At 65.7% G+C, this 57671-nt stretch carries 45 protein-coding genes and 1 tRNA gene (2 of these 46 running past the window's edge); 15 read left to right on the top strand and 31 right to left on the bottom strand.

Translation table 11 applies throughout. The annotated features are described in order from the left end of the window. The 3 genes in view from ACN9MU_RS26670 to ACN9MU_RS26680 are tightly spaced (each overlapping or abutting the next) and all read left to right on the top strand, a layout consistent with a single transcriptional unit that may run on beyond the window. Positions 1 to 1865: the 3' portion of a VIT domain-containing protein gene (locus ACN9MU_RS26670; RefSeq protein ID WP_426343675.1), read on the top strand. It extends 469 nt beyond the left edge of the window; the window shows 1865 of its 2334 coding nt (coding positions 470–2334); its start codon lies off the left edge, out of view; it ends in the stop codon at positions 1863 to 1865. Continuing rightward, positions 1862 to 2647, top strand: coding sequence for an archaeosortase/exosortase family protein (locus tag ACN9MU_RS26675; protein ID WP_426343676.1), 786 nt, complete (start codon positions 1862 to 1864; stop codon positions 2645 to 2647). Before ACN9MU_RS26670 ends, ACN9MU_RS26675 begins: the two co-directional genes overlap by 4 nt. Beyond that, a complete protein-coding gene (locus tag ACN9MU_RS26680) occupies positions 2644 to 3171 on the top strand; it encodes a hypothetical protein (RefSeq protein WP_426343677.1) in 528 nt (175 codons plus the stop codon). The genes ACN9MU_RS26675 and ACN9MU_RS26680 overlap by 4 nt, the downstream gene beginning before the upstream one ends. On the opposite strand, the gene ACN9MU_RS26685 is transcribed toward ACN9MU_RS26680, so the two are convergent. The 5 genes from ACN9MU_RS26685 to ACN9MU_RS26705 are packed head-to-tail and all read right to left on the bottom strand — an operon-like array spanning position 3168 to position 9911. Next, positions 3168 to 4556: an efflux transporter outer membrane subunit gene (locus ACN9MU_RS26685; protein WP_426343678.1), complete on the bottom strand. Its 1389-nt coding sequence runs from the start codon at positions 4554 to 4556 to the stop codon at positions 3168 to 3170. The genes ACN9MU_RS26680 and ACN9MU_RS26685 overlap by 4 nt on opposite strands. Beyond that, positions 4553 to 5695, bottom strand: a complete 1143-nt coding sequence (locus tag ACN9MU_RS26690) for an HlyD family secretion protein (protein ID WP_426164344.1) — start codon at positions 5693 to 5695, stop codon at positions 4553 to 4555. Before ACN9MU_RS26690 ends, ACN9MU_RS26685 begins: the two co-directional genes overlap by 4 nt. Then, complete coding sequence (locus ACN9MU_RS26695; RefSeq protein WP_426343679.1) at positions 5692 to 7317, bottom strand: MFS transporter; 1626 nt, start codon at positions 7315 to 7317, stop codon at positions 5692 to 5694. Before ACN9MU_RS26695 ends, ACN9MU_RS26690 begins: the two co-directional genes overlap by 4 nt. Positions 7318 to 7355: 38 nt before the next feature. After that, a complete protein-coding gene (locus ACN9MU_RS26700) occupies positions 7356 to 9635 on the bottom strand; it encodes a catalase (RefSeq protein WP_426343680.1) in 2280 nt (759 codons plus the stop codon). A 15-nt stretch (positions 9636 to 9650) separates the two neighbouring features. Beyond that, complete coding sequence (locus ACN9MU_RS26705; RefSeq protein WP_426164350.1) at positions 9651 to 9911, bottom strand: hypothetical protein; 261 nt, start codon at positions 9909 to 9911, stop codon at positions 9651 to 9653. A 136-nt stretch (positions 9912 to 10047) separates the two neighbouring features. Between ACN9MU_RS26705 and ACN9MU_RS26710 the strand changes: the two genes are divergently transcribed. From ACN9MU_RS26710 to ACN9MU_RS26725, 4 genes are all read left to right on the top strand, one after another. Then, a complete protein-coding gene (locus ACN9MU_RS26710; RefSeq protein ID WP_426343681.1) occupies positions 10048 to 12144 on the top strand; it encodes a hypothetical protein in 2097 nt (698 codons plus the stop codon). Positions 12145 to 12227: 83 nt separating this feature from the next. Beyond that, positions 12228 to 13025, top strand: a complete 798-nt coding sequence (locus ACN9MU_RS26715; RefSeq protein ID WP_426343682.1) for a substrate-binding periplasmic protein — start codon at positions 12228 to 12230, stop codon at positions 13023 to 13025. A gap of 71 nt (positions 13026 to 13096) precedes the next feature. Next, complete coding sequence (locus ACN9MU_RS26720) at positions 13097 to 14221, top strand: branched-chain amino acid ABC transporter substrate-binding protein (RefSeq protein WP_426164356.1); 1125 nt, start codon at positions 13097 to 13099, stop codon at positions 14219 to 14221. 253 nt (positions 14222 to 14474) lie between these two features. Next, complete coding sequence (locus ACN9MU_RS26725; protein WP_426343683.1) at positions 14475 to 16235, top strand: methyl-accepting chemotaxis protein; 1761 nt, start codon at positions 14475 to 14477, stop codon at positions 16233 to 16235. A 1-nt stretch (position 16236) separates the two neighbouring features. Here ACN9MU_RS26725 and ACN9MU_RS26730 read toward each other — a convergent pair whose 3' ends face one another. The 15 genes from ACN9MU_RS26730 to ACN9MU_RS26800 all read right to left on the bottom strand — a co-directional run bounded on the left by ACN9MU_RS26730 (position 16237) and on the right by ACN9MU_RS26800 (position 39638). Next, complete coding sequence (locus tag ACN9MU_RS26730) at positions 16237 to 16905, bottom strand: 4'-phosphopantetheinyl transferase superfamily protein (RefSeq protein WP_426343684.1); 669 nt, start codon at positions 16903 to 16905, stop codon at positions 16237 to 16239. After that, a complete protein-coding gene (gene entS / locus ACN9MU_RS26735; protein ID WP_426343685.1) occupies positions 16895 to 18118 on the bottom strand; it encodes an enterobactin transporter EntS in 1224 nt (407 codons plus the stop codon). Before entS ends, ACN9MU_RS26730 begins: the two co-directional genes overlap by 11 nt. A 20-nt stretch (positions 18119 to 18138) precedes the next feature. Next, positions 18139 to 25332 carry an amino acid adenylation domain-containing protein gene (locus tag ACN9MU_RS26740; RefSeq protein ID WP_426343686.1) on the bottom strand — a complete coding sequence of 2398 codons (7194 nt, stop codon included), beginning with the start codon at positions 25330 to 25332 and terminating at the stop codon, positions 18139 to 18141. Positions 25333 to 25341: 9 nt separating this feature from the next. Then, complete coding sequence (locus ACN9MU_RS26745; RefSeq protein WP_426319110.1) at positions 25342 to 25554, bottom strand: MbtH family protein; 213 nt, start codon at positions 25552 to 25554, stop codon at positions 25342 to 25344. Continuing rightward, positions 25551 to 26753, bottom strand: a complete 1203-nt coding sequence (gene fes / locus ACN9MU_RS26750; protein WP_426343687.1) for an enterochelin esterase — start codon at positions 26751 to 26753, stop codon at positions 25551 to 25553. Before fes ends, ACN9MU_RS26745 begins: the two co-directional genes overlap by 4 nt. Then, a complete protein-coding gene (locus ACN9MU_RS26755) occupies positions 26750 to 28396 on the bottom strand; it encodes a PepSY-associated TM helix domain-containing protein (RefSeq protein WP_426343688.1) in 1647 nt (548 codons plus the stop codon). Before ACN9MU_RS26755 ends, fes begins: the two co-directional genes overlap by 4 nt. Positions 28397 to 28399: 3 nt before the next feature. After that, positions 28400 to 28696, bottom strand: coding sequence for a hypothetical protein (locus ACN9MU_RS26760; RefSeq protein WP_426343689.1), 297 nt, complete (start codon positions 28694 to 28696; stop codon positions 28400 to 28402). Then, the gene (locus ACN9MU_RS26765; RefSeq protein ID WP_426343690.1) at positions 28693 to 28941 is read right to left on the bottom strand and encodes a hypothetical protein; all 249 of its coding nucleotides are present in this window, start codon (positions 28939 to 28941) and stop codon (positions 28693 to 28695) included. Before ACN9MU_RS26765 ends, ACN9MU_RS26760 begins: the two co-directional genes overlap by 4 nt. Further along, positions 28919 to 32029 carry a multidrug efflux RND transporter permease subunit gene (locus ACN9MU_RS26770; protein WP_426343691.1) on the bottom strand — a complete coding sequence of 1037 codons (3111 nt, stop codon included), beginning with the start codon at positions 32027 to 32029 and terminating at the stop codon, positions 28919 to 28921. Before ACN9MU_RS26770 ends, ACN9MU_RS26765 begins: the two co-directional genes overlap by 23 nt. A gap of 6 nt (positions 32030 to 32035) precedes the next feature. Further along, positions 32036 to 33193, bottom strand: coding sequence for an efflux RND transporter periplasmic adaptor subunit (locus ACN9MU_RS26775; protein ID WP_426319113.1), 1158 nt, complete (start codon positions 33191 to 33193; stop codon positions 32036 to 32038). Positions 33194 to 33209: 16 nt separating this feature from the next. Then, on the bottom strand, positions 33210 to 34043 hold the full coding sequence (gene dhbA / locus ACN9MU_RS26780) for a 2,3-dihydro-2,3-dihydroxybenzoate dehydrogenase (RefSeq protein ID WP_426164384.1): 834 nt from the start codon (positions 34041 to 34043) through the stop codon (positions 33210 to 33212). An 8-nt stretch (positions 34044 to 34051) separates the two neighbouring features. Then, positions 34052 to 34912, bottom strand: a complete 861-nt coding sequence (locus ACN9MU_RS26785) for an isochorismatase family protein (RefSeq protein WP_426343692.1) — start codon at positions 34910 to 34912, stop codon at positions 34052 to 34054. Between the two features lie 15 nt (positions 34913 to 34927). Next, a complete protein-coding gene (locus ACN9MU_RS26790; protein WP_426343693.1) occupies positions 34928 to 36502 on the bottom strand; it encodes a (2,3-dihydroxybenzoyl)adenylate synthase in 1575 nt (524 codons plus the stop codon). After that, positions 36499 to 37611, bottom strand: coding sequence for an isochorismate synthase (locus ACN9MU_RS26795; protein ID WP_426343694.1), 1113 nt, complete (start codon positions 37609 to 37611; stop codon positions 36499 to 36501). Before ACN9MU_RS26795 ends, ACN9MU_RS26790 begins: the two co-directional genes overlap by 4 nt. 77 nt (positions 37612 to 37688) lie before the next feature. Beyond that, on the bottom strand, positions 37689 to 39638 hold the full coding sequence (locus ACN9MU_RS26800) for a TonB-dependent receptor domain-containing protein (protein WP_426343695.1): 1950 nt from the start codon (positions 39636 to 39638) through the stop codon (positions 37689 to 37691). Between the two features lie 128 nt (positions 39639 to 39766). Here ACN9MU_RS26800 and ACN9MU_RS26805 point away from each other — a divergent pair, with 128 nt between their 5' ends. Next, positions 39767 to 40666, top strand: coding sequence for a LysR family transcriptional regulator (locus tag ACN9MU_RS26805; RefSeq protein ID WP_426164398.1), 900 nt, complete (start codon positions 39767 to 39769; stop codon positions 40664 to 40666). Here the strand turns inward: ACN9MU_RS26805 and ACN9MU_RS26810 are convergent. After that, complete coding sequence (locus ACN9MU_RS26810) at positions 40617 to 41570, bottom strand: alpha/beta fold hydrolase (RefSeq protein ID WP_426164401.1); 954 nt, start codon at positions 41568 to 41570, stop codon at positions 40617 to 40619. The genes ACN9MU_RS26805 and ACN9MU_RS26810 overlap by 50 nt on opposite strands. 160 nt (positions 41571 to 41730) lie before the next feature. Between ACN9MU_RS26810 and ACN9MU_RS26815 the strand changes: the two genes are divergently transcribed. The 5 genes from ACN9MU_RS26815 (at position 41731) to ACN9MU_RS26835 (ending at position 44832) form a co-directional block, all read left to right on the top strand. Beyond that, positions 41731 to 42663: an alpha/beta fold hydrolase gene (locus ACN9MU_RS26815; protein WP_426319117.1), complete on the top strand. Its 933-nt coding sequence runs from the start codon at positions 41731 to 41733 to the stop codon at positions 42661 to 42663. A 152-nt stretch (positions 42664 to 42815) separates the two neighbouring features. After that, the gene (locus tag ACN9MU_RS26820) at positions 42816 to 43376 is read left to right on the top strand and encodes a hypothetical protein (protein WP_426343696.1); all 561 of its coding nucleotides are present in this window, start codon (positions 42816 to 42818) and stop codon (positions 43374 to 43376) included. Between the two features lie 132 nt (positions 43377 to 43508). Then, a complete protein-coding gene (locus ACN9MU_RS26825) occupies positions 43509 to 44015 on the top strand; it encodes an SMI1/KNR4 family protein (protein WP_426343697.1) in 507 nt (168 codons plus the stop codon). Positions 44016 to 44029: 14 nt separating this feature from the next. Continuing rightward, a complete protein-coding gene (locus ACN9MU_RS26830; RefSeq protein ID WP_426343698.1) occupies positions 44030 to 44377 on the top strand; it encodes a hypothetical protein in 348 nt (115 codons plus the stop codon). A 143-nt stretch (positions 44378 to 44520) separates the two neighbouring features. Continuing rightward, entirely contained in the window at positions 44521 to 44832 is a 312-nt protein-coding gene (locus ACN9MU_RS26835; RefSeq protein ID WP_426343699.1) for a hypothetical protein, read from the top strand. A gap of 49 nt (positions 44833 to 44881) precedes the next feature. On the opposite strand, the gene ACN9MU_RS26840 is transcribed toward ACN9MU_RS26835, so the two are convergent. The 3 genes from ACN9MU_RS26840 to pepN form a co-directional block, all read right to left on the bottom strand. Further along, positions 44882 to 44957, bottom strand: a tRNA-Thr gene (locus ACN9MU_RS26840). A 67-nt stretch (positions 44958 to 45024) separates the two neighbouring features. Beyond that, a complete protein-coding gene (locus ACN9MU_RS26845) occupies positions 45025 to 46032 on the bottom strand; it encodes a class 1 fructose-bisphosphatase (protein ID WP_426164418.1) in 1008 nt (335 codons plus the stop codon). 23 nt (positions 46033 to 46055) lie between these two features. Further along, on the bottom strand, positions 46056 to 48671 hold the full coding sequence (pepN, locus tag ACN9MU_RS26850) for an aminopeptidase N (RefSeq protein WP_426319122.1): 2616 nt from the start codon (positions 48669 to 48671) through the stop codon (positions 46056 to 46058). Positions 48672 to 48833: 162 nt separating this feature from the next. Here pepN and ACN9MU_RS26855 point away from each other — a divergent pair, with 162 nt between their 5' ends. Both ACN9MU_RS26855 and ACN9MU_RS26860 read left to right on the top strand, forming a co-directional pair. Then, on the top strand, positions 48834 to 49472 hold the full coding sequence (locus tag ACN9MU_RS26855; RefSeq protein ID WP_426164424.1) for a DUF4136 domain-containing protein: 639 nt from the start codon (positions 48834 to 48836) through the stop codon (positions 49470 to 49472). After that, complete coding sequence (locus tag ACN9MU_RS26860; RefSeq protein ID WP_426164427.1) at positions 49459 to 50850, top strand: C13 family peptidase; 1392 nt, start codon at positions 49459 to 49461, stop codon at positions 50848 to 50850. The genes ACN9MU_RS26855 and ACN9MU_RS26860 overlap by 14 nt, the downstream gene beginning before the upstream one ends. On the opposite strand, the gene ACN9MU_RS26865 is transcribed toward ACN9MU_RS26860, so the two are convergent. The 7 genes from ACN9MU_RS26865 to ACN9MU_RS26895 all read right to left on the bottom strand — a co-directional run. Beyond that, a complete protein-coding gene (locus ACN9MU_RS26865; protein WP_426319123.1) occupies positions 50837 to 51589 on the bottom strand; it encodes an alpha/beta hydrolase in 753 nt (250 codons plus the stop codon). The genes ACN9MU_RS26860 and ACN9MU_RS26865 overlap by 14 nt on opposite strands. After that, positions 51576 to 52382: a hypothetical protein gene (locus ACN9MU_RS26870; RefSeq protein ID WP_426319124.1), complete on the bottom strand. Its 807-nt coding sequence runs from the start codon at positions 52380 to 52382 to the stop codon at positions 51576 to 51578. The genes ACN9MU_RS26865 and ACN9MU_RS26870 overlap by 14 nt, the downstream gene beginning before the upstream one ends. A 2-nt stretch (positions 52383 to 52384) precedes the next feature. Then, positions 52385 to 53173, bottom strand: a complete 789-nt coding sequence (locus ACN9MU_RS26875) for a YaiO family outer membrane beta-barrel protein (RefSeq protein WP_426319125.1) — start codon at positions 53171 to 53173, stop codon at positions 52385 to 52387. Next, entirely contained in the window at positions 53163 to 54323 is a 1161-nt protein-coding gene (gene wecB / locus ACN9MU_RS26880; protein WP_426164439.1) for a non-hydrolyzing UDP-N-acetylglucosamine 2-epimerase, read from the bottom strand. The genes ACN9MU_RS26875 and wecB overlap by 11 nt, the downstream gene beginning before the upstream one ends. A gap of 13 nt (positions 54324 to 54336) precedes the next feature. Then, positions 54337 to 55425, bottom strand: coding sequence for a polymer-forming cytoskeletal protein (locus ACN9MU_RS26885; RefSeq protein WP_426319126.1), 1089 nt, complete (start codon positions 55423 to 55425; stop codon positions 54337 to 54339). Then, positions 55422 to 56675, bottom strand: a complete 1254-nt coding sequence (locus ACN9MU_RS26890; RefSeq protein ID WP_426323858.1) for a glycosyltransferase — start codon at positions 56673 to 56675, stop codon at positions 55422 to 55424. Before ACN9MU_RS26890 ends, ACN9MU_RS26885 begins: the two co-directional genes overlap by 4 nt. Before the next feature lie 299 nt (positions 56676 to 56974). Further along, positions 56975 to 57671 carry the 3' portion of a sterol desaturase family protein gene (locus tag ACN9MU_RS26895; protein WP_426343700.1) on the bottom strand. It continues 122 nt past the right edge of the window, so only the last 697 of its 819 coding nucleotides appear in the window; the start codon falls outside the window, past its right edge; it ends in the stop codon at positions 56975 to 56977.

Consider the following 57671-nt stretch of genomic DNA (forward strand, 5'->3'; position numbering starts at 1 on the left):
TACTGCTGGTGATAGATGCCCCGTCCACCATGACAAGGATCGGCATGCAGATGGCTGCGTCGGATTCCGCCGAAATTCGCTTGCGCGGCATCCGGCTCTTACGCAAAGTGGGCGATGAGGACTTGATGCTGCGCCTTTGCTACCGCCAGGGCGCACAGGCGACCGACATGCTCGGCACCCTGTTCACAAGCCAGGCGGAAGCCGACCCGCAGCGTGCCCGAACCGTCTTCTACCAGGTGACGGGAACAGTATTCAACTCCCGTCCCGCGCCTGTTCACCCCTCGATGCGCGAGTGGGAGCGCACATTCGACGATGGCCTGGGAAATGCCGATGTCGGCCAGCGCGTCAACGACGTCGCGCTGGCAGCCTCGCGCATGGATGGATCGATTGACGCCAATGCCGCGCTGGGCTACTTGGAATGGACCATGGAGTTTCACAACAAGTCGCCCAGCCAGCAGGAAGGCCGGGCCGAAGTAGTCCTGCCGCCGGGCGGCGTCGTGTCGCGCGCAACGCTGTGGATTGACGGAGAGGAGCGCGAGGCCGCTTTCGGAGCCCGCGCGCAGGTACGCGAAGCCTACGCGAAAGTGGTCAGAAAAAACCGTGATCCGCTGCTGGTCACCACGGCGGGGGATGACCGGATTCTGGTGCAGCTGTTTCCAATCCCCCCATCCGGCGACATGAAAATCCGCCTCGGCATCACCATTCCCCTGGTGACTCAAGGCCAGCAAGCAATGCATCTCCGGTTGCCGGCCTTCAGTGAACGCAACTTCGACCTGGCGCCGGACTTGCGCCACGCCGTATGGTTCGAGTCAGCCGCACCGTTGAAAGGCAGCCCCGGGTTAAGAGCCCAGGCAGGCCCACGCGGCATCTTTGCCGTACGCGGCGAACTGGCCGAACCCTTGCCGGCGCATCCAATGCATACGGTCTGGGTGCCAGGCGCGCGGCCGGCAGCGCTGGCATGGAGCACCGATGAGAAAGGCGGAGACGGCAAGAACGTCGTCCAGGAAGTCAGCGAAGCCACCGCCATTCCGCCGCAGCGGGTGGCCATCGTCATCGACGGCTCGGCCTCAATGCTGCAACGGAAGCATCAACTGCTTGAGGCCCTGGCTTCCTTCCCGCGAAACATCGAGATGGCCGTGGTGTTTGCCGGGGACGAGACACCGTCGCTGTTCCTCCATGACGGCACCAACTCGCTACTTACGCGCCAGTACATCGGCAAGCTTGACTTCGCCGGCGGACGCGATAACAGCGAAGCACTGGGTATGGCGTGGAACTGGGCCGCCATGTCGTCGCGCGGAGCGATTGTATGGATCCATGGCGCCCAGCCGCTGGCATCCCAGTCAACAGGCGCCTTGCAGCAGCGGCTGGAACGCAGGGCAAGCCAGGTCGCCCTGTATGACCTGGCCGTGGAACGGGGACCAAACGTGATAGCGCAGCAGCTCGAGGGAGCAAGCGCGGTAGCAAGCTTCGGCAACCTGGCCGAAGATCTCGGCAAGCTGTTTGCACAATGGGCGCCCGGAGCCAGGCGCACGGTCCTGTTGCGCGAGCGACGCAGCGGCGGTGGCATGCCACAATCGAGCCAAACCTCGCAGCACCTGGTGCGGCTGTGGGCGGCAAACGAAGTCGCCGCAATGAGCGCAGCCTCGTCCCGGAAAGCGGATGCCGTCAGCCTGGCCGTGCGCTACCAGTTGGTTACCCCCGTCACCGGCGCCGTGGTGCTGGAAACGCGCGAGCAATACAAGGATGCCGGCCTGGAGCCCGTACCGCCGGGCAGCGTGCCGACTATCCCTGAGCCGGAAACCTGGGCGATGATCCTGGTGGCGACCCTCATGCTGGCGTGGCACCGCCGCCTCAGGCCGCAATGAAGCCGGCGCCATTTCCCCTGCTGCTGGCCGCATTGTGCCTGGCGTGCTGGCCGGTCCTGCTCTGGTTCGCCACGGGCACGCTGGACGGTTCGAACGACAGTGCAGGCTTGCTGGCCGCGGCGGCCGCCGCAGCCGTCGTAGCCTTTGCGCCGGCGCAGCAAACCCTGGCACGTCCGCTGCTGCTGCCGTGCGCATGCCTTGCCGTCTATCTCGCCGCCACCATTTGCAAGGTGCCTGTGCCGGCGCGTTCGTTGATCCTTGCGGCGGCAATCACTGCGCTGGCCAGCAGCGCCAGGCAGGGCAAGCGATTTGACGTAGCCCTGTTATCGCTTTGCATCCTTGCATTGCCGTTCGCCGCAACCTTGCAGTTCTACCTGGGATATCCGCTGCGGGTTCTCGCCGGCGACGTCTCGGTTTTCCTGCTGCGCATGAACGGCGTCCTCGTAACGCGCGAGGGCGCCATGCTGGCATGGCATGGACAGCTGGTGTCGATCGACGCACCATGCAGCGGAGTGAAAATGCTGTGGACAGGCCTGCTCCTGGCAAGCGCCACGGCAGGAGCCAGGCGCCTTGCATCGCTACCCACGGCTGCGGCGCTGACGCTGGCAGTCGTCGTGGTCGTTGCGGCCAATGCACTCCGCGCTTCGGCGCTGTTCTACGTGGAAACCGGCATCGTGCACCTGCAGCAGGCGGCGCATGGCGCCATCGGCATCGTCAGCTTTGCCGGCGCGGGCGCGGCAATCCTGTTCATGACCCATCGCATGGGCAGGAGTGCTCCATGAGACCGTTAGCCGCCATGGCGTTCGCAGGCTTGTGCGTTTTGGCCGCGCTCGCGCCCGCGTGCGTCGAAAGCGGTGCAAGCTCCCGCGTCATGGCCGGCTTTCCAGGATGGCCCGCCAGCTTTGAAGGCAAGCCGCTTTCGCCGCTTCCCCTCACGCCGATCGAAGCGCGTTTCCAGCAGAACTTCCCTGGACGCGTAGGCCGATTCAGCGATGGCGAGCGCGAAATCGTCATCCGTTGGGTGGACCGGGGCACGCGCAAGCTGCATGCAAGCAGCGACTGCTTCAAGGCGAATGGCTACGAGCTCGCCATGCGGCCCGTCAAGATCGTCGGAAACGAGCGCTGGTCGGGCTTCATCGCGTCCCGCGGAGCGCAGCAGCTTGAAGTGCACGAACGGATTACCGATGGCCACGGCGGGCAGTGGAGCGACGTCTCGGCCTGGTATTGGGCAGCGCAACTGGGGCAGACAAACGGACCGTGGTGGGCCATCACCGTTGCGAAAAGCGCCAGCGGGCATGCGCCTTAGTCGGCCGCCCAGCCGCCGCCCAGTGCGCGGTACAGGTCCACGCTGGCGCCCAGCACGCGGCTGCGCAACTGAAGGCGCGTCACGTCGGCGTTGAACAGCGTGCGTTGCGCATCCAGTTCTTCCAGGTAGGAGGCGTAGCCATTGCGGTAGCGGTTGCGCGCAATGCGCAGCGTTTCGGCCGCCGTGGCGCGGCGCGCGTCATTCTGTACCGACTGCTCCTGCAAACGCTGCAAGGCCGTCAGGCTGTTCTCCACTTCCACCAGCGCCGCGCGCACCGTCTGCTCGTAGGCCACCAGCGATTGGTCGCGCTGGGCGGCGGCGGCATCGGTCTGCGCCTGCACGCGGCCGCCATCCCAGATTGGCGCGGTCATGCCTGCGCCTACGCGCCACAGGAAGGTCGGATCGTGCAGGAACTTGCTGAAATCCGGCGATTGCATGCCGCCGGTAGCGGTAAGGCGGAAGGCCGGCAGCAATTGCTCGCTGGTCGCCCGCACCCCGGCCTTCGCTGCCGCCAGATTGTGCGCGGCGCGCGCGATGTCGGGACGCCGCTGGAGCAAGCTTGATGGGAGGCCGACCGGTATTTCCGGCGGGGACAGTTCGTCCAGGGTCTTGCCGCGCGCGACCGGACCTGGGCTGCTGCCGGCCAGCAGGGACAGTGCGTTTTCCTGGTCGCTGATTTGCCGCTGCAACTGCGGGATCTGTTCGGCGGCGGCCTCGTACTCGGCTTGCGCCTGCAGCCATTCCAAGCGCGAGGTATAGCCGGTCTCGAACTGCCGCTGCGCCAGCCGGCGCGATTGCTCGCGCAAGTCCAGGGTGGCGCGCGCCAAGTCGAGTTGGGCATCGAGCCCGCGCAGTTGCAGGTAGCCGTTGGCAGCCAGCGCCGCCACCGACAGTTGCGCGGCGTCAGCGTTGGCCTGTTCGGCTGCCAGCGATTGCCCTGCCGCCTCGCTGGCATGCGCCAGGCGCCCCCACAAGTCGACTTCATACGCCGCCTGTAACTCGCCGGAAAACAGGTTGGTGATGTAGGGCACGCCGTTATAGGCCAGTGTGCGCGTGCGCACTGGCGCCAAGGTGGCGCCCAGCGTCGGCGCCCGGTTGGCCTCCGCCGCCGCCACCCGCGCGCGGAACTCCGCCACGCGCAAGCGCGCCAGCCGTGCGTCCGTATTGTGCTCCAGCACTCGATTCACCAATGCGGACAGCGCCGGATCGCCGTACGCCTGCCACCACTCGCGCTCCAGCAAGGCCCGTGATGAGGCCCCACTTGTGGCGGGAGGCTGGCTGCGCCATTGCCCGGGGACCGACAGCTGCGGTTCGAGCGCTGCGGGGATGCGCGCGGCGCAGCCGGCCAGCGCCAGGGCAACGCATGCGGCAGCGCTACGCTTCATGGCCGCGCTCCCGCTGCTTTCTCGTTCAGGACAGCGGAGGTATCGACGCTGACGATGACCGACATCCCTGGCCGCAGGCGTTGCGCCAGCTTCTGGCCCTGGTCGATCCTGATCCGCACGGGAATCCGTTGCGAGATCTTGACGAAGTTGCCCGTTGCGTTATCTGCCGGCAGGACGGCGAACTCGGAACCGGTGGCAGGCGATATCCGCTCAACCTGCCCGGTCAGGGTGGCGCCATCCAGCGCGTCGACCTTGAAGGTTGCGCCCTGCCCCACCTGCACGGCGTTCATCTGCGTCTCCTTGAAGTTGGCGATTACCCACATCTCACGCGGCACCAGGCCCATAAGCTGCGCACCGGAGGCCACATACGCGCCACGCCGCACGTTCACCTGTCCGAGTTGCCCGTCGGCCGGTGCGACGATGCGTGTATTGTCCAGGTCCACGCTTGCTGCTTTCAGCGCCGCCTCCGCATTTGCCACTGCCGCCTCCAGGGCGCCGCGATTCACGGTGACGGATTGCGCCTGCTGGCGCGCGATATCCACGTTCGCCCTGGCCTGGGCTACCGCCGCCAGCGCCTGCGCACGCGCCGCTCGCTGCGCATCCTGCTCGCGTACCGACAGCGAACCGTCGCCGACCAGTTGCTCCGCCCGCCCGTAATCTGCCGAAGCACGCGCCGCCTGCGCCTGCGCATTCGACAGCACGGCTTCCTGCAGGGCGATGCCGGCCCTGGCGCTGGCGCGCGACTGTTCCCAGTTCGCCAGTGCTGCCTTTTGCGCGGCCAACTGGGCCTGTGCCTGCTCGAAGCGCTGGCGGTAAATGCGCGAATCCAGTTCCACCAGCAGGTCGCCCTTGTGCACGAACTGGAAGTCCTGCACCTTCACGTCCGCTACATAAGCAGGCAGTTGCGATCCTATGACTGTCACCTGACCGCGCACCGTGGCGTTCTCGGTCGACACCACTGGACTGGTGAAGGGCGGCAGGCGCCACGCGTACAGCACGATCAGTACGCCAATCAAGGCGATCAGGGCGAAACCAATGCCCGACAGCCACTGTGCGCGCCGGTCTGGCGCAGGAGGCGCAGGCGCGGTGGCGGGTGCCGCAGTTGCGGGAGTCTCGTTTGCTGGTGGTGATGCGCTCATTGAGCCCCCGAATTGGAAAGTGAAACCTGCGCCATGCCAGTCTGCGCATTCTGCGCCGGCGCCGCCGGACGGGTGGCCGTGCACACCTGCCACGCATAATGCAGCGCCATCCACGCCAGCGTGCCGCAAGCAACAAAGAAGATCATCAGGAAGACGTCGTTATAGGCCAGGATATTGGCCTCCCGGGTCGCCGCCCCGCTCAGAGACGGCAGGCCGAACGCTTGCACCCGCGACGCTACCTGCGGGTCCTGCAGCGTCAGGTGCTCCACCAGCTGGCTGGAATGGAATTTTTCACGCAGCACCTGGAACGTCCCCACCAGCGCCGAGCCAAGCAGGCTGCCCAGGTTCTGCGTCATCGAAAACATCAGCGAGAAGCTGATCAGGTTGCACGGCTGCGCGATCACCGCACCGAAGCCCGACACGAAGATCGGCCCAAGGAAGAACGTGCCGCTGAACGCCAGCAGGAACTGGCTGAAATACATCTGCTCCGGGCGCGTCAGGCTGGTGGCCTGCGAATCGATCCACGCTCCCACTGCCATTAGCGCCAGCGCGAACATCAGCATCGGCTGCAGGCGCTGCGGCGCGATGAGTAGGGCACTGGCGAGAATGCCCAGCGTGGCCCCGGCCAAGGCCACCAGCCACAGGGTTTGCATCTGGTCGTTGTTCAAGCCGATCGCCTGCAGGAAGCCGACCGCGCCGCCCGCCTCCGACTGCACCACGCGGATCAGCAGCACCGAGATCGCCAGGCGCGTCATGCTGGCAGTGGTCAGCCAGCGCGTATTGAGCAGGGGCTTGCGCCGGTTATGTTCGATTGCCACCGCCGCCGTGAACAAGATGATGAAGGCGACCAGGGCCCAGCCGATCCAGCGCGCCTCGAACCACCATACCATGCGGCCCAGCGCCAGCACGGCGCACAGGAAGGCCACGCCGGGCGCGAACAGCGCAAAGGTCACGAAGTCCATTTTCTCGAACGCTTTCACGCGGTCGCCGGGAGGAAGCTTGAGCAGCAGCACGCAGCCGAAGGACAGCAGCGCCATGCCCAGCTCGAAAGAATACAGGCCGTGCCATTCGGCGATGGACAGCAGTTCGGAAGAGAAGATGCGCGCCAGCGGCAGCGACAATTGGGCAAAGCCGATGCCCAGCACCACACCCTTCAAGCGGTGCTGGGCCGGGAAGGCCTGCAGCACATAGTACAGCCCCAGCACCGTCAGCGCGGCGCCGCTGATGCCGTGCGCCGCACGCACTGCGATGGCCGACGCCAGGCCGTGCACGAACAGGTGGGCCACCGTGACCACGGCATACAGCAACAGGAACAGTTCGGTGAACAGGCGCAGGCCAAACTGCTGGCGGAACTTCACCAGCAACAGGTTCATGGAGACATTGCCCATGACGTAGGCCGCCGGCAGCCATTGGATCTCCGCGCTGGTCACGCCCAGCGAGCCCTGGGCATAGACTAGGTTAACCGTGACCAGCGCGTTCCCGAGTCCGCCGGTCAGCGCGACGATCAGCCCAACCAGGAGGAAGGCCAGCCGCTTTGGTGCCGAGTGCAGCGGCGTAGAGGGAGAGCCCGGCAGCAGCGGGCGCTCGTGAGGCAGCCATTTTTGTGGGGCGTACTCATCCATTGGATTAGTCTACACCCAGGCAGAACGGCTGCCTACAACTACACTGCCGGCGGGTCGGTCTCCCTGTCGAACACGCGCGGCCCCGCCAGGGCTGCGATGAATGCCGCCAGGGCCGGCTGCAGGTCGGCCGGCGCCGTGCCTATCAGGCCCGGGTCGGGCACGCCGCCCGGCAAGGTCGCCGGCACTCCTGCTGCCGCCAGCAGCGTCGCCCCCGCGCCCACCACCATCAGCGGCTTGCAGTGGCGGTATTGCAGCGTCACGAACTCCACTGCCAGCGCGTTGGCCGCCAGGGTTTCGGCCGCGGCATCGCCATCGGGCACCACCACGGCATCGAACAGCACTGCCGGCCCGGTCTCCAGCGACATGTCGGACTCCAGTCCGCCGACCATGCCGACGTGGGGCGCCACCAGGCGCGTGACCGCGCCCTGCGCTTCCAGCCCGGCCTGCAGCGCATCGACCATGGCCTCGTCGCAGCCGGCCGCGATCAGGATCGCGACCTTGCGGCCGTGGATGCCCACCTGCCCCGGCCGCGACAGCAGCGACAGCCCGGGCGACGGCTGGTAGGTGGGCAGCTCGCGCGTCGTGGCCATCGGCTGCGGGTCCGGCACCCTGGTGCCCAGGCGTAGCGCCACCATGTCCGCCAGCGCCGCATCGACGTTGACCAGCATGGACAAGGTGCGTTCGCGTATGGCTGGCACCTGCACCTTGCTCAATTCGAAGCTGAAGGCATGCGCGATGTGCATCTGCTCGGCCGGCGTCTGGCTTTGCCAGAACAGGCGCGCCTGCGAGTAATGGTCGGCGAACAGTTCCGGCTTGCCGCGCACCTTGTCTTCCTGCACCGGTTCCGGGAAGGACATGAAGCCCATGCGGCCGGCCTGGAAGGGGCAGCCTCCGCCCAGCGAGTTCGGTTCGTACGCTACGCGCCCGCGGTGAATGGCCTGGCGGTGCATGCCGTCGCGCTGGTTGTTGTGCACCTGCGCGACCGGGGCATTGATCGGGATCTCATGGAAATTCGGCCCGCCCAGGCGGCTGATCTGGGTGTCCACGTAGGAGTGGATGCGCCCGGCCAGCAGCGGGTCGTTGCTGAAGTCGATGCCCGGAACGACATGGGCGGCGCAGAACGCCACCTGTTCCGTCTCGGCGAAGAAGTTGTCGGGGTTACGGTCCAGCACCATGCGGCCGACCGGCTGCAGCGGCACCAGTTCTTCCGGCACGATCTTGGTCGGGTCGAGCACGTCGAACGGGAATTCCGCCGCTACTTCTTCTGTGAAGACTTGCAGCGCCAGCTCCCATTCCGGATATTCGCCCATTTCGATCGACTCCCACAGGTCGCGGCGGTGGAAATCGGGGTCGGCGCCGGAAATGCGCACGGCCTCGTCCCACACGAGCGAATAGGTACCCTGCCTGGGCAGCCAGTGGAACTTGACGAAGCGCGACTGCCCCGCCGCATTGACCATGCGGAAGGTATGCACGCCGAAGCCCTGCATGGTGCGGAAGCTGCGCGGGATGGCGCGATCCGACATCAGCCACATCAGCATGTGCATCGATTCCGGCATCAGCGACACGAAATCCCAGAATGTGTCATGCGCGCTGGCCGCCTGCGGCATGGCGTTGTGCGGCTCCGGCTTGACCGCATGCACCAGGTCCGGGAATTTCATCGCGTCCTGGATGAAGAAGACAGGCATGTTGTTACCGACCAGGTCCCAGTTGCCTTCGTCGGTATAGAACTTGACGGCGAAGCCGCGCACGTCGCGTGCGGTATCGGTCGAGCCGCGCTCACCGGCCACGGTGGAGAAGCGCACGAAAACCGGCGTGCGCTTGCCCGCAGCGGCAAACGGCGCGGCGCGCGTCAGCTCCGTCAACTCGCGGTAGCACTCGAAGTAGCCGTGCGCTGCGGAGCCGCGCGCATGCACCACACGTTCGGGAATGCGCTCGTGGTCGAAGTGCGTGATCTTCTCACGCAGGATGAAGTCTTCCAGCAGCGCGGCGCCGCGCAAGCCGGCCTTCAGGGAATTCTGGTTGTCGGCAACCGGCACGCCCTGGTTGGTCGTGAGCGGCTGGCCGCCGGCATCGGTACGGACCCGGTCGAGCGGTCCGTTATTGGGATTGTCGCCCTGCGGCGGCGTGCCGGCCCCGGCCTTGGGCGATGCGGCGCCCTCGCTGGCGGTGCCGGCTGTCTCCAGCGGATCCGCTGGACTGGCAGTGGCGCCGGCAGGCGGAACGCCCGCGCCATGCTCCGCAGCCTTGTTGACGTTGTAGGGAAATTGCGCGGCCAGTCCGGCGCCGCGTTTAGCCGGGTCAGGTTTGGTCGTGGGCACGGCGCGCTCCCCGGTTCAATGCTTGCGCGAACCGAGCAGCTTGGAGACAGCGTAGCCTGCGGCCAGCGCAACCAGCAGCGATTTGCCCGGGCTCTGGCGCACGTAGTTGCGTCCGGATTCGGCGAAGCGCTTGTAGGCAGCATTCAACTGGTCGCCTTTGGCGCCCACCTGGTCGGTGATGCTGGTGATGTTGTCGGCCACCTTGTCAATCGTGCTGTGCATGCCGGCGCGCAAGTCCTTGGCCGGGTTGTCGCTGCGGGTGATGTTGTTGTCCATGATCGGGATCCTTATCGTTCAGGTTGCAGTGGAAGGGTCAAGATAAGGCTGCACGCTTGCATCCACCGTGCGCCACCTAACGATGTGCGGCGGCGATTTCAGGCAAGCTGAGATTGTCCCTGTTGAAAGGTGCCGTGTGATTCCTATCGACCCTGTCACGAGCGCAAGCACCGTCACGCCGGCAACGCTGGGCGACCGTGTGGCGCCGGCTTCGGCGACGCCTGCGCCCGCCAATACCACGCCCTCGGTGTCCTCGCTTGGCCTGTTCCTGTCCAACCTGGTCCTGGCGCAGCGGCGCTTGCGCGAGCTGGCCGCATCAGGCGGCGATGCCGCGGCATTCGCAGCTGCGGCCCAGCAGGTGGTCGAGAACATGAATGCCAACGCCCCCGCCACCCTGGCGGCCGTGCTGACATCGCAACAGGCAGCGCTGGGGCAGGCCGGGATCAACGTCGCCAGCGGCGGCACGCTGTCGGCGGACGACGGCACCCTGGCGGCGGCGTTCAACGCGGCGCCGCAACGTGCCATCGCCGGGCTCGGCGAAGCGGTCGGCGCGGTGGCCGACGCTGCCGCTGCCGCTGCCCAGCCTGGCGCCGGCGCACTGGCGCTGGCAGCCGCTGACGATGCAGCAGCGACACCGTCGCCCAACCTGGCAGACCTGGCAACTCAGCAGCGTATTGCGGCGGAACAGGCGGCCGAAACCCGCCGCGTTGCCAGCGAGGCCCTGGCCGCCAACCAGCTGGAAAATACCCAGCAGCAGCGTATCGCCGAGGCACAGGCTGCGGAAACGCGGCAATTGGAAAGTACCCGGGAAGAAGACCTCGCCGCACAGGCATTGGCCGACCGCCTCGACGCCGCGCGCCGCGCCGCCGTGCAAGAGGCCGAAACCAACCAGCTCGGCCGCACCCGTGCCGAACGCGCGGCGGCCGACCGTCTCGATACCGCACGCCGGCTGGTCGCAGAGCAAGCAGAGTCCGCCGAGACGGAAGAACTGATCGCCGCCCGACTGGCACTTGCCCGCCAGCAGGCAGCAAGCACTGCGAATGCCGCGCCCGCCAGCACTGCCGCCGGCAATGCACCAGCCGGTTCGGCTGGCGCGACGGCAGGCGAAACGCCATCACCGGCCCAGGCTGGTGCTGCCGCGAACGCAACAGCAACGATCGCTGGCCCGCCGACGCCCGAGCAGGCCGCGACAGTGGCCGCACAAGAATTCCGTGCCGAGCAAGCCGCGACAAGCGCCGCACGTACGCGACAGGACCAGGCAGATGCCTCTGCAGCACAGGCCAGGCGCATTGCCGAAGAAAGCGAACGTACCCGCGCAGCCGCGACAAGCGACGCCCTGTCCCTGCAAGACCGGTTGACCGCCCAGCGCCTGGAACAGGCAAGGAGCGCCGCCCGCGATGTGGCGACCGAACAAGCAGAAGACCGTCTCGAAGCTCGCCGCCAGGCATTGCGTGAAGCCCAGGCCGCTGCGCAAGCTGCCGCCACGCTGACCAGCAACGCTGCCATCGCGCCACCGGCCGCCCCGCCCAACCCGGCCGTCGCTGGTGCACCGGCTGCACCGCCTGGCGCCGTCCCACCCGGCAATACCGCGATCCGCCCACCGGAGGCAGCAATCAGCGCGGCAGGACCACAGGTCAGCGGCGCAAGCGCAAGCGGCATTGCCGCCGGCCCAGGACCAGGCCCGGCGGCGGGCGCCGGCCAGGCCGGCGCCACCGCGGCAGGCACCTCCGCCACGGCCGCTGCTGCTGCCGCTGCCGCGCAGGAAGCGAGCGCAGCCGCCGAGCGCGCCGCCCTTGCTGCCGAGGCAGCGCGCCGCGCTGCCGCTCCCACGTCGCAGCAAGCCCAACGCCTGCAAGCCGCCGACCCCGCCATTGCCGCCGCTGTGGCGGCCTACCGTACCGGCGATATCGCCGCCGCAGCGGGACGTCCTCCCGCCGCGGCGCCGGCCATCGAACCGGTTCCCGCCCCGGTGGCCGTGCCCGCCACCACGCCCGTCGCGCCGGTCCAGTCACGCCCGGTCCAGCGCGCAGCAGAGCCCGCTACCGGCCGCCATGCCGGCGCGGGCGGGCAGCCGGGCAACAGTGCCGGCAGCGGCGCAGCTGGCGCCGGCACGCCCGGCGAAGGAGCACTGGCAGGGCGCGCACGCGGCGGGCGGGCTGCGCCTGGTGCGCCGCAGGCTCCAGGCACGCCGGCAGCGCCGCCTCCCGGCAGCCGCATTGACAATAATGCTTGAAAGCAAACGGAACGTTGTCGGCACGCACTAGCTGATCTGTATCGTGCTCCCCCTCCCTTCCAGCCGGCGGCAAAATCAAATGCATGATTTCCACGCCTCGCCGCCGCTTGCTGCGCACCGGTCCCCTGCTGTTGGCCAGCGCCCTCGGCTTGCCCATCCGGGCCGAGCCGCAGCCGGTCACGCTGATTGTCGGCGAAGCACTGGACCAGAACGGGAAGGTGCAGGCGCTGCGCCCCTGGCAGCAACAATTGTTCGCGTACCTTGAAGCCGAACTCGGCGTCAAGTTCCAGCTCCGCATGTACCCCTGGGCGCGCGCCGAACGCAATGCCCGCAATGGCGCCGGCCTGGTTTTCGGCCTGCCCAAGAATTCCGATCGGTTGCGCGACCTGCACTACAGCGAACCGGTCGCCAGCAATACCTTGTGGATCGTCACCCGCAGCGACGCCACATTTCCTTTCGAATCACTGGCCGACCTGAAAGGCAAGACCGTCGGCGCCGTCCACGGCTACGGATACGGCGAAGAATTCGAGCAATCGCGTAACAAACTGTTTCGCGTGGAAGACGATATTCCATCGCGCACCATACGCCTGCGGCGCCTCCTGTTGAAGCGGGTGGACGCTGTGCTGCTTTTCCAGCCTGACTGGCAGAATGCGGCAGAAGTGCAAGCCGAGTTGCGCGCCTTCGCTGCCCCTCTGGCCAGGGAACTCCAGTTGCCGCCGGGGCTGACGCTCAGCGTACTGCCTCGCCCAGTCCAGGCCGAGAACCAGCAGTACTTCGCTATTTCCAAGGGCAAGGACGCCGGCCTGATCGACCGCATCAACGCCGCCCTCGCCAAGCAGCAAAAGCGCGCCTCCCTCTCCAGGCCTCCCCGTGCTTCATGATGCGCTGCGGCTTGCCGCGCCGCCCGGATTGTGGATAATCACGCCATCGACAAACAAAGGGAGACCCTTCGATGAAGCTGAAGCACTCGGCAAGCGCAGTGGCGCTGCTGGCAATGGCCGCTGGCGCCTGCGCGCAGGACATGGTGGTAAAGATCGGCCATAGCGGCCCGCTGTCCGGCGCACAAGCGTTTTCCGGCAAGGACAATGAAAACGGCGCTCGCCTGGCCATCGAAGAACTGAACGCCAAGCCGATCACCGTCGGCGGCAAGAAACTCAAATTCGAACTGATGTCGGAAGACGACCAGGGCGACCCGAAAGCTGGCGTTTCCGCCGCCCAGAAGCTGGCCGATGCCGGCGTCAAATACGTGGTCGGCCCGTACAACTCCGGCGTCGCCATTCCCGCTTCCCGCATCTATAACGAAGCCGGCGCCCTGATCGCACCGGTAGCAACCAACCCGAAGTTAACACAACAAGGTTACAAGGGAATCTTTCGCATCAATGCCAGCGACACCCAGCTCGGCTCCAAGATGGCGCTGTACGCCGCCAATGAGCTGAAGGTGAAGAATGTCGCGGTAATCGACGACCGCACTGCCTTCGGACAGGGCCTGGCGGAAGAATTCAAGAAGCAGGCACGCGCTTCCGGCCTGCAGGTCGCCGGCCACGAATACACTACCGACAAGGCGGTCGACTTCACCGCCATCCTGACCAAGCTGAAATCGAAGAACGTCCAGGCCGTATTCTTCGGCGGCTACGCGCCGCAAGGCGCACCGATGGCGCGCCAGATGAAGCAGCTGGGCATCCAGGCCAGGCTGCTGGGCGGCGACACCATCTGCACCGCGGAAATGGGCAAGCTGGGCGGCGATGCCGTCGGCGACAATGTCCTGTGCGCGCAGGGCGGCGCGCTGCTGGAGAAAGCGGCTTCCGGCCCGGCCTTCAAGGCCAAATTCAAGAAGCGCTTCAATGCCGAACCGGACGTCTATGCGTCGGCCTACTACGACGCCGTGCTGATGTACGCCGCCTCGATGCAGAAGGTGAATTCGATCGACCCGGCCAAGGTCGGCGCCGATATTTCCGCCGGCAGCTACAAGGGCGTCTCCGGCACATACGCCTTCGATGCCAAAGGCGACATGAAGTCCTCGCCAGTGACCATCTTCAGCTTCAGGAACGGCCAGCCGGCCCCCATAGCAAGCTATTAAGAAGCCCCGCTTCCCCTGCGGCCGGCCACAGCAGCCGGCCGCAGTTCCCAACTGTCGCGAATCTTCCACAGTGACAATTGGAGAATTTATCGCGCGTTTTTGCCGCTAGACTCCTTCCTGTAGTTGCTGCACGGCCCCCCGGCCGCGCCACATGGCAACTCGCCAATCGGCCCTGTCCACGCTGCTTGCACCTGTCATTACTTCCGCCCAGCTTCCGCTGGCTGCCTGAACGCGAATCCGTGGAGAGACAACAATGAACCTCAACCGAATGAAAGTCGGCACCCGCTTGCTCAGCGGCTTTGCCATCATTGCCCTGGTGGGCGCCCTGGTGGCCGGCATCGGCATTGTCAACATGAGCAAGATGAACGATATGGGCGAGCGCGTCTACGAACGCGAGTTGCTTGGCTTGTCGTACATAAAGGAAGCCAATATCAACCTGGTGTTCATCGGACGTTCGCTGCGCGGCTTGCTGTTGGCATCCAGCGAGCAGGAACGCGACAAATACCTGGCACGCATCGAAACCGGCCGCAGCGAGATGCGGGCCAACCTGGCCGAAGCGGACAAGCGCTTCTTTTCTCCCAAGGGGCGCGAATTGCTGGCCAAGCTGAACAGCGAACTCGATGCCTACGACAAAGGCGTGCAGGAAGCCATGCGCCGCGCCAGGGCCGAGCCACTGCAGGAAAACCGTGAACTGGTCAACTATGTGCTGGGCTCGATGGCCAGCGTTTCCAACTCGGCTGACGACCGCATGTCCGAACTGGCGCGCATGAAGGAAAAGAACGCTGCCGAAGCGGCACGCGCCTCCGTCGACCTGTACCAGTCCAGCCGCAACTTCATGATCATGCTGGTGGCGGGTAGTGCATTGATGGGCCTTGGCCTGGGCGCGTGGATCACCCGCGGCCTGCTGCGCCAGCTGGGCGGCGAACCGGCTGATGCCGCGGCGATTGCCGAACGCATTGCCGGCGGCGACCTGTCGGTCGACATCCGCACGAGGCCGAACGACAAGTCCAGCATGCTGTTCGCCCTGGGCCGCATGCGCGACAGCCTGGCACAGATCGTGGGCCAGGTGCGCAGCGGCACGGAAACCATTGCCACTGCCACCCAGCAGATCGCGGTGGGCAACCAGGACCTGTCCTCGCGCACCGAGCAGCAGGCCGGTTCGCTGGAAGAAACTGCTTCGTCGATGGAGGAACTGACTTCCGCCGTACGCCAGAACGCCGACAATGCGCGCCAGGCCAACCAGCTGGCCGCGTCGGCATCGGAAGTGGCGACGCGCGGCGGCGCCGTGGTCGCGCAGGTCGTCGATACCATGGGCTCCATCAACGAGGCCTCGAAGCGCGTGGTGGACATCATCTCGGTGATCGACGGCATCGCCTTCCAGACCAATATCCTGGCCCTGAATGCCGCGGTGGAAGCGGCGCGTGCCGGCGACCAGGGCCGCGGCTTTGCCGTGGTGGCCAACGAAGTGCGCACGCTGGCGCACCGCTCCGCAGGCGCGGCCAAGGAAATCAAGGCGCTGATCGAGAACTCGGTGGCCTGCGCGGAAAGCGGCAGCAAGCTGGTGGACCAGGCCGGCCGCACCATGGACGAAGTGGTGGCGAGCATCGCCAGCGTGAGCGACATCATGGCGGACATATCGGCGGCCAGCGCCGAGCAATCGACCGGCATCGACCAGGTCAACCAGGCGATCTCGGAGATGGACCACGTGACCCAGCAGAACGCCGCGCTGGTGGAGGAGGCTGCCGCCGCAGCCGAATCGCTGCAGTCGCAGGCCAGCCAGCTGTCGGAACTGGTGGCGGTATTCACCTTGCACAAGGCGGCAACCAGTGCCGCCATCGCCGTGGCCGCCGCACCGCGCGCACCGGCCCATGCCGGCAAGCCGGCCAGCCAGCATACGGCAACACCCCGCCCTGCACTGCCGCAACAGGCGCCCAGCCAGCACACCATTCCGCAGCGCGCCCGGAGCAAGGCCGCAGTGGTGAAGGACGACGCCGGCGCGTGGGCGGAGTTCTGAATCAGCCTGGGCCGCTCGAGCTGCCGGCGGCCGGCTTTTCCGCGCTGATCCAGGCGATTGCGGCCGCATAGCCTGGCGGCGCGGGCAAGCTGGCGGCGGCGAATCCTGGCCATGGCCAGCGGCCATAGGCCAGCCGGTAGCGGCCTTGTTCCAGCGCCAGCACCGACAGTTCATTCAGGTATTTCCCGATTCCTACGCCGATCGCCTTCAACACCGCTTCCTTGCCAACCCAGCGCGTGAAGAAGTTCATCGGCGCCGCGCGCTCGCGTGCTGTCAGCGCTTCCTCTTCCACGCACGACAGGCGCTCGTCCTGCATTTCGATGTCGACCCCAACCGGTCCCTGGCTGGACAAGGCGATCAAGGCATAGTCGCCGGAGTGCGACACATTGAACCACAGCCCCTGCACGCCCGCCAGCGCGGGCTTGCCGTGGCGGCCGGTGCGCAGCATCACTTCCGCGGGTGCGCATGCCAGCGACTCGCCCAACAGGCGGCGCAAGGCGGCACGCGCCAGCACGTAGCGGCGCCGCGCCGCAGGTGCGCGAAATTCTTCCGCCCGCCCGCGTTCGGCCCCGTTCAGCAATGCCCATGCCGGCTCCAGCGCGCCATCGAGCCGCACGCGCCACACGCTCAAGCCGGCCGGCAGCGGCGCATCCAGTTTCTCAGGCAGCATGCAGGGCAGGATCGTTGAGCGGTACGTTGCGCAGCCGCTTGCACAGGCCGAACATGGCCAGGCCCAGCACGCCCGCCGTGGCGCCCAGGACGAAAATGCCGGCGGTGGCCGACAACAGCTTGCCCAGCAAGCCGATGCCGATCGTGGCCAGCGAATCGCCAGCCGCATCCTGCGCCGCCCACAGGCCGTTGACGCGGCCCAGGTAGTGGTCCGGCGTATGGCCCTGCACCAGTCCGTACTGCAGCAGCGACGCAATCGACACGCAGTAGCCGAAACAGGCCAGCAGCGCCAGCACGAAGGGGAACGCAGGCTGCACGCCCAGCAGCATCAGGCAGGCGAATGCCGCCAGGCTGGCGCCGATCATGGCGCGGCCGGGGCGCTGCAGGCGCTCGGTCCAGCCGCTGACCGCCGCTCCCAGCGTGGCGCCCAGCGACACGGCCGAATACATCAGGCCCAGTTCCAGCGCGCCCGGCGCCATGGCCGGGAACAGCACGCGCACCGCCGTGGTCAGCGTCACCAGCGTGCCGACCAGCACCGTGGCGGCCAGCACCGGGCTGGTGGACAGGAAGCGCACCCCGTCGGCCAGCGCGCGCAGCGGGTGCTCATCGCTCGCATATTGCGGCAGCATGGCGGGCAGGCGCAGCAAAGGCAACAGCGTCAGGCCGGTGCCGACGGCGGCGACGGCATAGGCCCAGCCCACGCCGGCAGCGGCAATCAGGACGCCGCCGATGGCCGGCGAAATCACCGTCGCCAGCCGCATCGAGACCATGCTGATGGCGCGCGCCTGCATCAGGTTTTCGCGGCCGACGATGGCGGGCATGCAGGCCAGCAGCGCCGTCACGCCCAGGGCGCCGAAGAAGCCGTCCCAGGCCGACAGCAGGCACACCGCCCACAGCGACGGCGCCGGCAGCCAGGCATTGGCAGCCAAGCCGACGAAGCCCAGGCCGCAGATGGCGCGCGCCAGCAGGATCAGCTTGCGGCGGTCGTAGCGGTCGGCCAGCACGCCGCCCAGCAACAGCCCGGCAAACATGCCGCCGCCTTCCAGCGCCAGCGCCAGTCCCACCTGCAGGCTGTCGCCGGTCAGCGCGTACACCTGCATCGGCACCGCCACCGACAGCATGCCAAGCCCCAGCAGCGAGATGGTGCGGGCAATAAAGACGCTGCGGAAGTCGCGGTTGCGCCGCAGCAGGCCAAGGTCGACCAACAATTTCATGCTCATTTCCATTCCTTCGTTCATGCGCTGCGCCGCTGGCGCAGCTGGAGCCGCTGCTCTGCGCTGCCGATGGCGCGGTCCAGCAGCGGGCCAAGGGTTTCCAGCGATTGCGGCGACAGGATGTTTTCGTGCGAGCAGTGCGCCAGGTGGTGCACTTCCAGGTCCGTCACATGCCGGTGCCATGCCTCGACCGGGCGGATATACTCCGGCAAGGACTGGCCGGCGATGAACAGCGTGACCGGCCCGTCATAGTCCGGCGTGCGCGTTTGCGCCAGCAAGCGCACTGCGTCGCGGTAGTTGGCAAAGACCTGCTCCAGCATGGCCGCCTTCTCCTGCCGCAGCACTTCGTCGGTCTCGCCGTCGTAGGCATCGCCCAGCAGGCGTTCCTGTTCGCGTTCCGCGCCCAACGCCGCTTCGGCGCCTTGCGGATCGGTCCAGTCGTGCACCTCGGCCGGATAGGTATCGAGCAGTCCGAGGAAGCTGACTTCCTCCCCTTGCGCCCGCAAGCGCTCGGCCACGCCGTAGGCGACGGTGCCGCCCAGCGAGTAGCCCAGCAGGTAGTACGGCCCCTGCTGCTGCACGCCGCGCACGATCTCCACCTGCCGGTCCAGCAGCGCTTCCATGTCGCGGCTGGCAGCCACCAGGCCATGGGGACGGGGAGACTGCAGGCCGACGATGGCGCGGCCGCCGCCAAGATAGCGCGATAGCACGCTGTACTGCCATGCGAAACCGGAACCCGGATAGAAGCAGATCAGCGGCGGCCCGTCGCCCTGGCGCAGCTGGATCACCTCGTCAAAGCCGTCGTTGCCGAAATCGTTGACCATGCCCTGGCTGTTCAACAAGGCTGCCAGGCGCGCCACCGTCGGCGCCGTCATGACCTGGCCCACCGTGATGCGCCGCTGCAGCGTGCGCCGCACTTCCGCCGCCAGCTTCATGGCCAGCAGCGAATGCCCGCCAATGGCGAAGAAGTCGTCGTCGGCGCCCACCGCCCCGGTCCCCAGCACACGCGCGAACACTTCGGCCAGCCGTTCTTCCAGCCCGCGCGCCGGGGCCCGGCCGGCCGGCGTGCCGCTGCGTGCCGGCAGCGGCAGCGCCTTGCGATCGAGCTTGCCGTTGGCGCTGAGCGGCAGGGCTGGCAGCGCCATCACCGCCACCGGCACCATATGGGACGGCAGGCGCGCCGCCAGTGCGCTGCGCAGCTGCTCCCCATCCGGTTCTGCGGCCGGCGCCGCGACCACATAGGCCAGCAATTGACGCGCATCCGCAGCGCCGCTGTCGCCGCCCAGCACTGCGGCTTGCACCGCTGCTTCGGCCACGCCCGGCTGCTCGCGCAGCGCGGCCTCGATCTCGCCCAGCTCGATGCGTTGGCCGCGGATCTTCAGCTGGTCGTCGGCGCGGCCCAGGTACTCCACGATGCAGCCTTCCAGCCAGCGCACGATGTCGCCGGTGCGGTACAGGCGGGCGCCGGCCACGAACGGGTCGGCCACGAAGCGCGCCGCGGTCAGCCCCGGCTTGCCGATATAGCCGTCGGCCAGCTGGACGCCGCCCAGGTACAGCTCGCCGACCGCGCCCGGCGGGACCTGGCGCAGCCAGCGGTCCAGCACACGCAGCTGGGTGTTCCAGACCGGGCGCCCGATCGGCACGCCAGCACCGCCCTGCCCCATGTCGCCAAAGGCGGGCATGTAGCTGACGTCCACCGCAGCTTCGGTCGGGCCGTACAGGTTGTGCAGTGCCGCCGAACTGTATTGCGCGAATTCGCGCGCCAGCGACTTGCCAAGCGCTTCGCCGCTGCAGAAGACCAGGCGCAGGCTGGTGCAACGGCGCTCACCGAGCTCCGACAGGTGGCCGGCAAACACCGACAGCATCGACGGTACGAAATGCAGGCAGGTGACGCCATGCCGCTCGATAGCCTGCACCAGGGCGGAAGGGTCGCGATGCGCATCCGGCTCTGCCAGCACCAGGCAGGCGCCCTGCATCAATGGCCAGAAGAATTCCCACACCGAGACGTCGAAGCCGCAAGGGGTTTTCTGCAGCACGACATCTTCCTCGCGCAGCTGGTATGCATACTGCATCCAGGCGATACGGTTGTAGATCGCCCGGTGCGGCACCATGGTGCCCTTGGGCCGGCCGGTGGTGCCGGAGGTGTAGATCACGTACGCCGGATGCGCCGGCGTGATCCTGACGTCCAGCTGCGGCGCAGGCGCCCCGGCCTGCGCCAGTTCGTCAAAGCGCAGCACCGGCGCGGCGGCCGATGCGAAGCGTCCGGCGTGGGTCTCGTCGGTGACCAGCAGGCGCGGCCCGGCGTCGGACAGCATGTAGGCCAGGCGGTCGGCGGGATAGCCCAGTTCCAGCGGCAGGTAGGCGGCGCCGGCTTCGATCACGGCCATGATGGCGATGCTGAGGCGCACCGAGCGCGGCAACGCCACCGCCACGATGTCGCCCGGCTGTACGCCCTGCTGCACCAGCTGCGCTGCCAGGATGCACACCTGGCGCCGCATTTCGGCGTAATCCAGTTCGCAGCGCGCGTCGGCCAGCGCCGGGCGGTTGGGCGTGCGCCGCACCTGCGCGGCCAGCACGTCGCGCAGCGTCAGCGCGGACAGGTCGACGCTGGTGTCGTTGGCGGCAAGCAGCGCCTGCGCCTCGCCGGGCGTCAGCAGCGGGTAACGCGCCAACGGCAGCTGCGGCCGGTCCAGCGCCGTGCGCAGCACTTGCGCCACGCGCTGTGCCAGCGCAGCGGCATCGACGGCGGCGCCGCGCTGCTCGACCAGCAGCGTCAGGCGCTCGCCCGGCAGCACCAGCAAGGCCAGCGGGTAATGGCTGTAGCCGCGGTTGACCACTTCGCCGATGCGCAGCGGGTGGCCGTCGCATCCCGGCAGCTCCTGCGCCAGATAGCCGTTGTCCGGGTAGTTTTCCACCACCAGCAGCGTGTCGAACAAGGCCGCCGCGCCGGCCGCGCGCTGGATCGCAGCCAGTCCCAGACCGTCGTGCTCCATCAAGGCGATATGGCGCCGCTGCAGCGCAGGCAGCTGGTCCCACAATGGCTGCGCCGCATCGAGGCGGGTGCGGACCGGGATCGTGTTGAGGAAGAGGCCGACCTGCTCCTCGATGCCGTCGATCCCGCCGTGGCGCCCCGACACCGGGCTGCCGAACAGCACGTCGCTGCGGCCCGCCATCATGCCCAGCACCTGTCCCCAGACCGCCTGCATCAGCACATTGAGCGTGATGCCGCGGCTGCGCAATGCGTCCTGCAGCTTCGCCGTCAGCGATGCCGGCAGTTGCAGCATGTATTCCTGCACCGGCGCAGCCTCCGCGGCGGCGTCGAACAGCAGCAGCGGCTCCGCGCCCTGCAGGTCCTCGCGCCAGGCGGCTTCCGACGCTGCGGTATCGCGTTGCGCCAGGCATTCCACCACACGCTCGTAGCTTGCGCGCAGGGGGGCAAGCGCGGCGCCGGGCTGGCGGTAGGCCGCCATCAGGTCGCGCAGCAGCAGCGGCGTGGACCAGCCATCGATGACCAGGTGGTGCACAACCAGCAGCAGCACGTGGCGGCGCGGCGCCAGTGTCGCCAGGGCCGCCTGCAGCATGCCGCCGAAGCGCGTGGTCGAACCGTCCCGCGCCAGCAAGGCGGACTGCAAGGCAAGCAGTTGCGCCTGGGCCTCCGCTTCCGGCAGGTGGCCGAAATCGTGCTGTTGCCACGGCCATACGGGCATCGCCCCGGGCGCGGGCATCAGGAACAGGGGCCGTTCGGCCGCATCAAGGTCGAACATGCCGCCCAGCTGAGGATAGCGGTGCAGGACGGCTCCGAGCGCGCCATGCAGCCGTGCCGCGTCGACTTCGCCTTCCAGGTGCAGCAATGTGAATGCGTTATAGCTGCCCTGCCCCTGCGCCGCTTGCGCCGTTTGCGCATGGAACAGCATGCCCGCCTGCAGCGGCAGCACGGGCAGGATCGCGCCGTGCGCACCGTGGCGTTGCTGCAGCAACGCGCGCTGCTGCGCGGTCACGGCGTCGGACAACAGTTCCGCCGGCGAAGCGGCGCCCGTCACGGCAAAAGGCGCCAGTTGGCCGGCCATGGCACGTGGCGTGCGCTGCGCGAACACCGCGGCCGGGCGCAGCAGGTAGCCGCAATGGCGCAGGGCGGTGCACAGCATGATGGCGGAAATGCTGTCGCCGCCAAGGGAGAAGAAGTCGTCGCCGGCCGACACGTGGGCGAGCTTCAGCACTTCGGCCATGGCGCGCGCCACCAGCAGGGGCAGCGGACCGGCAACATCGTCCTGCGCGGCCGATGCGCTCGCGGCTGCGGCCTGCGGCGCCGGCAGCTGCTTGCGGTCGACCTTGCCGCTGACATTGCGCGGAAACTTGTCGAGCACGACCAGCGCAGCCGGCACCATATAGTCAGGCAGGGACTGGCGCAGCGCCGCCAGCAGTTCGGCGCCACGGGCCGCGCGCCCGCCCTCGTCCAGGGCCGGCACCACGCAATAGCCGACCAGGCGGTGCGTATTGTTGACTGCCTGCGCCAGCACCACCACGCTTTCCACCCCGGGCAGCAGCGACAGCGCATTCTCCACTTCGCCCAGCTCGACGCGGTAGCCGCGCACCTTGACCTGGTCGTCGCCGCGGCCGAGGAATTCCAGCAGGCCCGCATGGTTCCAGCGCACCAGGTCGCCGGTGCGGTACATGCGGCTGCCAGGTTCGCCGAACGGGCACGCCACGAAGCGCGCAGCGCTCAGGCCGCCGCGCGCCAGGTAGCCCCGGGCCAGGCCGACGCCGCTGATATACAGCTCGCCCGCCACGCCGACGGGCACCGGCATCAGCCGCGCGTCAAGCACATGCGCCACCGTATTGCCGATCGGGCGGCCGACTACCGGCTGCTCGCTGTCGGCCAGCGCGGCGCGCAGCGTATCCACCGTGTACTCCGTCGGGCCGTACAGGTTGTGCGCCTGCAGGCCGGGGAAGGAGCGCAGCTGCTGCCACAGGGCTGCAGGCGCCGCTTCGCCGCCGATGAGCAGGAGCGCCGGATGGTGCCGCCCCGGCGCCATCAGGCCGTTGCCCAGCATCTGCGCCAGGAAGGAAGGCGGCAGGTCCATGGCGTCGATGCCGATGCGCTCGACTTCCTGCACCAGGCCGTACGCATCGCGCCGCATCTCCTCGTCGAACACGTACAGTTCCTGGCCGCGCAGCATCCAGAACAGCTGCAGCCAGGACGAATCGAACGAGAACGAGTGCGTATGGGCGGCGCGCAGGGCGCGGCCGGGATGGCGCGCTGCCACTGCCGCCAGCGCCGGGCCGTATACCGACTCTTCGTGCGCCAGGAAAAGGTTGAGCAGGGCGCCGTGTGTGTTCATGACGCCTTTCGGCCGCCCGGTGCTGCCGGATGTGAAGATGATGTAGGCCACGCTATCGGCCGGTAATGGCCCGCCCCGCTCCTCCTCACGCAGCGGCGCGCAGGACAGCTGGTCCAACGCTGCGCACGCGGCGGCACTGTCGACGTCGATGCGGGCAATGCCTGCCAGCGGCGCGATGGCAGCCGTGCCGGTGGACAGCAGCAGGACAGGCGCCGCATCCTCGCACATCATGGCGATGCGGTCCGCCGGGTAATCCAGGTCCAGCGGCAGGAACACCGCTCCGCATTCCATCACGGCCAGCATCGCGACCACCGATTCGGCCGAGCGGGGAATCGCCACCGCCACTACCCGGCCGGGGCCGGCGCCCTGGGTGCGCAGCAGGCGCGCCAGCTGGGCGACACGGCCCGCCAAGGCGGCAAAGCTCAGGCTGGCGACGCCGCACACCAGCGCCAGCGCGTCCGGCCGCGCCGCCGCTTGCCGCGCCAGCATGGCCGACAGGCGGTCCACGCCGGGCGGCGCGATGTCCGGTCCGCGCGACCAGGCGCCGATGCGGGCCAGTTCGTCCTGCGTGGCGGGCGCCAGCGCCTGCAGCTCGCGCTGCGGCTCCGCCAGCCATTGCTGCAACATGCCGGCCAAGCGCGCCGCATGCTGCTCCAGTTCCGCCACTTCGTAGCGTGCCGCGTCGGCGCGCAGTTCAAGCGAGATATGCTCGGCCACCTGCAGGTTGAATTCCAGGTCGTCCACCGGTCCGGTCGCCAGGTGATGCGTCAGGCCCTGCAGGCCAGCCAGGTCCAGCCGGTAATCGAACATCTTGAAGTTGACCAGCGCGCCGTACAATTTGCGGCCTGTCCCGACCAGGCCCGCGTCGCGCTGGATCTGCTCCGCTTCATAGCGCTGGTGCGGGCGCACCACCTGGACGGCGGCGCGGAAGGCGCGCGCCACACCAAACCAGTCCATGCCGCCGGCCATCTCGACCGACAGCGGCAGCACATTGACCGTCGGCGCCAGCGCGTTGATGGCGCGCGCGCCCATGCGCCGCATGAACGGCATGCCGATGGCCTGCCGCTTCTGCCCGGTCATGCGGTACAGGTAAGCGGCCAGCAGGCCATGCAGCAGGTCCGGCACAGCCAGGCTTGCGGAAGCGGCGTAGCGCTGCAGGCCGGCGGCCGTATCGGCCGGGAATTCCCATGCCACGCTGTGTACACGGCCGGATGGCGGCGCATTGCGCAACGACAGGGTGGCCGCCGGCGGCAGGGCTTCGCAGAAGCCGGCCCAGAAGGCACGGTCGCGCTCCCGCGCATCGCTGCGCTGGTAGGCCTCGTATTCCGCGACTGCCACGGCCGCCGAAACGAAAGGCGACGGCGCGGCGGCAGCGCCGGCTGCCAGTGCGCCATAGTGGGCGGCGATGCGCCGCGTCAGGGCGAGGAAGCTGAAGCCGTCCAGCATGATGTGGTGGAAGCGCTGGTACCACAGCCAGTGGTCCCGGCCGACCTGGAACAGGGCCTGGCGGTAGCACGCATGGCCGCCGGACAGGTCGAACGGCGCCGCCATGTCGTCCCGCATCCAGGCGTCGGCCCGCTGCCGTGCGTCGGCATGGCAGCGCAGGTCGAGCTGCACCGGCGGGTCGATGCCGTCTGCAGCGGAAGCTGTGCGCAGCTGCTGGCGCGCGCCGGCTTCGGTCTCGACGTAGCGGGCAGTCACCGTATCGGCTTCGGCCAGCCCGCGCTGGATCGCGCGCGACAGCAGCTCCGGCTGCAAGGCGCCGCGCAGTTCGATGCAGTGGGCAATGAGGTAGCCCTGCTTGTTCTCGGCCACCTGGTCTGCCAGCCAGATGCCAAGCTGGCTGCCGTTCAGCGGCAGGTATTGCTGGTCCATGGATTTTCCTCAGGCGCGGGCCGCGAACGGGTTGATGGTGTGCCAGTAGCTCTCGATGTAGTCGATACACTCGCGGCGCGGCGCCGGACCGTGCTGCACTTGCCAGCCGGCCGGTTGCTCGGCGAACTCGGGCCACAGGCTGAATTGGCCGGCGCCGTTGCGCAGCACCGTGAACCGGTAGCTTTCGTCGTCAAAAGGATTGGTCGTGTTTTCGTTGCTCATGGTTCCTGGGTCTCGTCAAAGTCATTCATCAATTCACACAGCCCTTCCAGCAGGCCGTCGCGCCAGCACAGCCAGTCGTGGCCGCCGCGCACTTCGCGCAGCATGGAGCGGTGGCCGGCGGCGCGGAGCGCCTGGTGGAAGGAGCGATTCGGGCCAAGCATCTGGTCTTCGTAGCAGCCGATCTCCAGCAGGAAGCGCAAAGGCCGGCCGGCAGCCGGTCCTTGCGCCACCGAGCCGGCAAGCCAGCCGCCGCTGGCGGTATCGGATGGATCGGGCCACCAGAACGAACCGGATTGGCTCAGCACATTGCCAAAGCGCGCGGGCCAATGCAGGGCCGCATAGGCTGCAGCAAGGCCGCCGAAGCTCTGTCCGGCGACAATCGTGCGCCCAGGCAGGGCGCTGAACGGCTCCAGCGCGTACGCTGCCGGCAGCAGTTCCTGTTGCAGGGCTTCCCAGAACGGAGCGTGGCAGGGCAACTCCAGGGCGCGCCGTTCCGGCGTCACGGCATCGACCAGCAGGTAGATCGCCGGGGGCAGCGCCCCTTGCGCAGTCAATATGTCCAGCGCCCCGAACAGCGGCATCTGCCGCGCCCAGTACTGGCCATCGAGCAGGACGACCAGCGGCGCATCGTTCGCTTCCTGCGGCGCCGTGCGGTAGATCCACGTGTCCCGGCCGAGGTCCAGCGCGGCACTCTGCCAGCGATGCTGGTGCAGGCGGCCTTGCGGCGGGCCCGCCTGCGCCCAGGCGGGATGGCTGGCGGCATCCGGCAGCAGCAGCGGCGACAGGGGCAGGCCCCAGCTGCCGCCATGGGCCGGGCCCGGATTCAGCGGGTCGGCCTGGGCGTTTGTCTCCAGCAGGCCGACCCACCAGCGGCGCAACGCTGCGCCGCCGCCCTCTTGCGGCGCTTCCTGTCCCGCGCCAAGCGGCATCAGGAAGTAGCTGCCGCGCCAGTCAGGCGGCAACCGGGTGCTCCAGCTCCACACGTCTGTCCCGGGATGGTGGCGCATGGCGGCCGGTCCCACGCTGGGGTGCGGCGTGTGCGAATACACGTCGATGTAGACAGCCCGCGCCTGCGCGGCGGCCGGCGCACGCCACAGGAAAGTGACGTTGCAATCTGCGGCGTACTCCAATAGCGGGGTGCCGCGCGCGGCGACCTCGTCCCACCATGCCGGACTGCCAAGATCGGCACGGTCCATCATGCCTGGCGCTCCTGCGGAAATGCCGGTTCCGGCGCAGCCGCGGCAGGCGCCGCCCACACGCTGTCCAGCGGACCGCTGCGGGCACGGCGTGCAGCCAGGCGCGCCCCCCATGCCAGCGGCAACGCCAGCACCAGCGCAGTCAGGTCGACAGCCACTGCGCCCAGGCTGCCATGCGCCCACATGCCGAGCGAAGGCGCCAGGCGCGCCAGCAGCGAGGTGGCGGGAATCGCGCAGCCGGCCAGGGCGCACAGCGCCAGCAATTCTGGCGCGGCACGCGCGGCGCCGCGCCAGAAGGCCCACGCCACACAGGCCAGGAAGACGATGTAGTAGGTCGTCATCAGCACCGCATTGAGGTTGCCCGACGCAGCGTGCAGCCACTTCGCAGCCAGCAAAGCTGCCGCCACGCCGGCCACGCTGCCAAGGCAGACGCCGACAGTGGCGGCGGCCAGGACGGCCGTGCGGCGCGGCTGGGCCGGTGGCGCCTGGTCGCGCAACTGGTTCTTGCGGCGCTTCTCGACCCACAGCAGGTTGCCCGAATAGAACAGGAACGCCCCGGACAGCCCGAAAGCGAAATAGATCCAGCGCATCCAGTCACCGCCGTAGCTGCCGAAATGCAGGGCGAAGAACGGCGCCACGAGGCTGCTCCACGTATCGCTTTTAGTGGGCAGCATGCTGCTGTTCAACACCTGGCCGTTGTACGGGTCCATCAGGAGATAAGCGGATACCGCGCCGCGCACCACGTAATCCTCATTGGCCACGCCGACGCGGACCAGGGGACGCGGGCTCTCCAGGTCCATGAACAGCATTTCCGTCACTTCGAATCCCGGTGCTTCCTGCTGCGCCAGGCGAACCAGTTCGCTTGCCGGCGCCAGCTTCGTCACGTCGCCCGGTCCCGCGGTTCCGCTCGGGCGTGCCCACATCTTCTGCTCGCCGTACACCACATGCTGCAGGCTGTCGTAGAACTGGTCGTGGAAGGCGAACACGATCACCGTCAGGCTGATCACGATGTGGAACGGCAGGCTGGCGATGCCGATCACATTGTGCGCATCGAGCCAGAAGCGTTTGCGGTTCTTGCCCTTGCGCAGGGCGAAGAGGTCCTTGACCAGCGTCGGCAGCAGCAGGACCACGCCCGACACCAAAGCCAGGAAATACAGCACGCCCGCCACGCCCATCAGGTACACGCCCAGGTACTCGTCGGCCAGCGTGCCGGGAATGCCGCCGGTGCGGTGCAGCATGTCGACCAGTTCGCCGAACAGGGACGGCCGCACCTCCTGCGCCACCAGCTTGCCTTGCTCATCCAGGCTTGCCTGCCAGCGCATGGCATTCAGGTCGATGTCGCGCCCTGCATGGCCCGCGCTCCAGGTCACCGGCGCCGGATTGTTTTCATGCCGCACCACGTGCAGCGTGAATTCCTCGCGCGCAGCGGGATGGGCCGCCAGCACTTCGCGCACCACGCTGTCGACCTGCTGCGGCGCCAGCGCGCTGGCCAGGGCGGAGGGTGCACTGACCCAGCGCTCCAGCGGGTGCTTGAACATGGTCAGCGCCCCGCCAAAGAAGCCGATGAACAGCAGGATGCCGGCGCAGATGCCGGTCCAGGTGTGAAGGGATTGGTAAATGCGAAGGATATCGCTGCGGACTTTCATGGCTTACCCCAGGCTGGAACGGATGTAGAACAGCAGGCTGTAGGCGGCCACATTGGCGCCGCCCAGCCACAGCACGGCGCGCAGGCCGCTGCGGAACAGGTAGACCGTGGAGAAAACGGCCATCCACAGCGGCGCCATGATCCACATGACGAACTGCGCCTTCTCGGGGGCATTGATGCCGCCCGGCCCGGCCCAGGCGAACAGCCCGGCGAGGGCCAGCGCCAGCGTGGCGCCCAGCACCGCGCCGGCAAAGGTCTTGCTCCACCAGTCCGGCCGGATCGCATCGGGTTTGGCGCTCATGGTTTTCCTTTCAATAGGGAGACGAACGGCAGCAGGCTGAATGCCAGCATGCTGGCGACAGTCCACGCGAACACCGCCGCCAGCGGCGACAGCGCAATGCAGGCGGCGGCCAAGGCCAGCAGCAGGGCCAGCGCGCCGGCCGCCACGCCAAGCGGGCCAATCGGCTGCGCCAGCCAGCCCTGGTGGCGGTGGCCGAGGTAGAGCAGGCAGCAGCCCGCAATGTCAAGCAACAGGAACAGGATCATTTGCAAATGCCCGGCGTTGGCCGAGTTCAAGGATGGAGAGATAGAACAGCGGCACCAGGAACACGCCCAGGGCCGTGGAAAGGAGCACGCCACCCAGCACGCTGGCCCCGATGGCCTGCTGCGCTGCCGCGCCGGGCCCGTTGGCCAGCACCAGCGGCACGATGCCGGCGCCGAACGCCAGTGAGGTCATCAGGATGGGCCGCAGGCGCTGGCTGGCGGCGGCCGTGACGGCAGCCCAGTGCCCCTGCCCTGCGCGCACCGCCGCCTCGGCGAATTCGACGATCAGGATCGCGTTCTTGGCCGACAGGCCCACCGTCGCCAGCACGCCGACCTGGAAGAAGATGTCACGCTCGAGACCCAGCACGCCGGCGCCCGCCACCGCTCCCAGCACGCCCGGCGGAATTGCCAGCAGCACGCAGAACGGGATCGACCAGCTGCCATACAGGCCGGCCAGGCAGAGGAACACGAACAGCACCGATACCGCGTACAGCATGGGGGCCTGGCCGCGCGACAGCTGGTCCTGGTAGGACAGGCCGCTCCATGCCAGGCGGCTGGAAGGCTGCTGCGCCACCAGCGCCTCGATGCGCGCCATCGTGTCGCCGGAACTGGCGCCGGGCGTTCCGGCGCCGCTGATGTGCACTGCCGGCAGGCCGTTGAAACGGCGCAGCTGCGTCGGGCCGCTGTCCCAGCGCGTACCGGCGAAGGCGGACAGCGGCGTCATGGCATTGCCGCTGCCGCGCACCGACCAGTGCTGCAGGTCGTCCGGCGCGGCGCGCCACTGCGCATCGGACTGCACCAGCACCTTGCGCACGCGGCCTTCGTGCAGGTAGTCGTTGACGTACACGCCGCCCCAGGCCGCGCTCAGGGTGCTGTTGACATCGTCCAGGTTCAGGCCGAGGGTCAGCGCCTTGGCCTGGTCGATGTCGATGCGCAGCTGGGCCTTGCTTTCGCTGCCGTCGGCTTCCGCATACATCACGCCGGGCAATTCACCCGCCCCGGCGGCCAGTTGGGCGGCCCGTGCGGCCAATGATTCCGGCGTCGCGCCGGAAGTATCCTGCAGCCAGAATTCGAAGCCGCTGGCCTCCCCCAGGCCGTCGATCGGCGGCGGCACCATGGCAAACACCCGTGCATCGCGCAGCTTGCCCAGCGCGCCGGTGGCGCGCGCGGCAATCGCCTGCGCCGAGTTCTCCGCTCCCTTGCGTTGCGACCAGTCCTTCAGGTTGACGAAGGCCATGCCGGCATTCTGGCCGGCGCCGCCCATGCCCATGCCGGCAATGGTGTACACCATCGCGACGTTGTCCTTCTCGTTCTCGCGGAAATGGCGCTCGATCTGACGCGCCAGTTCGGCCGTGCGCGGATAGGTGGCGCCGGCCGGCAGCGCAAAACGCACCATCACCGTGCCCTGGTCGTCGACTGGGATGAAGGATGCCGGGAGGCGCTGGTAGCCCCAGGCGGCCGCCCCCAGCAACACGGCGTACACCGCGCCCAGGCGCCAGCGGCGGCCGGGCAATTTTTGCAGCAGCCCGTCGTAGCGCCGCTGCAGCGCCGCCATGGCACGCGCAAATCGCCCGTCCGCACCGTGCGCCGCGGCGGGACGCAGCAGCGCTGCGCACAGCACCGGCGTCAGGCTGATCGCCACCAGCACCGACAGCGCCATGGCGGTGACCAGCGTGACAGAAAACTGGCGGTAGATCACTCCGACCGAACCGGAGAAGAAGGCCATCGGCAAGAATACCGCACCCAGCACGATGGCAATGCCGGCCAGCGCACCCGTGATGCCGCGCATCGACTGCAGGGTCGCTTCGCGCGCGCCGATGCCTTGTTCCGCCATGATGCGCTCGACGTTCTCCACCACGACGATGGAATCGTCCACTAGCAGGCCAATCGCCAGCACCATCGCAAACAGCGTCAATGTATTGATCGAGAAGCCGGTCAGGGCCAGCACGCCGCAGGTGCCAAGCAGGACCACCGGCACGGTGATCACCGGCACCAGCGTGGCGCGCCATCCCTGCAGGAAGACGAACATCACCAGCACCACCAGCAGCACGGCTTCGGCCAGCGTCACCGCCACCTGGCGGATTGACAGCTTGACGAAGCGCGTGGCGTCCTCCGGATAGGCCGCCTCCACGCCGGCCGGGAAAGACGGCTGCAGCGCCGCGATGCGCTCGCGCACGCCGGCCGCCGTGGCCAGGCCGTTGGCGCCCGGCGCCAGCATGACCGCAAAGCCCGAAGCCGGCTGGCCGTCCAGGCGCGACGCGGCCCCATACGATTCGCTGCCGAGCTCCACCCGCGCGACATCGGACAGGCGCACCACGGCACCGTCCGGGCGGGTCTTCAGGATCAGGTCGCGGAACTGCTGCGGCGTTTTCAAACGCGACAGCGCAGTCACTGACACGTTCAGCGCCTGCCCCGGCGGCGCCGGACGCGCGCCAAGCTCGCCCACCGGCACCTCGGTATTCTGGCTTTCGATGGCGCGCACCACGTCAGCCGGCATCAGGCCGAAACTGTGCAGCTTATGCGGATGCAGCCACACGCGCATGGCATACGGCGAGCCGAAATTGCGCACCTCGCCGACACCCGGGACGCGGCTGACCGCATCGATCACCTGGCTGCTCATCCAGTCCGCCAGCGCCGCCTCGCCCAGCGCGCCCTGGCGGTCGCTGAACACCACCACCATCAGGAAGCTGTTCTGCATGGCCGTCACGCTCAGGCCATTCTGCTGCACCGCACGCGGCAGGCGATAGGCCAGCTGGTTCACCTTGTTCTGCACCTCCAGCTGGGCCAGCGCCGGGTCGGCGCCCTGCTCGAAGGTGAGCATGATCTCCGCCTCGCCCGCCGAGCTGCTGCTGGCATCGAAATAGGTCAGGTGCTTGAGGTTCTTGAGCTCCTGCTCCAGCACCTGCACCACGCTGTGCTCGACCACCTGGGCCGAGGCGCCCGGATAGCTGGCCGACACCCGTACCGTCGGCGGTGCGATGTTGGGATACTGTGCCACCGGCAGCAGGGCCAGCGCCAGCAGTCCGCCCAGCATGACCGCCGCCGCCAGGACCCAGGCCAGCACCGGCCGGGCGATAAAGAAACGCGCCACCACCGCTCAGCCCTCGTGCCCCGGCTGCACCGGAACGGATGCCGCGCCCAGGGCCGCACCGCGCCACTCGACCGCATTGACGCGCCCTCCCGGCGCCGCCTTCATGGCCCCCTCGACGATCACTCGCTCGCCCGCCCGGACACCCGACAGCGCAGCCCAGCGTCCCTGGTGGCTTCCGGCCAGCACCAGCTCGCGCAATTCGACCTCGCCCTTTGCGTTGACCACCAGCGCCGACGCCTTCTCCCCTTCGCCCAGGCGCACCGCCTGCTGCGGGAGCATCACCACTTCCGGCTGCACGCCGTGCTCGACGCGCGCCCGGACGTACATGCCGGGAACCAGCAGGCGCTCCGGATTCGGAAAGCGCGCCCGCAGCGTCACCATGCCGGTCTGCTGGTCCACCTGCATTTCCGCGAACTGCAACTCGCCGGCATGGGCGTACTCGCTGCCGTCTTCCAGCGCCAGCGTCACGGCGCGCGCTCCCGGCTTCAGGCTGCCGCTGCGCAGCGCACGCTGCAAGGCCAGCATCTGCTGGCTGGACTGCACCACGTCCACATACACGGGGTCAAGCTGCTGCACGCGCGCCAGAGGTTCCTGCTGCGCGCGCGATACCAGCGCGCCTTCGGTGGCTTCCGCGCGCCCGATGCGGCCGGCGATGGCGGCACGCACCTCGGTGCGCTGCAGGTCGATTTCCGCCGCCCGCAGCGATGCCTGGCGTGCGCGCACGCGGGCCAGGCCCTGCTGATAGTTGGCTTGCGCCAGGTCGTGGTCCTGCTGCGTCACCGTGCGCGAATCCAGCAGGCGTGCGTAGCGCTCGGCGATCACGCGCAGGTTGACCAGGCTGGCCTTTTCCAGCGCCAGCTCGGCGCTGGCCTGCTCCTGCCGCGCCGCATAGCTGGCACTGTCGATGCGGTACAGCAGTTGCCCGGCCCGCACGTCGGCGCCTTCCTCGAAATAGCGCCCCACGATCACGCCGTCGACCTGCGGCCGCACTTCCGACACGCGCACGGCCGCCACGCGGCCCGCCAGCTCACTGTTCAGCGGCAGCTTCTCCAGCGCCAGCGTGGCCACGGCCACTTCCGGCACCGCCGGCGCGGGCGGCTTCTCGTCTTTCGCGCCACAGGCGGCCAGCAGCAACAGGGCCGGCAGGTACTTCATGAATCGCATATTTGCTCCAATCCGGTCATGCTGCCAGCGTGGCTCCGCCGTCGACGACCAGGTCCTGCATGGTGATATGGCTGGCCAGGTCGGAGGCCAGGAAAACAATGGTGTTGGCGATCTCGCGCGCGGTGGCAATCTTGCGCAACGGGATGCCCAACTTGAACTGCTCGGGCAGGCCGGCGATGGTGCGCTGCATGCCTTCGTCGTCCGGCAGCATGGAGCGCAGCATCGGCGTATCGGTGGAGCCGGGCGACACCAGGTTGCAGCGCACGCCGTACTGCGCCAGCTCCAGTCCCGCGCAATGGCTCAGGCTCACCAGCGCCGACTTGGAAGCGCAATAGGCCACCATGTTCAGGCGCGGGACGTGCGCCGCGTTCGACGCCACGTTGACGATACTGCCGAAACGCTGCGCCTTGAACTGCGGCAGCAGCCGGCTGAGGATGTGGAACACGCCGCTGACATTAATGTCGAAGCAGGCCTGCCAGTCCTCGGCGCTGGTGTTCTCCAGCCGCCCCAGGCGCAGCACGCCGGCCGCGTTGACCAGCACATCCACCCGCGGCGTTTCCAGCAGCAGCTGGTCGAAAGCCGCGGCGATCGCCGCGCGGTCGGTGATATCGAGCTGCACGGTCTTGAACGGGTACTTCTTGCCGTGCCGCGAGCCCAGCTCCGAATCGAAGCATCGGTCGATGCCGATCACGCGTGCACCCAGCTGGCGAAACGCCATCGCCGCCTGGTAGCCGATGCCGCGCCCGGCGCCGGTCACCCATACCTGGCGCCCTTCGAAGTGGAAGCCGGGAGGACGCGGCGGCGCCTGCGGACGCGCCGAAGCGAGGTTGTTCTGGTCGGCCAGGAACATGGCTCACCTCATGCGGCGATCTTGCGCTGCAGGACGTCCCACCACGCGTTGAGCGTCGGCGTGCCGGCCAATTCTTCGAAGCTGACGCGCAAGCCCAGCTTCTCCCATTCGGCCACCAGCGCCATCACTTCCAGCGAATCGAGGCCGTAATCGACCAGGTTGTCGTCCGGCCCGAAGCTGCCCTCCTCCAGGCGCGGCAGCAGGTTGGCGCGCAGCCAGTCGATGGTCAGCGGCGGACGCGCGGCGAGCACCTGCGCCGTATGGGTCACGCTGCCGCAGCGACCAGCCACGTAGCGCAGCGCCATGCGATGCTCCTCTTCGCTGAAGTCGGCCAGCGCGTCGGCAACCATGAACGGCTGCACGTCGCGCATGAAGGCGTCCAGCGCAGTCGTCATGCAGCCGATATGGGCGTACACGCCGGCGATCAGCAGCTGGTCGCGGCCCCAATCGCGTATCAGGGACTGCAGCTCGGAGCGCTGGAAGGCGCTGTAGCGCCATTTGACCAGTACCGTATCGCCCGGCAGCGGCGCCAGCGCGGCGGTCACCTGCTGCAGCGCCGGATCGGCTGTGGTCAGGCCCGGGCCCCACATATCGTTCAGCAGCGCGCGCTCTTCCGGGCTCTGCTTGACCGGCTGCGCGGTGTACACCACCGGCACGCCGGCCGCCCGCGCCCATGCGCACAGCGCGGCGATATTGGCCACCAGCGCAGTGCGCAGTTCGCTGTCCTGGCCATAGAAGCGCAGGAAGTAATCCTGCATGTCGTGCACCAGCAGCACGGCGCGGCCGGCCTCGGGCTGCCACGCCACCTTGTTGGCGGGCAGGCTGTCCGGCTGCGGCATCGGGTAGGAAGAAATAACGGGAATACTCATGGTCCAGGCTCCATCTCAGTTCGGGATGCTGGCGCGCAGCGCCAGCTTGTCGGTCTTGCCGACCGCCGTCAACGGCAGGCGGTCCAGCATTTCAAAGCGGTCGGGCAGCTTGTAGTCGGCCACGCCCAGGCCGCGCAGGTATTTGCGCAGTTCGACCGGGCGCAGGCTGTCGCCGCGCGGCACGATGCAGGCGCAGCTCATTTCGCCCAGCAGCGCATGGGGCACCGAGATCAGCGCCGCCTGCAGCACGCCCGGATGGCGCAGCAGCAGGTTTTCCACTTCCTCCGCCGCGATCTTTTCGCCGCCGCGGTTGATCTGGTCCTTCACCCGGCCGACGACGCGCAGGTTGCCGTCGGCGCTGCGCTGCACCAGGTCGCCCGTGTGGTAGAAGCCGTCCGCATCGAATACGCGCGCATTGTGTTCGGCAGCGCGGTAGTAGCCGCGGAAGGTGTAAGGGCCGCGCGTGGCCAGCATGCCGGTCTCGCCGTCGGCAACCTGCTGGCCGTCCGCGTCCAGCACGCGCACCTCGTCGGCGTCGCTCATGGGGCGGCCCTGGGTGGCGTAGACCACGTCGTCCGGATCGTCCAGGCGCGTGTAGTTCACCAGGCCCTCGGCCATGCCGAATACCTGCTGCAGCGCGCAGCCCAGCTCCTGCGGTACACGGCGCGCCAGCGCTTCGGCGAAGCTGGCGCCGCCCACCTGCAGCAGGCGCAGCGAGGACAGCTGCGCGCGGCGTTCCGGCTGCTGCGCCGCCTGCAGCCACAACGCCACTGCCGACGGCACCAGCGCCGCCATGTTCACGCCATGCCGTTCGATCAAGGCGAAACAGGCCAGCGGTTCCGGCGCCGGCGCCAGCACCACGGTGCCTCCGGCGTGGAATACGCCCAGCGCGCCGGGGGAGCTGAGCAGGAAGTTGTGGCCTGCCGGCAGTGCGCACAGGAAGCGCGTGCCGCGGTCCAGACGGCAGATTTCCGCACTGCGCCGCACACTGTAGTAGTAATCGTCATGGGTGCGCGGGATCAGCTTGGGCGTGCCGGTGCTGCCGCCGGACAGCTGGAAGAACGCCACTTCGGAAGCGGGTGCATGCTGCGGCCGCGGCCCGATGCCCTGCGGCTGTTCGCGGAAGCCGTCCGCGCCCAGCACCATGGTGTGCGGCACGGCCAGCTCGCGCGCGAACGCGTCGTTGGCGAACAAGGGGTGGCTGGCCGAAGCAACCAGCAGCTTCGGCTGCAGCTGCTGCGCATACGCCGTGAGCTCCAGCCGTTGATGGCTGAACAGCGCATTCACCGGCGCCACGCCGGCCTTCAGCAAGCCAAAGAAAGCGATATACAGCTCGGCCACATTGGGCAGCTGCACCAGGGCGGTATCGCCCACGCCCAGCCCGCGCCGGGCCAGCGCTTGCGCCAGTTGTTCCGCCTGCTCGTCCAGTTCGCGATAGCTGAGCATGCGCTCGCCGCAGATCACGGCGATGCCCTGGGGATGTTCGCGCGCCTGCCGCTCCAGGATCTCGGTCAACGGCAAGCCGGCCCACAGTCCCAGCTCGCGGTAGCGTTGCGCAGCGTCCTGCGGCCAATGAGTGAATTCGATCACGCGGCCTCCCTTGCGCTCAGGGCGCCAAGCATGGTCTGCAATTTGGCCTGGGTTTCGGCCCATTCGGCATCCGGGCAGGAATCGGCCACGATGCCGGCACCGGCAAACAGCTGCACGCGGTTGCCAGCCACCCGGCCGCAGCGGATGGTCACGGCCCATTCGCCGTTGCCTTCATCGTCGCACCAGCCCACCATGCCCGCGAACAGGCCGCGGTCAAACGGTTCGACCAGGTCGATCAGCTTGCGCGCCAGGCGTGTCGGGAAGCCGCAGACGGCGGGTGTCGGATGCAGGCGGCAGGCCAGCTCCAGCGCACCCATCTCCGGATCGTGCAGCTCGCCTTCGATCGGCGTCGACAGGTGCCACATGGCGGCAGTCGAAAGCAGCGACGGCCGCTCCGGAATCACCAGCTCGCGGCAGACCGGGGCCAGCACGCGGCGGATCTCGTCCGTCACCAAACGGTGTTCATAGGCGTCCTTGGAAGAGCGCAGCAGCGCCTCGCTCACCTCGCGATCGCGCACCGGATCGGCATCGCGTCGCGCAGAACCGGCCAAAGGATTCGATTCCATGCGCGCGCCCTGCTTACGCAACAGCAGCTCGGGGCTGACGCCCACCAGTTCCGAACCGTCGGCCAGCGGCAGGCGGAACTGGAAACCGGAAGGATTGCGCGATACCAGGCGACGGAAGATATCGCCAGCGTCGGCATGGCCTGCCAGCTCGACGTCCAGCAAGCGCGACAGCACGGCCTTGCGGATGTCGCTCAGGCCGAAGTTGGCCACAGCCTGGCGCACGCCCTGCTTGAAGCGCTCCTCGCCGGGAATGCTCTGCGTATGAAGGATGGGCGGCAAGTCCGGCGCTTCGCCACGCACCACGTCGCCGCGCTCGACGAATTCGGACACCACCGGGACCACCAGCGCGGACGGCTGGCGCGTATCGAAGGGAATGGCGCCCAACGCCACCGGATGCGGATTGCCGCGCACGCGCGCGCGGCGCAAGGCTGCCGCGACATCGGCCTGCAGGCGGCCGGCATCGTGTGCCGGCGTTTCGATGCGTTCCGCAACGCCGCTGCCACGCAGCGAACGGTGGCGCGACAGGAATAAGCTTGTAGCCATGTTCTACCTCGCAAACTGTTTGAATGGTTCGCTGGCTTTACGCTGGCTAGGGAATTCAGGGGCATGCCCCTGCGGGGTCAGAAGCCGTAAGTGGCGCTGACGTAGTAATTGCGGCCCAATTCGAAGAAGCTGAAGTTCTTGCTCTTCTCGGACAGGTCGACATCGGTCAGGTTCTTGACGCCGGTGCGCAGCGTCCAGTGCTTGCCGACCTTGGCCGACAGGCCCAGGTCGACGCGGGTATAGGCCGGCAGTTCCTTCTCGGAGTAGAACTGCTTGCCGGTATAGTGCGCCGACAGCGAAGCCTGCACCCCGGGTACTGCAGTCCAGGCCAGGCCGATGCGGCCCACGTTCTCGGGACGGTTGTCCAGCACCGTAGTCTTGCCGTTCTCGTTGACGTAGTCGGCCTTCAGGTGGGTGAAGTTGCCCGACAGGGTCAGCGAAGGATGCAGTTGCACGCTGGCCTCCAGTTCCAGGCCCTTGGTCTTGGCCTGAGCAACATTGACCCAGCGGCGCGAATTGGTCGGCGCATCGTAGGTCGCCACGATCAGGTCGTCCACGTCGTTCTTGAAGGCGACGGCGGTCAGGTCCCAGCCCTTCTGGTGCAGTTCGAAGCCCAGCTCGTAGTTGGTGCTGGTCTCGGGAGACAGTTCCGGATTCCCTGCCAGGAAGCAGCTTCCGCCGCAGCTCACGATACGGTACTCCTTCGTCAGCTGATAGGCGTCCGGGGCCTTGAAGGCCTTGCTGATGCCGCCTTTCACGGTCAGCGAATCATTGCTTTGCCATACCAGGTAGCTCTTGGGCGAGAAGTGGCTGCCAAACACGCTATGGTCGTCCAGGCGGCCGGCCAGCGTCAGGTGCAGATCCATGGCCAGGGCCAGTTCATCCTCGATGAAAACAGCTTTGCTGTCGGTGCTGACCTTGCCGGTATCCTTGTAGCTGACCGCATCGCGGATCACCTGGCGGCGCAGGTCGATGCCGGCAGTCAGCGCGTTGATGCCAAGGGTGGTATTGCCGTAGAACTTGGCATAGGTGTTCTCTTCCTTCAGGGTGCGCTGTTGCGGCGCATCGTAGCGCGTGTTGAAGTCATGGATTTCAGCGCTCTCGCGGGTGATGTAGGCCGTGGTGTTACCCCAGCCCCAGTCGGCGCGGTGGGTCAGGCCATAGGTGTTGCGCTCGATTTCCTGGTCGCGAATGTCCTTCGATTCGAAATTCCACTCGGGGAAGAAGGCGTAGTAGTACATCACGCGCGGGCGCTTGTCCTTGTTGTAGCCCAGGTCGAAATCCAGCGACTGGTTTTCCGCCAGTTGCCAGGTCAGGGTGCCGGTCAGGTTGCTGGCCTTTTTCTCTTCCAGGCGCGGGGTGCGCGTCGCGTCGCTGGCCGGGGCGCCCCACCATGCGTCGCGGTCATAGCGCTCGCCGGCCAGGGACAGGCTGAAAGTGTCGCTCAACGCGCCCGACAGGCTGGCGCCGACGCGGTACTGGTCGCCGCCATAGCCGCTGTCCACCGTACGGTACTCACCGGTCAAGCTGCCCTTCCACTCCCTGGTGGCCGGCCAGGTGATGATGTTGATCACGCCGCCCATCGCGTCGGAGCCGTACAGCGCCGCCATTGGGCCGCGCACAATTTCCACCCGCTTGATGCTGGACAGCGGGATCGAGCTGAAATCGAAATCGCCGCCGCGCCACAAGGCTCCGCCGGACGAGACTCGCTTGCCGTTCACCAGCATCAGCGTGTACTTGCCACCCAGGCCGCGAATGCGGATTTCGTCGCGGCCGTTATCGTCGGTCTGGTTATTGACGCCGACGCTGTCGCGCAGCAAGTCGGCCAGGCCATTGACCGGCGACTTGGCGATATCTTCGGCTGTAATGACGGTGGTGAAGGCAGGTGCTGCGGCCACGGTGTGGGCGCGCATGGAGGCGGTTACCACAACGACGCTGCCATCGCCGACACCGCCTGCATCATCGGCAAACGCAGGAAGGCCGATGGCGGCCAGGCTTGCCGCGATGAGGGATTTCGAAAGGGACATAACAAGGTTCAAGAATTAAAATGAACGCAAATGATAATCATTCGCATTCAATCATGCAAGAAGTATAAGGCAAAAAAGTTAATCTGTCTTAATTATTAACGGCTACCATCCTCGCCAGGAGGAAAAACATGGATCACATGCACCTGATGACGGTATTCGTGGCGGTTGGCGAGCAGGAAAGCTTTGCCGCCGCCTCGCGCAGCCTTGACATGTCGCCGGCGGCGATCACGCGCGCCATTTCGGCGCTGGAGGAAAAGCTGGGTGTCCAGCTGCTGCAGCGGACCACGCGCAATGTGCGCCTGACCGAAGCCGGCCAGCGCTATCTGGACGACTGCCGCAACATCCTGGCCAGCATCGAAGAGGCCAATGGCGCCGCCGCCGGCATCAACGCCGAGCCCAAAGGCAACTTGGCCGTCACCGCCTCGGTCCTGTTCGGGAAGCAATTCGTCACACCCTGCATCGTGCAATTCCTGAAGCAGTACCCGGAGGTCGACGTCTCGGCCTACTTCCTCGACCGCGTCGTCAACCTGATTGAAGAAGGCATGGACGTAGCCGTGCGACTGGGTCCCCTGCCCGATTCCAGCATGAAGGCCTTGCGCGTTGGCCAGATGCGGCGCGTGCTGTGCGCTTCCCCCGAGTATCTTGCCCGGCATGGCGTGCCGCGGCATCCGGAAGAGCTGCAGCAGCATACGATTATTTCGGCCAGCAATATCACGCCGCGCGTCGAATGGAAATTCGGGCGCGACGGCAATCCGCTCACCGTCCGCATCAAGCCCCGGTTTACCGTAACCAGCAACGATGCTGCGATTCGTGCGGCCGTCGAAGGATTGGGCATCTGCCGCCTGCTGTCCTACCAGATGGCTGAAGAACTGGCGACAGGCCAGCTGAAAATCATCCTGCCGGAATTTGAAGAGGAGCCATGGCCGGTGCATATCCTGCACCGCGAAAGCAAATACGGCTCCTCCAAGGTGCGCAAATTCATTGACCTGCTGGCGCAGCACCTGCGGACGCACCCGCACCTGAACTGAGCTTGCCGAGGAAATCGCCGGTGATCGCGGCGACGTCGTCCAGCCGGGTATCCATCACAAAGTGACCACCGTCCAGGATATGCACTTCGGCTGAAGGATTGTCGCGCTTGAAGGCTTGCGCGCCGGGCACCGTGAACGCCAGGTCGTGCTTGCCCCATACCACCAGCGTGGGCAACTGGCGCTGTTTCAGCCAGGCCTGCCATTCAGGATAAGCCGCCAGGTTGTGCTGGTAGTCGTAAATCAGATCGGCCTGGATGCGCGCCTGGCCAGGGCGATTGAGATAGGCATGTTCATCCATCCACAAATCCGGATCGTAGGCTTCGATTGCAGGATCGCTGCCGATATGCCGTGCGCGCGTCGCCGCCACTGACTGGTGCACGGCGATGACGTCCTTCTCGTGCGCGGCGCGGTCCGCCCAGAACGGCTTGCGCTTGGCCCACATCGCGCCCAGCCCGTCTTCGTACACATTCCCGTTCTGGAACACCAGCGCCTGCACCGCTTGCGGCCTTGCCTGTGCCATGCGCATACCGACCGGCGCACCGTAATCCTGCATTAGCAGCACATAGCGTTGCGTACCGACGGCATCTGTGAATTTCTGCATCACCGCCGCCAGGTTGTCGAAGGTGTAGGCGAACTTCGCCGGATCGGGCGCGTCGCTGTTGCCGAAGCCGGGATAGTCCGGCGCCAACAGGTGATAGCGGTCGCCCAGCCTGCGCAGCAGCCCGTCGTACATGCGGGACGAACTTGGCACGCCGTGCAGCAGCAGGACGGTCGGCTTGCTCGCATCGCCGGCTTCGCGGTAAGCGATATTGATGCCATCGACGGCGACGGTGCGGTAAGCAACGGGTGCCGCGTGCGCGGCTCCGGCAAGTGCAATGGCGGCAGCTGCTACGAATGCTTTCATGTTGTTCTCCAGAGGATTGTCAATGGCCCCACTCTATCGACACCCTGCGCCAGGCGGAACGCCGCCCGGCGAAATAGATTGTTTCGCTGCGCGTAGTTCCGGCACCCAGGGACGCTTCCTACAATCCATCCCATCAAAACCACTCTTGAAGGAAACGAACATGAAAACCTCCCGCATCGCCGCGTCCCTGGCCCTGGCCTTCGCCGCCATCACCGCATCAGCAGCCGCCACGGACGTAAGCTACCGCACCGTAAAGGTCGATGGCGTCAACATCTTCTACCGCGAAGCCGGCCCGAAAGACGCGCCCACCGTGCTCCTGCTGCACGGCTTCCCCACCTCGTCCCAGATGTTCCGCAACCTGATTCCGCAGCTGGCCGACCGCTACCACGTGATCGCACCCGACTATCCGGGTTTTGGCCAGAGCGATGCCCCCGCAGTCGACAAATTCGCCTACAGCTTCGACAACCTGGCGAACGTGGTCGACAAGTTCACCGTCGCCGTCGGCGCATCGAAGTACGCCTTGTACGTACAAGACTATGGCGCTCCGATCGGCTTTCGCCTGGCTGCCGCGCATCCCGAGCGCGTATCCGCCATCGTGGTCCAGAACGGCAATGCCTACACCGAAGGCATCGACAATGAATTCTGGGCGCCGTTCAAGGTCTACTGGGCTGACAAGACCAAAGCGAATGCCGCCAAACTGAAACCGTTCTTCGAGATCGGCGCAACCAAATGGCAGTACACGCATGGCGCGCGCGACGTCAGCAAGATCAGCCCCGACGCATGGACCGTCGACCAGACCTATATGGACCGCCCCGGCAACAAGGATATCCAACTCGAACTGTTCTACAGCTACGGCAGCAATCCGGCGCGCTATCCGGAGTGGCAAGCCTACTTCCGCAAGCACCAGCCGCCGATGCTGATCACCTGGGGCAAGAACGACCAGATCTTCCCTGCTGCCGGCGCCGCGCCTTACTTGCGCGACCTGCCCAAAGCCGAGCTGCACCTGCTCGACACCGGCCACTTTGCCCTCGAAGAGGAAGGCGAGCAAATCGGCAAGCTGATGCGCGGTTTCCTCGCACGCAAGGCTAGATAGCCTAAAGCAAGTTCATGCGCACGATTGAGCAGGAGTTGCAAATGGTTAAATGTTTTTTTAGTATCTGATTCGCCTCGAAAATAGCGCCCACTGTAATCTTGAAACCACTAACGAGCAAAGCCAAGCCGGGAGATTTGTTTTACGTCCCGGCCATGAACAAAGAGGGTAAATCTGGCTTTGTGATCGGGCGCTATATTGAGCTTGTCCCCACGAATGTTGGTCATTTGATCGAAGTATTCGCAAGGTTTTATACGGAGCTGCCCCAGTCGATCGACGCGGTCGACAAAAGCCAGCGGCTATTCCGCCCGATCATGTGCTCGCTCCGGCTACGATTTGCCGAGATTCCCAGATGGAAGGTGCTGTTCAGCGATCCCGATTACGACAAAAGCCAATCGGACTACGGCAGAATTGCCATCGCATTTGATACAAAACTTTGGATGGGCGGAAAGAGCCGGAGCGCAATAAAGGATGAACTAAGGGAGTTTGAGGACGCGACCTGCTGGCGGATGCATCACATCGTTTTCAGGGTCCATGCACATCTGGCCGGAATCTTCGGCCCTAATGATTGGTATGACTATCACCGCGTACCAAATGGACAGCGCGTAGACGACCCCGCAGCAAAGGAAAAAGTAATTGCCTTGGCTGAAGCAATGGATGCGTGTTTTGAAAATTGGTCAGGGGAGATAAAGACCCGCAAAGGAGTCTGCCAATGAGCTCAGCATGCATTCCACTGCGCGCGATGCCAGTCCTGTATGAATACCAGGGAATTCCTCTTGGGGTAAGCCCGCCGCTTTTGGTGCTGGAAAGTTTCGTGAAGGAGGCTTGTTTAAAGCCGAGGCAATAGAATGAAGAACAACGAGTTTTACGGCTGCTCACAACCGCTTGAAGATGTCGACCTGGATGCTTGCGAAGCAGTGCTGAAGCATAAGCTGCCAAGCGAGTTTCGTCAGCACTATCTGAAATATAACGGTGGGGTACCAGAAGATAGCCTAATTCCAGGCAACGACGAATGGGAGCCTTTGGAAATAGCAGGCTTTTATCCGATTAGGCACAGGAGGAGCGCTGCTGGTTCTCAAAGTTCGCTACTAATAGAGCACTATCAGTTGATGTGCGCAAAAGACGTCATTCCCGATCACCTGCTTCCTTTCGCCTACGACCCTGGAGGGAATTTCTTTTGCCTTCATTTGTGTGACGGTTCGGCGCATTTCTATGCGACAGACGGATTTGATCCAGCTCGGAGTGTTGCAGAAAATTTCGTCAAAGCGCAGAGACGTTTGGCTGGCTCGTTCAAAATTTTCATGGATAGTTTGATGCACAACTCAGAGTATGATTCCGACGAATGGCCCGAATAAAATAAGGAATTTCAATGATTGAGCACTTTAAATCCATTTCGGAGCTGATAGCCGGCCTAAAAGGACTAAAGCAGGAAGCATGGATTCATACAGATGTGGAGGCTTGGTTGTCGAAGCCGCAAAAGGCAGAATTTTATTATGTGCCTTGGGACTACATGCAAAGCCTGGAAGACGATGAGGTCTTTTTAAACGATGATGGCTTGGAACTTCCACTTGTTTTGAGAGATAAGAATTTGAAGGAGTGGATGCTTGTGAATGTCCTTGCACATATCTCGAATTCCATTAATTGGGAGAAGGCGGGGCCGCAAGAATTCATTGACCAAGTCAACTATTACCTTGAATTTGATACCTTTAAGCGGTGAAAAAAGAAGGCCCGTGCACATCGCAAGCCGATCGCGGTCTCGTCGCAGTAACGGAAAGTAACGCAGCGCCATGCACATTTGAGTTGAATCAAACGGGCGCTTGGTGGTATGGCGAAAATGATAGGATCACTTGAGGAGCCGCCATGGATGTTACGCCACTACCAGAGCTCGCTGACCACGAAGAGCGCTTGAACCAGCTGGAGAATGCAATGGTCAATCTTTCATGCGAATTGAAGGCGCTGCGGGCGCATATCGATTGCCGGTTCAAGGAAATCGAGACGCAAATCGAGACCGGATTGAATTCCCTCCGCCTTGAGTTGCGAGTAGAATTCGAAGCAAAGCTGCACGAGGCCGTGGAAAAACTCCACGCCCGCATGGACGCCCAGCATCATCAAATGATCGCACTTCAAGTCGCGATATTTCTCGCGCTGATTGCACTATTCGCCCAGCGTTAAACGAAAAAACCCTGCCAGATCAATGACCTGACAGGGTTTTTATACGTCCTGGTGCCGGAGAAGAGAATCGAACTCCCGACCTTCTCATTACGAATGAGCTGCTCTACCAACTGAGCTACACCGGCAAAGAGCCCGGATTATAGCAAACAAACTTGCGCGTTTGCTAGTATCGGGACGCCATCATTGTAAAAATTACACGCCTTCCTGGTGATAGCTGGTAACCAGTGCCACTTCGTCGCGGGAACCGAGGAAGACCGGCACGCGCTGGTGCAGCTTCTCAGGCTGGATGTCGAGGATGCGGCGCTTGCCGTCGGTGGCCATGCCGCCGGCCTGTTCGACGATGAAGGACATGGGGTTCGCTTCGTACATCAGGCGCAGGCGGCCTGGCTTGCTTGGATCTTTCAGGTCGGCCGGGTACATGAAGATGCCGCCGCGGTTCAAGATACGGTGCACGTCGGCCACCATGGAGGCGATCCAGCGCATATTGAAATCGGTGCCGCGCGGACCGGTGGTGCCTGCCAGCAGTTCGCCGATGTAGCGCTGTACCGGCGCATGCCAGTGGCGCTGGTTGGACGAGTTGATCGCGAATTCCTTGGTCTTGGCAGGAATCTGCATATTGCGCTGGGTCAGCACCCACGAACCCATCTCGCGGTCCAGGGTGAAGCAGTTCACGCCGTTACCGGTGGTGAGCACCAGCAGGGTTTGCGGGCCGTACAGGGCGTAGCCGGCGGCCACTTGCTTGGCGCCTGGCTGCAGGAAGTCCTGTTCGGTCGGCTCGGTCATGCCTTCCGGTGCTTTCAGCACGGAGAAGATGGTGCCGATCGATACGTTGACGTCGATGTTGGAGGAGCCATCCAGTGGGTCGAACACCAGCAGGTATTCGCCTTTCGGATAACGGTTAGGAATCGGGTGGATGTCTTCCATTTCTTCCGAAGCCATTGCCGCCAGGTGGCCGCCCCATTCGTTCGCTTCCAGCAGGATCTCGTTGGAGATCACATCCAGCTTCTTCTGGACTTCGCCCTGCACGTTTTCCGATTCCAGCGCGCCGAGCACTTCGCCAAGTGCGCCCTTGCCGACGCTGTGGGAAATGGTTTTGCAGGCGCGGCCCACCACCTCGATCAGGAGGCGCAGTTCGGCCGGAATGGAGTGGTGCTGGCGTTGTTCTTCAACGAGGTATTGGGTCAGGCTGATACGTTTCATTGTTTCCCTAGGTTTGTGCTTAATTAGTTTGCGAGTGCTTTGCTGACCACTTCCATCACGTCATTCGACAACGGCGTGGTGGCGGCGACTTTTTCCAGCGCGTGCCGCATGTGGACTTGCAGCGCCGGCGCATAACGGCGCCAGCGGTCCATGCTGCGTGCCAGGCGTGCGGCGACTTGCGGGTTCAGGGCGTCGAGCTTGATCACGTGTTCGGCCCAGAATTCGTAGGCGCTGCCATCGGCAGCATGGAATTGCGATGGATTCTGGTTGCAGAAGCTGAACAGCAGACTGCGCGCGCGGTTCGGGTTCTTCAGCGTGAAGGCCGGATGTTTCATCAGTTCGCACACTTTGGCCACATTGGTGTGCGGGGCGGAGCCTTGCATGGCGAACCACTTGTCCACCACCAGCGCTTCGGCTTTGAAGTCCTTGTAGAAGGCGTCCAGCTGCTTGCCGGCGTCGGCGCCGCTGTGGATCAGGGCGGACAGGGCGGCGGCGCGATCGGTCATATTGGTAGCGGCAGCGAACTGCTCGCCGGCCAGCTTGGCCGCTTCTGCGTTCGGCTGCACCAGCAGGTAGGCCAGCGCCACGTTTTTCAGGCCGCGCTTCCCGGCCGAGATGGCGTCCGGGCTGTAGGCGCCTGGCGTTGTATTGTCTGCATACACCTGCAGCAGCTCCGCATGCAAAGCAGTACCGATGGCGTGTCGCACGAACTGGCGCGCGCTGTGGATTGCTTGCGGGTGCACCACTTCCATCTGCTCGGCGATGATCGTCTCCGACGGCAGGATCAGGCATTGCTCACGGAAGGCGGCATCCAGCTCCTTGTCGGTCAGGACCGCGCGCAAGGCGCCGATGTAGGTGTCGTCCAGCTCGAGCGGCTTGTCGTCCAGCACCGCCTGGGTCAACGACAGCAGGCGTTCCATGGCCAGGCGCTGGCCGGCTTCCCAGCGGTTCACCGGGTCGCTGTCGTAGCGGAACAGGTGCAGCAATTCATCGTCGGTGTACGGGTACTCCAGCACGACCGGTGCAGAAAAATCACGCAGGATGGACGGCACCGGCGCCTCGGCAATGCCTTCGAAGCGGAACGTCTGTTCGGCCTCGGTCAACTCTAGTACGCGGGTCGAAATCAGGTCCTTGCCATCGCGGCCGAGCAGGCCCACGGCGACCGGGATGTGGAACGGCAGCTTGTTGTCCTGGCCCGGCGTGGCCGGGCAGGACTGGCGCAGCGTCAGTTCATACACTTGTTTGGCGCCATCGTGATGGCCGCTGGCGCTCACCACCGGCGTGCCGGCCTGGCTGTACCAGCGTTCGAATTGCTTCAGGTCGCGCTTGTTGGCGTCGGCCATCGCGGCGCGGAAATCGTCGCATTGCACGGCTTGGCCGTCATGGCGTTCGAAATACAGGTCCATGCCCTTGCGGAAGCCTTCGCGGCCCAGCAAGGTCTGGTACATGCGCACCACTTCGGCGCCTTTTTCGTACACGGTCACCGTGTAGAAGTTGTTGATTTCGACGAAGGAATCGGGACGCACCGGGTGTGCCATCGGGCCGGCGTCCTCCGGGAACTGGGCCTGGCGCAGCGTACGCACCTGGTCGATGCGGGTCACGGCGCGGCCGCTGTCGGTGCCGATCATGTCGGCACTGAATTCCTGGTCGCGGAACACCGTCAGGCCTTCCTTCAGCGACAGCTGGAACCAGTCGCGGCATGTCACGCGGTTGCCGGTCCAGTTGTGGAAGTATTCGTGGCCCACCACTGCCTCGATGCCGGAGTAGTCGATGTCGGTTGCGGTGCGCGGGTTGGCCAGCACGAACTTCGTGTTGAAGATATTCAGCCCCTTGTTTTCCATCGCGCCCATGTTGAAGTCGCTCACGGCGACAATCATGAAGCGGTCCAGGTCCAGCTCCAGGCCCCAGCGTTCCTCGTCCCAGCGGATGGAATTCTTCAGCGACTGCATGGCGTAGTCGGTCTTGTCGAGGTTGCCCTCTTCCACCCACACCTGCAGCAGCACTTCGCGGCCCGACTTCAGCTTGAATTTCTCTTCCTGGCACACCAGGCGCGCTGCCACCAGGGCGAACAGGTAGGACGGCTTCTTGAACGGGTCTTCCCACTTGGCATAGTGGCGGCCGTCACCGAGCTCGCCCTCTTCCAGCAGGTTGCCGTTGGAGAGAAGGACCGGGTATTGCTCCTTGTCGGCGCGCAGCATCACGGTGTAGCGCGCCATCACGTCCGGACGGTCCGGGAAGTAGGTGATGCGGCGGAAGCCTTCGGCCTCGCACTGAGTGTAGAAACCGCTGCCCGAGGTGTACAGGCCCGAAAGCGTGGTGTTTTCAACCGGGGCGCAGGTGGTTTCGATCTCCAGCAGCACATTGACCGGCGCGTTACGGATGGTCAGGGTGTTGTTGCCAATAATGTACTGGTTTGGGTTCAGCACCATCCCGTTCATGCGCAGGGCAATCAGCTCAATGGCTTCGCCGTGCAGCACCAGGTCGTGGCTCTTGCTGTCCGGGTTATGGCGCAGCTGCACGCGGTTGGCGACGATGGTACAGGCGGGATCGAGGTCGAAGCCCAGTTCCACGGTCTCCACCAGGTAGCTGGGCGGGGTGTAGTCTTTACGATAGATCGTTTGCGGGCTGTCGGTACGCATGGTTTGGGCGAGCGAGGACAAAGAAGACTATTTTACCAATACCGGAAGCCGGGCACGCCCGATTCTTTTCCGCTCTCCCCGCGGGGGTAACATTCTGTAATAATTAGGTGAAACGCATGTTGCCGGATTAAACTGGCCTATGAGTATAAAAGGAGTGTTGCCATGAAAGCGCTAGCCATTTTGGTGGCGGCCACCAGTTTGTTGCTGAGCGGCTGTGCCACTACCCTGCACAGCAACGTCACGGTGTTCCACGAGTGGCCGAGCGACATGCAGGACAAATCGTATACCTTCGAAACACCGGCGCCGGGCGAGGATACGCTGGAATACCGCAGCTACCAGAACCTGGTCAGCGGTGAACTGGCCAAGCTGGGCTTCAGCCAGGCCGCCAGCACCAAGGACGCCAAGCTGCGCGTCGGCATGCAGTTCAGCACCATCGACCGCCCGGTCAAGGTCCTGACGGCGACCGACCCGTGGATGTATGGTCCCGGCCCATGGGGTTATTACCCGCGCTGGGGCTACTACCCTTACCGTTATCGCTACTACGGTTTCTACCGCCCATACTACGATCCGTGGATGTGGGGCCCGATGGAATTCCGCGAAACCATCCAGCATAACTATGACCGCAACTTGCGCGTCACCATCAACAACCTGCAGGGCAAGAAGCTGTATGACGTAACGGTGCAGAACACCAGCCGCAAGCAATCGACGCCGCTGGTCATGCCCGCCCTGGTGCAAAGCGCCTTCACCGGCTTCCCGGGCGAAAGCGGAAAGGCCAAGCGCGTAGATCTTGAGCTCCAATAACGCCGTCAAATCGATCGGGCGGTGGTTGCGCGAAGGCGCTTCCACCGCTTTTTTCCGTTCGCCGCGCTGGGAAGGCCTGTCCACCGGACCGGGCGTCGTCGCGGCCCTGGTATTGCTGGTGCTGGCGATCTCCTTATCGTTCCAGCGCCTGTATATCCAGGGACCGGCGATCTTCTACTGGAAGGCCATCGCCTACGGCTGGCTGCCTTTCGCCCTGCTGCCCTTCTATGCGCTGATGACACGTGGAACAGGGCCGAGCGGGCGTCCCGGCGCGGCGCCGGACCTGGCGCTGCTGACTACCCTGCTGCTGGCGCAGACCGTCTGGCTGGAGCTGTTTGTTGACCTGTGCTTTGCTGCCATGCTTGATGGCGGGTCTGAAGCCTGGTCGGTGCGCTACCTGGGGCAATGGGGCGCGTGGATTGCCTGGGGGATTCCGGTCACCCTGATGATCCTGTCGCAACTTGTGCTGCTGGCGCGCGGCGGACGCGGTCGGCGCTGGCCGCTGGCGTTCGCAGCGGGCATGATGGCGGGCGTCGTGGCGCTGGGTGTAGCCACCCAGCAGCCTGATTTCTGGTATCCGAAAAAGCAGGAAGCCAACAACGAGGAATCGTCGCGCTACCTGAAGCTGACCGCGGAACTGATGGAGTCGCAGCCGGTGCTGTTGTCGCGCCAACTGGCAGGGCTGGCGCCGCAGCGCCCGGGCAAGGTCGACATGTATGCGCTGACCTTCGCGCCTTACGGCGATGAGGTGTTCCGGCGCGAGAGCCAGATGGTGGCGGACGTGATGTCGCAGCGCTTCGGCACGGAAGGCCGCACACTGCAGCTGGTGAACCATTTCCAGACTGCCGAAAAACTGCCCTGGGCCACCACCGTGAACCTGCAGAAGGCGATCCGCAGCGTGGCGCGTACCATGGACAAGGACGAAGATGTGCTGTTCATCTACCTGACTTCGCACGGCGCGCGCGAAGGCCAGTTGGCGGCGGACTTCTGGCCGTTCGAATTGACCGAGCTGACCCCGTCCATGCTGCGCAAGTGGCTGGATGAAGCGGGCATCCGGAATCGCGTAATTGCAGTGTCGGCCTGCTTCTCGGGCAGCTGGATTCCGTCGCTGAAGGACGATGCAACCATGGTGCTGACTGCAGCCGATGCCGACCACACTTCCTACGGCTGCGGCTACAAGTCGGAGCTGACCTTCTTCGGCCGCGCCATGTTCGACGAACAGCTGCGCACCCACACGCGCTCCTTTGAGCAAGCCCATGCCGCTGCCCGGGAAGTCATCCGCAAGCGCGAAGTGGAGGCGGGCAAGGACGACGGCTATTCGAACCCGCAGATCTCGGTCGGGACCGCTATCCGCGCCAAGCTCGCTACTTTCCAATAACGTCGCGCAGTGAGATGTCGTTGTGACCCACACCAGGAACGACGTGGAGAGTGGCCAGGCCAGGGCGGAAGCTGCGGTACAGGGCTTCACTGCTGGCGCGCGGAATAACCTCGTCGCGCTCGGCGGCGAGGATGGTGGTCGGGGCGTTGACCTTGGGCGCGTAGCTGGCCGAGTCGTAGCGGTCGCGCAGCAGCAGGCGTACCGGCAGCCAGGGAAAGTGGTGCGAAGCCGCGCCAGCCATGCTGTCGTAGGGCGTGACCAGCACCAGCCGGTCGACCGCCTTGACGCTGGCCAGCCGGGTGGCAATGCCGCTGCCAAGGCTGCGTCCCACGACCGTCACCTGGGGATGCTGGGCGCGAACATGCTCGTACAGTGCCAGCGCATCGGCAAACAAGCCGGTCTCGGTCGGCTCGCCCGGCGTTGCGCCGTAGCCGCGGTAGTGCATTAAATATAGCGCCTGGCCGGGAAAGACAGCCTGCAGCTCCGGCAAGCCATACCCCACCGCCTCGGCATTGCCGCCAAAGTAGATCACTGCAAAAGGCCCCGGCTGCTCGTGCAACGTGACGCCAACGCGCACGCCGCCGCCCAATGTCAGCACAGTGCCGCCTTCAAATGCCTGGGGGTAGTAGATCATGCTGCGCTGGCGGAAAAACACCACGGTGCACACGGCCAGGTAGGCTACCAGTGCGGTCAGCAGCAGCGTCGTAGCCATGCGCATGAGCGGCTTACGTGCGCGCATCCGCGCGCGCCCAGCTCATGCCCCAGGAGTACAGGGCGACAAACATCATCACATCCATGAAGATGCCGAATACCAGGTACAACAACGGCAAGAACAGCAACGTTAAATGGTGCAGCACATATGCATGCAGCAAGTACTGCATGGGGAAAGCCACAACGAAGTAGGCCAACGTACACACGGTCAAGCCGACTTTGCGCCATAGCGAAAATCCGAACATGTAGTAAGTCGCGCCTAGTCCCCACGGCATCATGAACAGGAAGATCAACGCCATCGTCAGCGTATCGCCCAGGTAGCGCGCCGAGTCATACGGAAACTCGCCAGGCAGGTAGTGGAAAAAAATCAGCGCCGTAGCCTGCACCAGCAGGCAGGCTCGCACGATGTACTGCAATGGCAGGAAGCGGTCGCGCGATACCAGGAACGTCGCCAGCAAGGCAAGCACGCAACCCGCCAGCGTGATCCACCACAGCTGGTCGCCTGGATCTCCGGCAGGGAGCAGCGGAAACGGCAGGTCCAAGTAGTAGGCACCCAGGTCGACCTGGCGAAGCGCGACACTCCCCTGCGGGGCGATACGTGGCAGCCAGAATTCGAACAGGCCACGCCACAGTGCAAGGATCGGCGACAACAGGCAAAGCAGCACGACGGTAAACACGGCGGGCAGCGCCAGGGATCCCAGCAGGTTGGTGCGGCTTAGCTTGATCTGGTACATCGAGCGGTGCAGCTGGATCGCGCTGCCGCCGAAGCCGCGAAAGCGCATATCGTCGATCTTGCGCTGCAATGCATGCAATTGCTTCACGCTCAGAATTCCTTGAACAGGGTCGCTTCCAGGCCGCGGCGGTCATAGAAAGGGTTATGGTAAGCCTCCGCGCGCAACTGGAAGCCATAGGTCGGGGCCAGCCACTTGCGCCAGGTGCCGCTGACGACGCTGCTGCGGAAGTTCACCAGCAAGTCTGCCGAACCGGCGCCGATGTACTGGTAAGCCTCCTCGCCCATATCGTAGCGCAACGCGATGTATTGCTGTTTGTTGTAGCCCCAGGTCGCGGCAATATACTTGGCGTTGGCCATCACGCCGCCCGGGTTGCTGCGGTTGATTCGGGTGCCGCCCTGCAGCACCCAGGCATTCGGCAGGTACCACGACAGGCCAAGCAACAGGCTGCGGTCGCGATGGCCGTCGCGCGCATTCACTGCGGTCACGCCGACGGTGGCAATCACATTGCGGGCGTCGCCCAGCTTGCGGTTGATCACCGCGTCGCCGCGCGACTGCGGGAAGAAAAAGCTGCTGCCATGGCTGGCGGCCAGGCTGCCATACCAGTCCTCATTGAAGACGTGGGTGACGCCGCCCACTACCAGGGCGCCATGCGCGCCGAACTGGCGTGCATTCACCAGGTCCGCATTCCACACCGTCGCGTCGGAGGTCCGCAGCGAGCCCCGCACGAATTGCTGGTTCCAGGTGCCAAAGCCGTCGCTCAGGCTATGGTGCAGCACCCCTGCTTCAACCGTGCCGGTGTTATCGGCCTGGGCCGTAGGCTGCCCGGCCGCCAGCAAGGCTGCCAGGCCAATGAAAGGCAGGCGTAACTTACGAGTCATTCATACTCCGTATCATGATGTCTTTGATGCGTGCGGCGGCAAAGCCGTCGCCGAAGGGATTGGGGGCGGCACGCATTGCCGAATAAGCATGGGCGTCCGCGCGCAGCGCATCGACGGCCTCGATAATGGCTGCGCCATCGGTACCGATCAGGCGTCCCCCGCCGCTGGCCACCAGTTCCGGCCGCTCGGTGGTTTCGCGCAGGATCAGCACCGGCACGTGCAGGCAAGCCGCTTCTTCCTGGATGCCGCCGGAATCGGTCAACACCAGCCAGGACTGGCGCAGCAGTTGCAGCGTGGTCGAATAGTTCAGTGGCCGGGTCAGGAAGATGCGTTCCGATACTTCTTCCGGCAGGTCGGTGAACACTTCATCGACCGTCGCCCGGATCTTTGGATTGCTGTGCACCGGCCAGACGATCACCAGGTCTTCGTCAGACAGCAACAGCTTGCGCACCGTGGTCGAAATCGACAGCAGGGGCTGCCCCAGGTTTTCGCGGCGGTGCGCCGTGATGAACACCAGGCGCCGCCCTGCCGCCACCTCCTGCAGGCCGCGCAGCTCGTCGCTGGACAATTCATCCGGGTTGCCTGCCAGCTCCGGGTCGGTGGTTGCCAGGCGCACTGCGTCGACAATGGTATTGCCGACCATATGGATACGGTCGCCTCCGACGTTTTCACGCAACAGGTTCAGGCGCGCGTTTTCAGTCGGTGCGAAATGCCAGTCCGCCAGCCTGCCGATCAGCTCACGATTCTGCTCTTCCGGGAACGGATTGAAGCGGTTGTGCGAGCGCAAGCCCGCCTCCACATGGCCCACCGGGATATGCTGGTAGAACGCCGCCAGTGCCGCCATGGCCGCGCTGGCGGTATCGCCATGCACCAGCACTGCTGCGGGCTTGACTGCCTCGAAGGCTGCGCCCAGCTTTTCCAGCAACATGGCCGACAGGTGATGCAGCGCATCGGACGTGCGCTGCAGCGGCAAGCTGAAGTCGGGCAGGATCTTGAAGAAGCGGTACATCGGGTCGGCCATGTCTTCGTGCTGGCCGGTATGCAGCAGCAAGGGCTCCAGTCCCTCGTGCTTCAGCGCGTAGTAGACCGGCGCCATCTTGATGATCTCGGGCCGCGTGCCCATGCAAAGGAGGATGCTGTTTGCGCTCAAAATGGCTCCTGTGTCAGTTAATGCTTGTGGAGGGAACGACGTAGCCGAGCTCCCTCGCCCACACGGTGCCATGCGCTACCGCACCTTCGCACACGCGGATTTCAATGGCGGTCACGGTGGTTTCCGCGCCGTCCGCCCCGAGCACCGTGCCGGCATCGATCCGGATGGTCTTTTCGCAGACCAGCGGGCCGCGGATCGTACAGCCGGGGCCAATGAACATATCGCCGCTGCAGACCACTGCACCTTCGATGCGCGCTCCGGCTCCAATGTGCAGGTCGCCGTGGCACTTGACGCTGCCTTCGAGCATGGCGTACGCGCCGACCGTCATGCTGCCGCGCGCGACCAGGTCGCCATGGTGGAAACAGGCTTCCGGCAGGTGCAGGTCGCCGCCTGCCAACCAGCGCCCGGCGGCATCGTCCAGCAGCACGGCCGGACGCTCCAGCGTGGCGCGGCTGGTCGGTTGCGGCAGCGGCGCCGGCGCCGCATCGCCGAAGCGGATCAGCGGCGCATGCATGCGGCCAAAGCGGGTGTCGCCATGCAGCACCAGTTCCTGGCTGGCAGACACCCGGCCGAACAGGCGCGCGCGGCGGCTGGCGGTAAAGCGGGTATCGCTGTGCGCCCAGCGCAGCACGTCGCACTGCTCGCCGAGCACGATCTCGCCGCGCGCCAGCAGGGCGCGGAACGAGTTTTCGCTGCCGGTGCGAATCGCGCCGGCGGCAAACACTTCCTTTTCGTACAGCAGCCCCTGGCCCAGTTCCAGCGCGCCCGTACCCAGCACCATCTGGTCTACCGCCTGCGCAACACGCTCCTGCTCGGTGATCGAAGGTTTGCCATCGGCGCCCACCAACTGGTAGCGGTCGCCCGTTGCCAGCCGGCCGTTGCGCGGCACGGTGGCGGAGCCGCTGGTCTGTGCCAACTCGGCAAACTGCTCAGTGAGGAACTGGCGGAAACGGTTGGCGAAGTGTTTGATATTGCCATCGTAGTCGCGCACTACTTTCAGCGGCTGCGCGTCGCGCCGGACGCGCCATTCAAGCAGCGCCGGAAGCAAGGGCAGCAGGAACAGCAGCGCCTGGCAAGCAAGAAACAATACGATCCAGCTCATGGCCTTGGCTCCGGCTGGCGGTAACGCGCGGTCTTGTCCCATTCCAGGCTGCGCCGGAACAGGCCATCGAACAGCACCTGCCTGAAGGTGGCGATGGTGATGGAAAGCAGGCTGACCAGGAAGCCGAAGTAATTCAGCGGCATCAGGCGGATACGTTCGCGGCTGCCGTCCAGGTAGACGGCGGCGCCGATCTCGAAGAAGACGGCGAAGTTGCCCAACGCGCTGTAGGACATCAGGCAGAACAGTGCCAGCACGCCCGTCAGCCAGTGGTTGGCGTCGAAATAGAACAGGATGATGGCCAGTATCCAACCGGCCAGCAGGATCGGCGACATGGCAAACACGCCCAGCAGCAGCATGCCGTCGAGCTTTTCGCGTAGCGCTACCTTGTCGCTGGCCAGCAGTGCGCCCGCATAGCGGAAAGCAGCCTGGTTGTGGCCTTTCGACCAGCGCATGATCTGGCGCACCCGTACCGGCCAGGTTTCCGGCACTTCCTCGTAGCACTCGGAGCGGTTCTGGTAGGCGGTTTTCCAGCCGCTTAGCAGCAAGCGATATGTCAGGTCGGTGTCTTCGGCCAGCGCGTCTTCGCGCCAGCCGCCGATTGCTTCTAGCGCGATGCGCCGCACGCCGCCGACCGTGCCGCCGTATTGCGGCACCAGCGACAGGTTCATGCGCGCCTGCTGGTCGACCTGATAGCCACCGGAGCGCTCCATGTCCAGCAGGCGGGTCAGCAGGTTGCTGCCGGTGTTCAGCGGCACTACCCTGCCCATTACGGCGCCAACCTCCGGGTCGAAGAATGGCGCCACCAGCTGGCGCAACAGGCCGCGTCCCGGCACATAGTCGGCATCGAACACGATCAGGATGTCGCTGTTAACCTGTGCAGTCGCATCCTTCAGCGCGGCCGCCTTGCCCGGCTTGCCTCCGCCGCGGTGGAACGGCGTGATGCGGCCCGGATGTGCGGCGCAGATCTCGTCGATGATGCGGCGCGTGTCGTCGGTCGAGCGATCGTTGACCGGCATGATGCGCAGGCGATCGCGCGGGTAGTCTACTTCCAGCAGGGCGCGCAGCGAATCGGCAATCACGGCCTGTTCGTTATGCGCAGCCACCAGCACCGTCACGCTCGGCCAGTTGCCGCTGTCGACATCCAGGTAGGGATGGCGCTGGGCGCCGTACAGCCGGTTGAAAGTGAAGTAATAGTGCCGCACGGTGTACACCAGCACCAGCGCAATCACAGCCCACAGCAGGTAAAGCATGATGGTCAGCGTGCGCGAGGTCAGCAGTTGCTGGTGGCGCGACTGGACCTGGTCATGGATGCCGAGCCAGTTATTGTTCTCGGCTTTTTTATGCAAGGCTGAAGAGGGATCAAGGCTGAAGCCTGGCGCGGCCGCGGCTGACGCAGGCAACGCAGGCGCGGGAGCAGCCAGGACCAGCGCCAACGACAGCCACCAGCCGGCAAACAGCCCAAGGACTTGCAGGGTTAAGCGACGGCGCCCGGTCATCGCTTCAGCCTGCGCCAGTTCGGTGGAATTTCTTGGTAAGGCATTTTGACAAATCAACTTTCAGTTCGGTCTGACGTGACGGCCGGCATGGCCGGCGAAAACGGTGCGGCGAGTTGCCCGCCTAGCTGGCTGGAAACGGCGGTATCGCTACCATATTCCGCCGGCCAGTGGCCCGGAAGGTAGTGGGTGCCGAATACCCGGTCCAGCAGCGGCAGCATGGCGGCAAAATTGCGGTCGACATGGTTATGGCGCGTATGGTGCCAATGGTGGAAGGCCGGACTCGACAGCAGCCACTCCAGCGGCCCCAGGCGCACCCGGATATTCGAATGGATGAAAAAGCCCCACACGCTGCCAACCAGGATTACCGCGACCGGCGTCGCGCTGGCCGCGCCTGGGCCTGCCAGTCCGAGCACGTAGAGGGGCAGCAGGCTGCACAGCCGCGTGAACAGCAAATCGACCGGATGCGCGCGCGTATTGGTCAGGAAGTAGACGTGGGCAGCGCTATGGTGCACCGCGTGAAAGCGCCACAGCAGCGGCCAGCGGTGGGCCAGGCGGTGCGACCAGTAGGCCCCGACGTCACCGACCAGCAGTGCCAGCGGCAGGCGCAGCGCGAGCGGCAAAGCCGCCAGCGTCTCCGGCACCGCGACTGGTACCAGTGCGCGCGACAATTGCGCAACGAGCGCCAGCGGCACCGCCAGCACCAGCATCGGCAGCATGCTGTTGGCAAAATAATAGAACAGGTCCGGCCAG

The sequence above is a fragment of the Pseudoduganella sp. R-32 genome (assembly GCF_049913245.1).
GTDB lineage: Bacteria > Pseudomonadota > Gammaproteobacteria > Burkholderiales > Burkholderiaceae_D > Rugamonas.

Bases quoted from the DNA above. Each gene is read 5' to 3' on its own strand.
- ACN9MU_RS26675 (WP_426343676.1), top strand. From the start codon at position 1,862: ATGAAGCCGGCGCCATTTCCCCTGCTGCTGGCCGCATTGTGCCTGGCG.
- ACN9MU_RS26680 (WP_426343677.1), top strand. From the start codon at position 2,644: ATGAGACCGTTAGCCGCCATGGCGTTCGCAGGCTTGTGCGTTTTGGCC.
- ACN9MU_RS26685 (WP_426343678.1), bottom strand. From the start codon at position 4,556: ATGAAGCGTAGCGCTGCCGCATGCGTTGCCCTGGCGCTGGCCGGCTGC.
- ACN9MU_RS26690 (WP_426164344.1), bottom strand. From the start codon at position 5,695: ATGAGCGCATCACCACCAGCAAACGAGACTCCCGCAACTGCGGCACCC.
- ACN9MU_RS26695 (WP_426343679.1), bottom strand. From the start codon at position 7,317: ATGGATGAGTACGCCCCACAAAAATGGCTGCCTCACGAGCGCCCGCTG.
- ACN9MU_RS26705 (WP_426164350.1), bottom strand. From the start codon at position 9,911: ATGGACAACAACATCACCCGCAGCGACAACCCGGCCAAGGACTTGCGC.
- ACN9MU_RS26715 (WP_426343682.1), top strand. From the start codon at position 12,228: ATGATTTCCACGCCTCGCCGCCGCTTGCTGCGCACCGGTCCCCTGCTG.
- ACN9MU_RS26720 (WP_426164356.1), top strand. From the start codon at position 13,097: ATGAAGCTGAAGCACTCGGCAAGCGCAGTGGCGCTGCTGGCAATGGCC.
- ACN9MU_RS26725 (WP_426343683.1), top strand. From the start codon at position 14,475: ATGAACCTCAACCGAATGAAAGTCGGCACCCGCTTGCTCAGCGGCTTT.
- ACN9MU_RS26730 (WP_426343684.1), bottom strand. From the start codon at position 16,905: ATGCTGCCTGAGAAACTGGATGCGCCGCTGCCGGCCGGCTTGAGCGTG.
- entS (WP_426343685.1), bottom strand. From the start codon at position 18,118: ATGAAATTGTTGGTCGACCTTGGCCTGCTGCGGCGCAACCGCGACTTC.
- ACN9MU_RS26740 (WP_426343686.1), bottom strand. From the start codon at position 25,332: ATGGACCAGCAATACCTGCCGCTGAACGGCAGCCAGCTTGGCATCTGG.
- ACN9MU_RS26745 (WP_426319110.1), bottom strand. From the start codon at position 25,554: ATGAGCAACGAAAACACGACCAATCCTTTTGACGACGAAAGCTACCGG.
- fes (WP_426343687.1), bottom strand. From the start codon at position 26,753: ATGATGGACCGTGCCGATCTTGGCAGTCCGGCATGGTGGGACGAGGTC.
- ACN9MU_RS26755 (WP_426343688.1), bottom strand. From the start codon at position 28,396: ATGAAAGTCCGCAGCGATATCCTTCGCATTTACCAATCCCTTCACACC.
- ACN9MU_RS26760 (WP_426343689.1), bottom strand. From the start codon at position 28,696: ATGAGCGCCAAACCCGATGCGATCCGGCCGGACTGGTGGAGCAAGACC.
- ACN9MU_RS26765 (WP_426343690.1), bottom strand. From the start codon at position 28,941: ATGATCCTGTTCCTGTTGCTTGACATTGCGGGCTGCTGCCTGCTCTAC.
- ACN9MU_RS26775 (WP_426319113.1), bottom strand. From the start codon at position 33,193: ATGCGATTCATGAAGTACCTGCCGGCCCTGTTGCTGCTGGCCGCCTGT.
- dhbA (WP_426164384.1), bottom strand. From the start codon at position 34,043: ATGTTCCTGGCCGACCAGAACAACCTCGCTTCGGCGCGTCCGCAGGCG.
- ACN9MU_RS26785 (WP_426343692.1), bottom strand. From the start codon at position 34,912: ATGAGTATTCCCGTTATTTCTTCCTACCCGATGCCGCAGCCGGACAGC.
- ACN9MU_RS26795 (WP_426343694.1), bottom strand. From the start codon at position 37,611: ATGGCTACAAGCTTATTCCTGTCGCGCCACCGTTCGCTGCGTGGCAGC.
- ACN9MU_RS26800 (WP_426343695.1), bottom strand. From the start codon at position 39,638: ATGTCCCTTTCGAAATCCCTCATCGCGGCAAGCCTGGCCGCCATCGGC.
- ACN9MU_RS26805 (WP_426164398.1), top strand. From the start codon at position 39,767: ATGGATCACATGCACCTGATGACGGTATTCGTGGCGGTTGGCGAGCAG.
- ACN9MU_RS26810 (WP_426164401.1), bottom strand. From the start codon at position 41,570: ATGAAAGCATTCGTAGCAGCTGCCGCCATTGCACTTGCCGGAGCCGCG.
- ACN9MU_RS26815 (WP_426319117.1), top strand. From the start codon at position 41,731: ATGAAAACCTCCCGCATCGCCGCGTCCCTGGCCCTGGCCTTCGCCGCC.
- ACN9MU_RS26820 (WP_426343696.1), top strand. From the start codon at position 42,816: ATGAACAAAGAGGGTAAATCTGGCTTTGTGATCGGGCGCTATATTGAG.
- ACN9MU_RS26825 (WP_426343697.1), top strand. From the start codon at position 43,509: ATGAAGAACAACGAGTTTTACGGCTGCTCACAACCGCTTGAAGATGTC.
- ACN9MU_RS26830 (WP_426343698.1), top strand. From the start codon at position 44,030: ATGATTGAGCACTTTAAATCCATTTCGGAGCTGATAGCCGGCCTAAAA.
- ACN9MU_RS26835 (WP_426343699.1), top strand. From the start codon at position 44,521: ATGGATGTTACGCCACTACCAGAGCTCGCTGACCACGAAGAGCGCTTG.
- ACN9MU_RS26845 (WP_426164418.1), bottom strand. From the start codon at position 46,032: ATGAAACGTATCAGCCTGACCCAATACCTCGTTGAAGAACAACGCCAG.
- pepN (WP_426319122.1), bottom strand. From the start codon at position 48,671: ATGCGTACCGACAGCCCGCAAACGATCTATCGTAAAGACTACACCCCG.
- ACN9MU_RS26855 (WP_426164424.1), top strand. From the start codon at position 48,834: ATGAAAGCGCTAGCCATTTTGGTGGCGGCCACCAGTTTGTTGCTGAGC.
- ACN9MU_RS26865 (WP_426319123.1), bottom strand. From the start codon at position 51,589: ATGCGCGCACGTAAGCCGCTCATGCGCATGGCTACGACGCTGCTGCTG.
- ACN9MU_RS26875 (WP_426319125.1), bottom strand. From the start codon at position 53,173: ATGACTCGTAAGTTACGCCTGCCTTTCATTGGCCTGGCAGCCTTGCTG.
- ACN9MU_RS26885 (WP_426319126.1), bottom strand. From the start codon at position 55,425: ATGAGCTGGATCGTATTGTTTCTTGCTTGCCAGGCGCTGCTGTTCCTG.
- ACN9MU_RS26890 (WP_426323858.1), bottom strand. From the start codon at position 56,675: ATGCTTTACCTGCTGTGGGCTGTGATTGCGCTGGTGCTGGTGTACACC.